The following is a 57,671-nucleotide window of genomic DNA, read 5'->3' on the forward strand; positions in this document are numbered from 1 at the left end:
ATACAGAGAAAAATTCAGGAGTCAGAAGTCAGGAGAAAGAAGACAAGGAAAGGAGTAAAATTAAGTTTGTATCAGCGGTTTTCCTAATTTTCGTACCTGATTCAAGTATATACGGCTATATTAACCCGTCTAACTTATGGTTCGGGTGTTTTGGGAAGGAGATGTAGTTTTATTTGTCATATATTTACTGATAAAGTGTTGCAAATGGCAGGTATTATGACTTGACCCCAAATCAAGGAAAGTTTAAATTATCTGACTATATCTGACTAATACGTAACTGCTGAATAATCTGGTATAAATCGTTTACAAGCATCAAAATCCGTAAAATCTTTATTCAATAGATAGTCTACCCCCACTTATTGAGAAGATAGAATAAAAATTTACCAAACAGCTACAAAAATTGTCAATTACTACCCTCTTCAGATATAATAACCATTTAATAGTTAATGGTCAAAACATGGAATTTATTTTTGTTTACATCACTTGTAAAGATCGTGTTGAAGCTCTTAATATAGGTAAAGCCGTAGTAGAAGCTCGTCTTGCTGCCTGTGCTAATATAATTGATGGTATGGACAGTATTTATTGGTGGAACGACGAATTACAAGTAGAAAAAGAAGCTATTTTAATTATGAAATCGCGGGGGGATTTACTTGAAGAACTAACGAAAAAGGTGAAATCAAAACATTCTTATGAAGTACCTTGTGTGGTGGCTTTACCAATTGAACAAGGAAATCAGGATTACCTGAATTGGCTAATAGCAGAAACCAAGGCTAAACAGATATCAACAAATAGTTGATAGTTAGATTTAGTGAATTTCAAGTTACTATCTTCATCAAGGATTAAGTAATGACAAATAAGATAATGTATAATTACTCAATACTGGAAATAGTAAAACTACTAAGAAAATATGTCTTTTAAATCAATTAATAATATTTTAGAAGGTATTAAACGGTCAGCAGTATGGCAAGAACAATTATTTCCGCGCTTGTTGAATTGTTGGGTGGAAATTGTCGGTGCTGGGGTTGCGGTACAAACTCGACCTTTGTCAATTCAACGTGATGTTGTGTGGGTAGCAACGTCTAGCGCTGCTTGGGCGCAAAATTTGACCTTTGAACGGAAAACCATATTGATGAAATTAAACCACAAGCTATCTACATCTTTGATAGATATTCGCTTTTCGACTGCGGGGTGGAAGAGTTTACCAACGACGGAAACACAAATAACTATTTCTGCTTCAGAACACCCCAGTTATGTTGCTGATGATCTAGTTCCTGAGAAGTTAGTCACACCGAGTCTTGACAATACTCTAGGTGCTTTTGAGAATTGGGCTAGGATGATGCAGGAGCGATCGCATTATCTCCCTTTATGTCCCGAATGTCAATGTCCTAGCCCACCAGGTGAACTTGAACGCTGGAATGTTTGTTCTCTGTGCTGTTCTAAGCTGTTGAAGTAAATAATCAGCCTTGATTATGATATTTAACTATTGTCAGTTGATTGTAAATAATGGAGTCAACTAGATGCTAAAAACTGAGTTTAAATCTATCCAAAGTAGACTAAAAAAATCGGAGTAAATCTAAAATCGGGCTTTTAACCTTGATCCCTAATATGTTTTAGTTTAAAGTGAGTATGTAGACACTCTAAGAATCATTTACAAATATAACAAGAATCTAAAGAGATAATAAAGTTTATTTATTGATAATAATGGCTAGAACCCGTATCCAATAATAACTTTTTGCCCTTCATCCCTATTTTGGTAAACAAGGAAAATATATAAGTATGTTGGCTAGTCCTATGGTACTGAAGATGAAGGCATATCAAGCAATTAAGCGTTTAACATCTACTTGTCGTTATTGTCGTTATTACCAGCCACAGGGTCGCCGTGGTGGTATGTGTGAAAAGTTGACCGCACCGGTCCAAGGTGTTTGGAAAGCTTGTCCCTTAGCGTTACCAGCTTTTGCACCCGCTTGGGAAACTCTAGAAGATGCTTGGAGTTTACCAGTACCAAGGCCTGTTATTTCAACTTCTCAAACTCTTGCAGCGGATTTAGATCATCTGACAATTAATTGTGTTGAAGAGACCCGTACTTATACCACGCAAGAGGTAATAAATCAGAATGTAGTAATTTAATTACGCACGATTATTGTTATCAATTTTCTGTCCACCTTAATAAGATTTGACTTGCAATTTATTAGTGTTTCCAATTTTGAGATCTTCAGAAATCGCACCTTCCTGACAGGTGCGATTTTAGTATATAAAAGTCAGGAAAGAATCAACCACGAAGGAACTAAGGAAGAGAAGGAAAGAGGGTTCGAGAGATATTTTCCGTAAGTCTCCAGGAAGTAAAACACTATTGATGTTATCACGGTCTTAGGGACTGATATAATTTTAAGCTTTAAGGTAACCAGGGAAATTCTCGAAAGTTGGGAGGTCGCTTTTCCAAAAAAGCTTGTTTTCCTTCCGCGCCTTCTTCTGTCATATAATAAAGAAGAGTGGCATTACCGGCAAGTTCTTGTAAACCGGCTTGTCCGTCGCAGTCGGCGTTAAATGCTGATTTGAGACAACGAATGGCTATAGGGCTTTTTTCGAGGATTTCTCGCGCCCATTGTATCCCTTCTGTCTCTAGTTGTTCTACGGGGACAACAGTATTAACTAAGCCCATTTCTAAAGCCTGTTGAGCGTTATACTGACGACAAAGAAACCATATTTCTCGCGCTTTTTTTTGTCCTACTATTCGCGCTAAATAACTCGCACCAAAACCACCGTCAAAACTGCCTACTTTGGGTCCTGTTTGCCCGAAAATGGCGTTATCGGCCGCAATAGTTAAATCACAAATTAAATGCAGAACATGACCCCCACCAATAGCATAACCGGCAACTAGGGCAATGACGACTTTAGGCATGGAACGAATGAGACGTTGCAAGTCTAAAACGTTTAAGCGGGGAATACCAACATCATCTACATAACCTGCTTGTCCCCGGACACTTTGATCTCCCCCTGAACAGAAGGCGTATTTACCGTCTGTATGAGGTCCTGCACCCGTAAATAAAACTACACCAATATTAGTATCTTCTTTAGCGTCCCAAAAAGCCTCGTATAGTTCAAAGACGGTTTTGGGACGGAATGCGTTACGTTTCTGGGGACGGTTAATGGTGATTTTAGCGATACCGTCGGTTTTTTGATAGATAATGTCTTCGTAGGTTTTGACGGTTTTCCAGTCGGGTTCTATCATAGATAATCTGCGATACTGTGTTTGAGAATTTTATCGCGGCGGAGATGGAAAGTATTGGCAATTTCCAGGAAATGAGTAATTAGGGGGGGAAACTTAAAAAAATATTCCCCTAATTCTCCAGCAATAGGGAATTAGGGGAACCTGATTTTGATTTGTGTCAAATCCAAACTAGTAGGAAGTAAGGATGTAAGATCTCAGTTGAGCGCGTATTAGGCAATCAAAGTAAAATCGCTACTCACAAGGGTGATAGTAGGATCACTTAAAACGGCAAACTTAGATTCCCCACCCGGAGTAGATCCGTTGGAGTTATAGAAAAGACTACCAGTGCCTTGGCTATAAACAATGCGGGCATTACTAGCACCTACTGAATTATCGTTAGGAACTACTCCAAAATCAGTCAGAGCCTGTCCCACTGCATTAGTAATGGCACTGAAAGTAGCTTTACTCAATGCAATCTTGTCTCTATTTTCTCCTTGACTAATTTGTCCCGCTTGAAAATTGATGGTATCAACACCTAAATTGTTGAAGACTCCATTGAACTGATACTGATCATTACCGAGTCCTCCTATGAGAGTATCATTACCACTTCCTCCTATGAGAGTATCATTACCACTTCCTCCGTCCAGAATGTTATGGCCACTATTACCAGTGATGACGTTATTACCTATGTTACCTGTACCATTGATATTGCCAGTGCCGGTGAGATTAAAATTCTCGTACAGGTCACTTAAAACGTAGTCCACTGAACTTGACTGGGTACCAATGACAGTAAAATCATTCCTGTCAAGAGTGATACCAGGATCAACTTTGGCAAACCGAGATTCTCCACCCGCAGCACTTCCGTTGGAGTTATAGAAGACATAACCAGTGCTTTGGCTATAAACAATGCGGGCATTACTAAAAGTTGCTGAAGGATCATCAGTAACCACGGCAAAATCAGTCGCCGATAGATCCCCACTGTCAACACTAATAGCATTGAAACTAGCTTTACTTAATGCTATTTTATCTTCTCCTTCGACAAAATTCTCGATTGAAGAAAGACCTAATGAGGGAGAAGAAGAGAAAGAGTAATCTCTCTTGAACCAAAATCTATCCTGACCCTGTCCTCCATTGAGATTATCAATTAGGGAAGGATCAACAATTGATCCAGAATTACCCCCTCCCCACAAAGTATCATTACCATTTCCTCCATTGAGATTATCAGTGCCAGGTCCTCCCATGAGGATATCATTTCCGTTCTGTCCGCTCAGTCGGTCATTACCACTACCGCCCTGTAACAAATTATTTAGGGCATTACCAGTGATCAGGTCATTTCCCGCCCCACCAATCGCATTTTCAATGACATTTCCGGCAGAAAGAGTGAGTTTGAGGTTACTGACCGTTACCGATTGCTGTGTGGTGATGCCCAAGTTAATATTTACCGGACCTGCAATATTAGTCTTAGGATCACTAAAGTCAATAGTATCAATACCCTCGTTTGCTGCTTCCACAATGGTATCTGCTCCCAAAGCATTGGCAACACTAAAGACATAAGTATCGTTTCCTGCTCGACCAGTAAGGGTGTTGTCGCCACTATTACCAGTGATGACGTTATTACCTGCGTTACCTGTACCATTGATATTACCAGTGCCGATGAGTGTGAGGTTCTCTACGAGGTTAGGTAAGGTGCGGGTCTGTGCACTTGGTAAAGTATCAGTAATAAAGATTGGTATGCCATCATCGGTTACACTTGGATCGATAGTAGCATTAGTTGCATTGGAAAGTTTTACTAAGAAGGATTCATCGGGTTCATTGATGTTGTCTGTGAGAATGGGGATACGGATAATGCCGGAGGAAGTGCCGGCGAGGATAGTCACCGTTCCTGAACTATTACTATTATTATAATCAACGCCCGGTATTGCGGAAACTGCACCTGTCGGACTGGTGGTGTAATTGAAGGTGATGTCGTCTTTACTAGTGACGAGTTGTCCATTAGCACCGATAAGGTCTACAACTATTACAGCACTATTATTGAAGTCTTCAACAAAAATGTTATTGTTAAACCCACTGAATGATAAAGTTGGACGGTCATTGTCATCATTAATAGTCCCTGTGACGGGTTCTGGTGTATGAACGGTGTAACCTGTTCCACTAGCTAAGGTGACAACAACTGTCTCATTACCTTCGTAGTTGTTATCTGATGTGGGGTTTATGGTTAAAGTAGCTGTATCTGAATTCGCAGCAAAGGTGATGGTTTTACCTGTTCCCGGTGTTGCTCCTGTGTAGTCATCACCATTGGCTGTACCACCAATGCTATAGTTAACGGCTAATGGATTACCTAAGGACTGGCTGGTACCACCAGGATAACTGCGAGTGAAGGTATAGACTAGGTTGGTTGTACCGTCTTCATTTACGCTGCTTGGAGTTACGGTTACGGTAATACTAGCAGTATCGTCATCATTAATAGTTCCTACGACGGGTGCTGTTGTACCAAGGGTATAACCTGGTCCATTAGCTAAGGTGACAACTACTGTCTCATTACTTTCAACGATGGTATCTGCTTTGGGGTTTATGATTAAAGTAGCTGTGTTTTCACCCTCTTCAAAGGTGATGGTTTTACCTGTTCCTGGTGTTGCTCCTGTGTAGTCATCACCATTGGCTGTACCACCAATGCTATAGTTAACGGTTAAGGGATTACCTAAGGACTGGCTGGTACCACCAGGATAACTGCGAGTGAAGGTATAGACTAGGTTGGTTGTCCCATCTTCAAATACGCTGCTTGGAGTTACGGTTACGGTAATACTAGCAGTATCGTCGTCGTTAATAGTTCCTACGACGGGTGCTGTTGTACCAAGGGTATAACCTGGTCCACTAGCTAAGGTGACAGCTACTGTCTCATTACTTTCAACGATGGTATCTGCTTTGGGGTCTATGATTAAAGTAGCTGTATCTGAATTCGCAGCAAAGGTGATGGTTTTACCTGTTCCCGGTGTTGCTCCTGTGTAGTCATCACCATTGGCTGTACCACCAATGCTATAGTTAACGGTTAAGGGATTACCTAAGGACTGGCTGGTACCACCAGGATAACTGCGAGTGAAAGTATAGACTAGCTTGGTTGTCCCGTCTTCAAATACGCTGCTTGGAGTTACGGTTACGGTAATACTAGCAGTATCGTCATCATTAATAGTTCCCGTTGCTGATCCTGATGTACCAACGGTGTAACCTGTGCCACTAGCTATGGTGAAAATAACTGTTTCATCATTTTCAAATGTGCTGTCTGCTGTGGGGTTAATGGTTACGGTTTTCGTAGTTTGACCCGCAGCAAAGGTAATGGTTTTACCTGTTCCCGGTGTTGCTCCTGTGTAGTCAGCACCATCGGCTGTACCGCCAATGCTATAGTTAACGGTTAAGGCATTGTCTATCTTTCCATACCGACTGAAGGTATAAACCAGGTTAGCTGTACCATCTTCATTTACGCTATCAGGGGATACGGCTACGTTAACATTGGTATCCTCATCAATAATAGTTCCAATGACGGCGGTGGCTGTATTGATAACGTAACCTGATCCAGGAGCTAGGGTTAACTCAACGTTTTCATTACCTTCAAAGGTGGTATCTGCTTTGGGGTTAATGGTTAAATTGGCTGTACTTGCACCCGCAGCAAAGGTAATCGATCCTCTTGTTAGTCCAAAACTGGCTGCTCCTGTTTGAGTATAGTCAGTGTAATTAGAGTCACTGCTGAAAGTAGCTGAACCGCCAACATTGAAGTTAACAGTTAAGGCATTAGTCAGATCTCCAGCACGAGTGAAAGTGTAAACTAGATTTGTCGTCCCGTCTTCAAGAACACTAGCAGGATTAACCGATAGGCTAACATCAGCACGTCCCGGATCAACATCATTGTCAGTGATGATTACTGTTGCACTATTGTCTGTGCCTAAACTGTAATTAGTGCCACTAATTAATGACAGGATTACGGTTTCTCTGCCTTCGACAAGATTATCATTAACGGGAGTAATGGTGACGGTCTTTGAAGTCTCTCCCGCCAGAAAGGTTACGGTAGAAGGAATGGGGCTGTAGTCACCAGTAGATGCAGTTCCCGAAATTGTGTAACTAACTGTGAGAGCATTGTTAGTGCTACCTGTGCGAGTAATCGTAAACACACCTGGGTTAGCTGGTGTTCCTTCTCCAGCGTCGCTATCTGTAGCTATGACTTTAACAATGGTACTTGGGTCACTAAAACCTTGAATAAAAACTGCCGCGTCACGAGCGGAGTCACGGGTATCAGCGATCGCTAATTTTATGTGATTAATTTGACCTGGAATAAGATCCGTTGCTACTGCACTTAATACAGTTGTGAAACCATCGAACTTCGTACCTAAAATATTTCCATAATAATCAGGTTTGAAAAATGCCCGGTTCGTTTCAGCGTTAACAGTATTGATAGAAACAGGAGTTGTCGCACCGGGGACGAAAGCAATGTTTTTACCATTCAGGTAAAAGGCAAAAACATCATTGAACCTTGAATTTCCCAACTCAGGATAATCTTCAGAGGCAAATACATAGGAGAAGCTGATAGTATTCGAGGTCGGAATAAAGTCAAACTCTAATACTGCTGCATCATAGGTACTGTTATTAGAGACTATAGTTTTGACTATGGCATCTAGATCTCTGTCACCTGATTTACCGTTAGAAGTTGAGTAGGTTGAAGGATCATCATCAACATCAATATTTCCGGTACTCAGAACAATACCGTTAATGCCTATTGTTCCTTGTCCACCAGTAAAAGTACCCCCGGCAACATTTGCACCGGTAAACCTGATGTTGCTGATTTTGTCTGGTGTAATACCGGAGTTGCCGATTAAAGTGTTAACAAGTTGCGCAGCAGTAACGCTATTTAAGTCTCTTGTGGTTAAAGCACTCTGTTCAATTGCGATCGCTTCTCCATTTATTATAATCGTAGCGTGGTCATTCTCTGCTTGCAAACTCTGTAAAGTTGTCCCATTCAGACTTTCACCTCGTACCAAAGCGGCAAAAATCGCCCCTTCGTCTCCAGCGCTATCCGTTTGATTAATCCGAGCATCTACAAAATGCCCAATTTCTTCTAATATTACGTCACTAACTGCTGCTGAATTCGCATTTGCGACAAAATTATCTGATAAGTAAATCTTATTAGTGCTAGTAGAATAGGCCCCATTAGCATTGCCAAGAATGGTGTTACTAACAACTTCTATTTGGGGAAGTTGACTGAAATTACCCCCTTGCCAATCTAATCGCAGAATTTCCGCCGCGCTGCGGTTGTATTGCGTCCCAAAAGCGCTATCGAAAACCTGCCAGAAATTATTATTAACATCAGAAAAGCCACTTAGTTTGTCGTATGTCAGCTTTAGGGCTGATTCAAGTAAAAGTGAGAAGTTCATAAGTATATATAAGGTAGAATGCTTTATTAAAGATATAACACGATTTACTTTTAATTTCTAGGGTATTTATATTAAGATTTCTTATGTCACTAAAATTAAAATAACAATTAGTATGTCCAGAATATTGTCCCTACAATCTTTCTTATAAGTATCTATTGTATTATTTAATTTTAAGTATTAATATTTATTTGTCTAACCGCTCAGTCAAGGGAATAATTCAGGACTTACGCAAAATATCTCTCCCTAAACCCCCATTTCTCTGTTACCTCTGTGCCTGGAGTGGTTTCTTATTCCGCGACTTGTGCGTAAGTGCTGTAATTCTTGAAAAGATGAATAATAAATTATGTGCGGAATCTGGGTGCTAACTTCTAAATAGCAAAATTCAGGAGTTAAAAGTAAAAGTATCCGTGGTTTTTACATATTTATTAGTATTAATTTAAACTCTTTGTATAAAAAAAGGTGAGCGTTTTAGCCCACCTAAAAAATCAGAGAATATTGATGCTATGATACAGCGGATTGGAAATCAATGAGGTACAAAATCTAATCAAAGCCAGACAATAAGCCAATTTTACTCCTGACTCTTGCTGTAATTAACCTAACAATGCTTTGGCTTTAGCTAAAACATTATCAACTGTGAAGCCAAACTTCTCTAAACAAATACCACCAGGAGCGGAAGCACCAAAAGTATCAATACTGACGGTATCGCCTTCACTACCGATATACTTATGCCAACCGAAGCTACTAGCCGCTTCTACAGATAGGCGTTTAGTAACAGATCGAGGAAGAACAGACTCTTTATAAGCTGCATCTTGTGTATCAAATAAGGTAGAAGAAGGCATAGAAACAACACGAACTTTCTTACCTTCTGCTGTCAGTTTCTCTGCGGCGCTCACACAAAGACTTAATTCTGAACCAGTACCAATTAAGATGATATCTGGTGTACCTTGACAATCAACAATTGTATATGCACCTTTAGCGACACCTGCGATAGATGTACCTGCTAAGTTAGGAACATTTTGACGAGTGAAAGCTAATAAAGTAGAAGCTTGTGCTTTAGATTTTTCAATGGCAACTTTGTAACCACCAGAGGTTTCATTTCCATCTGCGGGACGAATTACGGTTAAATCAGGAATAGCCCGCAAAGAAGCTAAAGTTTCAATGGGTTGGTGAGTAGGACCATCTTCACCCTGGCCAATGGAGTCGTGAGTCATGACCCAAATTGCGCCAGCTTCAGAAAGAGCAGCCAAACGAATAGCAGCCCGCATATAATCGGTGAAGATGAGGAAGGTTGCACCGTAGGGTATTAAACCGGAACGGTGTAAAGCCATACCGTTACAAATTGCACCCATGGCGTGTTCCCGGACACCGAAGTGAATGTTACGATTGCCGAAATGTCCTTTTTGGAAGTCCCCAGTACCTTTAAGTTCAGTGAGGTTGGAGTGGGTTAAGTCAGCAGAACCACCGATTAATTCCGGTAAAACAGCACCTAATTTGTTGAGGCAGGTTTCCGAGTGTTTGCGGGTAGGTAATGCTTTATCTGCATCTGTGTAGGTAGGTAATACTTGATCCCAACCCTCTGGTAATTTGCCACTAATCAAACGTTCAAATTCAGCGGCTTCTTGGGGGTATTTAGCTTGATATTCGGCATAAGCTTTGTTCCACTCGGATTCGTAAGCAGCACCGCGTTCAACAGCCTTGCGGGTGTGGTTGAGGGCATCTTCGGGAACGACAAAAGCATCGTATTCCCAGCCTAAATTGTTGCGGGTAGCTATTGTTTCGTCAGGTCCCAAGGCAGCACCGTGAATACCAGCAGTATTAGCTTTATTAGGAGAACCATAACCGATGGTGGTTGTCACCTTAATCATGGTGGGTTTGTCTGTAACTGCTTTTGCCTGGGCGATCGCTTTGGCAATGCCTTCTAAATCTGTGTTACCGTCTTTAACGTGCAGAACGTGCCAACCGTAAGATTCAAAGCGTTTAGAAACGTCTTCGGTGAATGCTACATCTGTAGAACCATCAATTGAGATGTGGTTATCGTCATAGAGAGCAATAAGTTTACCTAATCCCCAGTGTCCAGCGATAGAAGCTGCTTCACCAGAAATCCCTTCCATGTTGCAACCATCACCAAGAATCACATAAGTGTAGTGATCAACAATTGTCGCATCAGGCTTATTGAACTTAGCGGCCAGGTGTGCTTCTGCTACTGCTAAACCGACAGCATTGGCAATTCCTTGACCTAAAGGACCTGTGGTAACTTCTACACCAGCTGTCACAAAATTTTCGGGGTGGCCTGGGGTCTTAGCACCCCATTGACGAAATTGTTTGATGTCGTCTATGGTAACGCTATCGTAGCCTGTGAGGTACAGTAGGGCATACTGTAACATTGAACCATGACCAGCGGATAAAACAAAGCGATCGCGGTTGAACCACTGAGGATTTTTGGGATTATACCGCATGAAGGAGTCCCAAAGGACAAAAGCCATGGGAGCCGCACCCATCGGTAGTCCAGGGTGTCCCGATTTGGATTTTTCTATGGCATCAACAGCCAAAAAGCGGATAGAATTGATACAAAGTTCTTGGAGGGATTGGGTTGCAACTGCCATAATCTCTAATTGTTAAGGACGGGTTAGGACTCTTTTTAGCGTTTTTGTGGGTTCATGAGCAAATGATCCCACTTTGTTCATCATCTCATTCCCAATTATCAATGGACAAGCGGGATTGTGAGGATTGTTAGTGATGAATCAGGCCAATAAATTTAATCATGCGTTCCCAAAGCTTGGCATTAGCTAGGCCGTTAGTTCAGCTATGAATTTCTCTATCATACTTGCCTTGTGTTCATTTCTCAAAGGCAAACTAGGAGCAAAATTATGCGGGGATCAATAATACAAGTCTTGGTAATGGATAATTGGGTTATTAACTTTACCTATTACCTATTACCTGACTAGTAAGTATCTTTAAGGAGTAAATTTCTTGAAGGCTAGGCTGACATTATGACCACCAAAGCCAAAGGAGTTAGATAAGGCTACCTCGACTATTTGACTGCGGCTGGTGTGGGGGACATAATCTAAATCACATTCTGGATCAAGATTTTCGATGTTGATGGTAGGGGGAATTTTGTCATGAGCTACGGCTAAAATTGTCGCTACGGCTTCAATTCCTCCCGAACCACCTAAAAGGTGTCCTGTCATGGATTTAGTGGAACTGACGGCTATTTTATAGGCGTGATCTCCTAAAGCTTTCTTAATGGCGGCGGTTTCGTTGACATCATTGGCTGGTGTACTTGTCCCATGGGCATTGATGTAACTTACCATTTCTGGGGCGATCGCCCCATCTTTTAAAGCTAATTCTATCGCCCTAGCCGCACCTAAACCACCGGGAACTGGCGCAGTGATATGATACGCATCACAGGTCATCCCATAACCGACAATTTCCCCATAAATCCGTGCGCCACGCTTCATGGCGTGTTCTAACTCTTCGAGAATTAAAATTCCCGCGCCTTCACCCATCACAAACCCATCCCTATCCCTATCAAAGGGACGACAAGCATGGGCTGGATCATCATTGCGACTAGATAAAGCCCGTGCAGAGGCAAATCCTGCCACTGATAGGGGGGTAACTGCTGCTTCACAGCCACCGCAAATCATAGCTTTAGCGTATCCCCATTGAATTTGACGAAAAGCATCACCAATGGAATTAGAACCAGCCGCACAGGCTGTTACAGAACAGGAATTAGGACCTTTTGCACCGGTATGAATTGCTGTTAATCCCGCTGCCATATTGGCGATCATCATGGGAATCATGAAAGGACTACAACGACTAGGACCACGTTTAGGATCTAAGTAAATGGTTTGTTGGTCTTCTAATACTTTAATGCCACCAATACCAGAACCGATGATCACGCCAATTTGTTCAGCGTTGAGATCGTCAATTACTAACCCGGAATCCGCAACAGCTTGAATAGCCGCCGATACACCCAATTGAGAAAAACGATCCATGCGCTTGGCTTCTTTGCGTTCTAAGTAAGTCTCTGGATCAAAGTTTTTGACTTCACCAGCAATGCGACAACTATGTTTAGAAGCATCAAAAGCGGTAATATAGTCAATACCATTCTGTCCGCTCAATAATCCTTGCCAATATTCGGCGGGTGTGTTTCCAATGGGTGTAATCGCGCCCACACCTGTTACAACAACGCGATTACGTTTATAGTCTGTCATGATTACATTAAATATGGCGAAAAAAAATATGGCGAAAAAGCAGCAGATTGAACAATTAAGAGTGCTGAGTTTCCAGTCAAATATCCATAAATTTTGAGTATACTGTCTTCTCAATATTAGGACTTTTGGATGAGGACTTTTGGGGTTTTCCTGGAATTTTTACAGTTTAAACACTCAACACTCATGTACCGGCGGGTTTATCCAGTTAATCTGTATACCTGCAAAATATCTCTTTAAACCCGCCTATACTGAATTAACACTTATCTAAGCAGATGCAGCAACGTGACTATCGATATAATCTACCACGGCCTGAACAGTTGTAATTTTTTCAGCCGCTTCATCAGGAATTTCGATCTCAAACTCTTCTTCCAAGGCCATGACTAGCTCAACTGTATCTAGGGAATCAGCCCCTAAATCGTCAATAAAACTGGCTTCTGGTATAACCTTCTCGGGTTTGTCTACACTCAGTTGCTCAATGATAATTTTTTTTACTTTTTCAAAAGTATCTGCTTGGCTCATAAATAAAAGTCCTTAACAAGTTGCTATGATTTGCTCTCAATGAACAAAGTTTTTTTGGCCATATACATCTTATCGGAAAGAGTGAATCTGAGTATAGGTTCTATCATGAAAACTGAGAATTGAAGATTAGCGGATTTAAGTCCTTACTACTAATCACTACCAATACATAACAAATCCCAATTACCTCTAAAATCTAAATCAAGTATACTTTTATGCCATCCAAAACTCTCAAGTACGCTTATTATCCCGGTTGTGTAGCCCAAGGAGCTTGTCGAGAACTGTATTTATCCACCCAATCTCTAACTAAAGCGTTAGGTATTGAACTGATTGAATTGAAAAAAGCTGCTTGTTGTGGTTCTGGTACATTTAAAGAAGATTCGCAATTATTAGAAGACACTGTTAACGCTAGAAATATCGCTTTAGCGGAATCTTTGCATCTCCCTTTACTAACCCATTGTAGCACTTGTCAGGGTGTTCTTGGTCATGTTGATGAACGATTAAAAGAATGTCAATCTACAAATCCCGATTATCTCAACAAAGTTAATGGTTTACTGGAAAAAGAAGGCTGTTCTCCTTATCGGGGGAGTACAGAAGTTAAACATCTTTTGTATGCTTTGGTGACAGATTATGGCTTAGAGGAAATTTCTCAGCTTGTTAACAAGAAATTAAGTGGATTAAAATGTGCAGCTTTTTATGGCTGTTATCTGCTTCGCGCTCAAAAATCCATGCCTTATGATGATCCTTTTCAACCCGAAGCAATGGAAAATGTATTTCGGGCTGTAGGAGCGACACCTGTATATTATCGTGGCAGGACTCAATGTTGTGGTTGGCCTTTGTCTAGCTATGCGACTACAGAATCTTTCCAAATGGCAGGAAATCATATTCAAGAGGCTGTAGCTAATGGGGCTGATTGTATTGTCACACCATGTCCTCTGTGTCATTTGAATTTAGATTCTCGTCAACCGGAAGTAGAAAAGGTCATTGGTCAAAAATTAGGTTTACCAATTTTACACTTACCCCAATTAATTGCTTTAGCTTTAGGTGTTAGTCCTAAAGAATTGGGTTTAGAAAGACATATTGTGTCTACAAAACCTGTTTTAGAAAAGTTAGGATTCTGATCAAATACAGCAAGTAGCTTTGAGTGAGGTACACTTTGTGCGGGCAAGACTTGTACTGAGATTGGTCGAAGTATGCCCGCACCACAAGAGTTTTATTATTAATATCTGTACTTCATAAGATCGGAAACTGCTGTAAATAAATTTTGGGAAGGAAATAATATTTTTCTTCCCATTACCCATTACCCATTACCCATTACCAATTACAGATTTCTGATATTCTTCTTCACTAATTAAATCGTGGTTATTTTCCACACGATCTAAAAATACTAATCCTTCCAAATGATCATACTCATGTTGAAAAATTCGGGCAATAAAATCCGTTAATTCTTGTTTTTGGAAATTGCCATAACGGTCTGTATACTCAACTTCAATTGTTTGATATCTAGGAACTAAACCCCTAATTCCCGGAACACTTAAACAACCTTCCCAACCCTTGACTATTTCCGAAGAATGGGCAACAATTCGGGGGTTGATCATTGCGGTGGGCTGCATTTCTGGTGCGTGGGGATATCTAGCATTAGGACGGGAAGCGACGATAAATAAACGGTATGATGCTGCTATTTGTGGTGCAGCAATTCCCACCCCATTAGCTTGAGCAACTGAGGTAATTAATTCATCAATCAGGTTTTGAATTTTCTCATCTTGAACATTCTCAACCGCAGCCGCTTTTTGTCGTAATATCGGATTACCTAATTTAATGATTGGCGCTAATTTTAACATATAATCTCTAGATTTTTCTCATATCAAATTTCATTATCGCCGTTTTGACGATTATACCATTGATGATGTGCGATCGCCCTCCGATAGCGTCCCCTTGTACCTCGCACGAGTTATGGAATTAAACGAAGCACTCCAGGCACCCCAGAACATTGCCTATGTGTAATTGGGAAATTGTGGATTCAGATATCAGTAAGGTAGCTGAAAAGTTTGTTAGGGCTAACAGTCACTTATAAGTAACTGCATTTTCCTTGGTTTAGCAACGTAATACCAGAACCACTTAACCGCTGTCAGCTAAACAAATAAGCCATTAATAACTGAAGTTGCATAAGTATATGGTATCTGTGGCTGAATTTACCCCTATCTAATACGAATACTGTTCGCTTCGCTTTGTCGCTTTGTGGAACTCAGTTACACAAATCTAGCTAATAATTCCTCACTGGATAATTGTAAAAGCAAAGGAGTAAATTCTTCTCTCTTCATAGCAATCAGAGAGTTGATAATTGTTGTTAATTGTGAATCAACTTCCCCAAAACGCACTGGCAAGATACTTTCAATCATAGCGCGTCGTTCTCTATAATCCCTCTATCAAGTCCTTCTTGTCGTTCTTGTTTTTTAATCTCTTCTAACTGTTGTTGATACATTTTGTTGTTGATACATTTCATTTACAGCAAGTAGCTTTGAGTGAGGTACACTTTGTGCGGGCAAGATGCCCGCACCACAAGAGTTTTATTATTAATATTATTATTATTAATTAATATCACAAGAAGATGCCCGCACCACAAGAGTTTTATTATTAATATCTGTACTTCATAATATCGGGAACTGCTGTAACTCCTGATCATCTTGATCAATATCGTGTTCTTGACGCTGACGAGTGGATAACACAGCAATTAAGTTATGTACTATTACTATAATATCCCCAAGGAACGGACTAAGTAGGTGAACGAAAAAAAACCGACATAAGTAACCAAAAGTAAAGTTGCCCAAAACCTCTTTCCTGTTAAGAGTTAAGAGTTCCCTGTCAACTGTCATGTCAACTGTCAACTGTCAACTGTCAACTGTCAACTGTCAACTGTCAACTGTCAACTGTCAACTGTTAAGAGTTCCCTAAAACTAAAAAACTTTGTACCTCAAGAGCATGGGAACTGCTATATTAACTGTTTTTATTAACTGGTAAAGGTGCGGGTTTAACTAAAACTTGAAAAATTCTGCCATTACGCTCTACTTGCACTTGTAAAGGAATACCAATTTTACTATTTTCTACTAGTTTTTGCACTTCATCAACTTTCAAAACTGGTTGATTATTAATACTTTTAATCACGTCTCCTGGCCTTAGTCCAGCAATAGCTGCGGGTGAGTTGGGAACAACTCTAACTAATAAAATTCCTTGACTTGCGGCTAAATTGATTCTATCACCAAATCTAGTAGTTATTTTTTCCTTGACTTCCGGTGTGAGTGTTACCATTTGTATTCCCAAATAAGGATGATCAACTCTACCTTTAGCAATTAATTCTTCGGCAATTTTTTGGACTGTATTTATAGGAATGGCAAATCCTAAACCCTGAGCGCCTTGAATAATTGCTGTATTCATGCCAATAACTTCACCACGGGCATTTAATAATGGTCCACCGGAGTTTCCGGGGTTAATTGCTGCGTCTGTTTGCAGATAATCAACGCGCTTATCACTCGCACCAATATCACTACTAGAACGATCTGTAGCACTGATAATTCCAGATGTGACAGTATTATTTAAACCCAGAGGATTACCAATAGCAATCACAGCTTCTCCTGGTTGTAAGGTGTCAGATTTACCTAAAGCTAGGGTAGGTAATTTATTCGCATCAATTTGAATAACCGCCACATCCGTGACTGCATCTTCCCCCAATACTTTACCTTTAAAAGTTCGGCCATCTTTAAGAGTAACTGTAACTAAATCAGCACCGTCTACAACATGAGAATTGGTGAGAATTTGTCCAGATGAATTAATTATAAACCCAGAACCGCTACCCCTTTCTACTCTTGCTCTGGGTTGTGATGGAATTACATTACCAAAAAAGCCGCGAAAAAAGGGATCAGAAAATCCGTCAGGAACTTGAGTAGTGACGGTTCTAGTTGAATCAATGCGAACCACAGCATTGCCAGTTTTTTGGACTACTTTAACGACAAAGTTAGGATCTCCAGAGGAGGAAAAGATCGGAGGAGGAGCAATTTCTGTTCTGGGTACGGTGGTTTTTTCTCCTTGTCCGTTACTGGTTTCAAGTGAGGTGGTTTTCTTCAAACTGTTGCAACCTCCCAGCATGAAAACGATTACACCACAGGCTGCAATCCATTTTTTACCTTTATTTCCCAATTTTTGCCCTAAAAACCTGGTATTAATATTTTTAGCTGATTTATGATTATTGATTCTCATCATCTTTCTTTTCAAAAAATATTGAAGGTAAATTGTAGCTAAGTTTATCAGATTATCATAATTCGTCCCTGACTTTGTGGACGCTACTAAGCAAGGGGGTCGCACCCCAACAAATTCCTTCGGGGAAAGGCACTTTTGGTACAATCCCAAAAATAATTGTGTCTAAAACACTTGCCATTATTCCATAGATATGTTGTAATATGTTAAGAATCAAAATAAAATAAACGAACGAAATATAATATGCAGCCATCGAGCCGCAAAGATAACCATGGTTAACTATCTTTCACACAAAACATTTATTCCACAACTAAATTTGAAAAATTCCCATCCATCCCCAAAAAAAATTTAAATTTGAAAAATCCCTGTCAATCTTCTCTAACTGCGTTATGATAACTATCACAGGACTAAAAACCTTGTAGACCGCAAATCGTCACTACTATTTGCCTAATTGGCCTTTAGTGGTAGTAATTACCGTACAAAACCGAAACCGAAACCGAATTCTCTAGCAATTTACTATCATTAGTTATGGTACACTGGAAAAGTTAGAACTAGCTAGCTATATGCCACCAACCATAATTGCTCCACGCACAGGTAATAATTGCTAACGGAAAGCTGTTTTAATCAAGCATTTACACACAAAAATCTGAAATACACCGAGGTTATGATTCAGCAAGTAATTCACCCCATGGTGAAATTGCAACGTAACGTGCAATCACTGGTAGAATCCAATATTATCAAACCCCATGATAGAATTTGGAAGATTGCCTTACTCTATGGCGATGAGTGGCAACATTGGAAACAAGAGTTGTTAGACTTTGGATTTAGCACCCAAGATCCAATTAGCGATTTATTGGCGGTAGAAACATGGGACGACGAATAAACATTTATTGTATACCAGCTATTTCTCTGTAATAGATTCAGGCGCAAATACTCCTACCTGTAGCATAGCAATGGGCTTGCGTCCCATTGTCCTTGCTTTAATGGTGGGTGAAATTAGCCACAATTCTATTATAGATTTAGCACAATAAAAATAGACATTTCAGTATCCTAACATACTCAGCCATCTTGATGAAGGCAGATAAATTATGGTTCAAGCCTTACCGAAAGCCAAATTAGTAACCTTTGAGGAGTTTATTAAATGGAAACCAGAAGGCGGATTTTATGAACTGCATGATGGGGAAATTATCGAGATGAACCCACCATTAGGAAAACACGAAAGCAGAACAGGGTTTTTGTCCAGAAAACTGACAGTTGAGTTTGACCGATTAAATCTTCCCTATTTTATTCCTAAACAGGCACTAGTTAAACCACCAACAACGAAATCAGTCTATTGTCCAGATGTTTTGTTGATAGATTCCACTAACTTAGTTAATGAACCGTTATGGGAGAAAGAGTCAACTGTTATCCAGAGTGATTCCGTACCATTACTTATTGAAGTTGTCAGCACAAATTGGCGAGTTGATTACTATAGAAAATATAGTGATTATGAAGAAATGGGAATTAAAGAATACTGGATTGTTGATTATCAACCTTTTGGCGCTTCTAAATTCGTTGGTGAACCAAAAGAGCCGACTGTATCAGTTTGTTCTTTAATCGGTGATGAATATCAAATAAAGCAGTTTAGAGACAATGATCAAATAATTTCACAAGTTTTCCCTAAATTAAACCTCACCGCTAACCAAATTCTTCTATCTGCTGACTGATTTTAATGCCTGAGCTAACTCTTGTGCGGTATGATAACGACGCGCAGGTAAAGGTTCGGTAACGCATTCAATGACCTGTCTTAACTGATTAGTAATGGCGGGTATACCCTTAACATCAAAGCGAAAATTTCGCCCCTGTTGACGATAGAATTTTAAAGGATTTTTCCCAGTTAATAAGAAAATTAGCGTTGGACCAATAGCATATAAATCAGATTGGGTAAGTGGTTGTCCGCGTTCCTGTTCAGGAGCGCAATAACCCTCAGCGCCGATTCTTGTCCCTGGTTTTGTACCAATTTCCTTGACAGCCCCAAAATCTAAAACCACAATACTATTATTACTACCCCGCACCATCAAATTAGCTGGTTTAATGTCCCGGTGAATTAGTGGCGGTTCTTGGCTATGAAGATAATTTAGAATATCACAAGTTTGTACCATCCAGGCGATCGCTTGTGGAGGTGTGACAGGTCCTGTTAACAAAATCCGTTTTTCTAGATCTTGTCCGTGAATTAATTCCATGGCCAGGTATTTTTTACCATCTTCCACAAAGAAATCATAATACTTAGGAATTCCCTCATGATTAAGGTATTTGAGAATACTTGCCTCTCTCTCAAATAACTCTCGGGCTTTGGGAATTTTTGCCATATCAGCATTCATTTGTTTTAATACCAGCAATTGTGGTACATTAGTAGTATGACCTGTAGCATCCCAAGCTAAATAGGTAGTACCCATGCCACCTTTACCCAAGGTGCGTATTACTTGATAATAGCGAATAGTCTTTTGTACGAAAATGGGTTGGCCACAATGAACACAAAATATATTTCCCGGATCATTTCCTTCATGGGTACAACGAGAAGCAGAAGATACAGGTTTTATCACCTGATTAATTTCCCCAGCCAGGGAGGATAAAGGGGGAGTAATTACAGGAGATAATTTCTGAATTTGCACCTGGATTAAAGGTCCACCTATCGCCAATTGCAGGAGAGAATTATCTGTGAGTATAGACTTGGTAATTAAACTACCATTAAGGAAAGTGCCATTAGTACCTTGACTAATGATTTCCCAATTGTATCCCTGGGGATTAGTAGTATGTCTTAGTTCTAAATGATATCTAGAAACAGAATTATCACTCAAGACAATGTGATTATCTACCGCTCGACCAATGCGAATGACGGTAGAATCTTGAAAGTGCCACTGCTGGAGCGGTGTTTTTGTGATTTTTTCTAATAGAGTCAAAGTAATCACAATACAACCTAAAACCTCAGAACAAAAAACTAACAAAAAACTAAATTGATGACAAAGCGGGTTGAGATGGGGAGACTTTTACTCGTACAAGTATAGCCGTAATGTTATCATGACCATTATATTCATTGCCCAACTCAATTAAATTTTGAATACCCATTTCTAAGTCACTATCATAACTCAATAAAGGTTGAAGATGAGTTTGCCAGTGAGTTTCTAAGCATTCATTATCTGATAAACCATCTGATACCAACAGCAGAAGCATATCCTCATGAATATCAAAAACAGATACATCGGGATCGAGGTAATTTTGATCACGCGGACCAAGAGCCTGGGTGAGTTGGTAAGCATCGGCGCGGCCATAAGCTATAGTTGGTTCTACACCCCTGGAAATTTCCCGTTGACCGACTTCATGATCTATAGTTAGTTGTACTAGTCCTTCCCTGGGAGTTAGGCAATAAAGACGACTATCTCCTACATGAGCGATCGCTGCTTGCTGATCCTGAAGTAACAACATTACCAAAGTAGTACCCATGCGTCCCATTCCCGAACGGGCTTGTTGTTGATTCAGGTCGTAAATGGCTTGGTTGGCTAAATAAACCGCCTCTTTAATACTTTCCTGATTAGGTAATTCCCCGCTAGTCCAGGTTTGTTGAAAGTATTTACGGATAGTATTCACAGCCAATTTACTGGCCACTTCACCTCCGGCATGACCACCCATACCATCACAGAGAATATACAAACCCCTCTTTGTGAGACTAGCACCCTCTGGTAATTCTTGTTTGTGAACTTTGCTATCAATAGCAAAATAGTCTTCATTATGATTTCGTTGACGACCAGTATCAGTATATGCCGCATATTCCCAACTAACTAACGGAGGGGATAGCGGTATATTTGTCATCTGATCACTGACAATTCTGTCCTCCGTTTCATGGTCTAAGTCTAATTGCAAGATAGTCAGGGAAGAATCCGGGTTTTCTCCAGACGATACTTCCACCGTATCCGTGGATATTTCTGACATAGACAACAGAGAACAAGTATTTTCCAATTGTGTCAGAGTTTGCATCTGCTCAGACTCAATATCCCTTAACCGTATATCCGCGTCACCAAAATAATTTATATCTAATACCACATTATCATGGGTATCAAGGCGGATTTTATCAGTTAGGGAAGTGCCACAATTTTGACAGAATTTATTATGATCAGAGTTGGGAAATGTACACTGGGGGCAAATCAGCATCATAGAAGTTCCTTGATTTTCCTGTTTCAGGAATCAATTGGCATTGATTATATATAAGATAATACTGGTATTTTACCTAAGGGCAAAATTCACAAAAGCTTGATTCCTAGATTGAGTTAAGGTAGGTTCACTACGTGAACTATAGGCAAAACCCAACCTATCAAAAAATAGCGAAAGTATTGAGTACTACAGTAGATTAACTTACTTTTCCGGTGCATAATTGAGCCTAGTTAATTCTGTGGGAGTAAGTTCTCGCCATTGTCCTGGTGCTAAATCATGTAATTGAATATTAGCAATACTCACCCGAATCAATCGCAAAGTTGGAAAACCCACAGCGGCCGTCATACGACGAACTTGGCGGTTTTTGCCTTCAGTGAGGGTCATTTCCAGCCAAGCCGTGGGAACACTTTTACGAAATCTAATGGGGGGAATGCGTTGTGTCACCGATGGTTCTTCTAACAATAACCTAACTTGGGCGGGGGCAGTGCGATAATCTTGAATTTTCACTCCAGTTTGTAACTGATTAATGGCATCTAGGGTAGGAACGCGTTCCACCTGCGCCCAATAGGTACGTTGATGACCAAAGCGGGGATGAGCGAGACGATGCTGTAACTGTCCATCATTTGTTAACAACAGTAGTCCTTCACTATCCCAGTCCAAACGCCCCACAGGATAAACGTCGGGAACATCTATATACTGTTTGAGAGTGATATGTTGAGGACTTTCTTGAGTAAATTGGCTCAGGACTCCATAGGGCTTGTGAAAAATGATATAGCAATTATTCATAAAATATAGGAGTCAGGAGTCAGAAACAAGAAGAAAGAAGAAATCAGAGTTAATAAAAATCAATTATGCCAATTACTAAAATCAGCCGTAGATCCTTTTTATTTCTTAGTGGAGCAACCCTAGCACAGGGATTAACAATCACATTACCCAGTTACGGCCAAGCTGTACAGGTCAACAAAAGTCAAATTAATGGTATCCCTTTTTATCAGACCATAGTTGACCTCACAGACCCAAAAAACTTAATCACAATGGGTTTAGCCAAAAATGCCACCTTTGCTAACACAATTCAAAAAACCAGTGGTGATGAAGAATTTAATAAATTAGTGCTGCGTTATGGGGCTACAGTAGTAGCCAACGGCACATTTTCCGCCAAAAATCCCCAAAAAACAGTTATGGGTAACATGATAGCAGGGGGGAAATTTCTCAAATACCGTCCTTGGGAAAACTTTGGTACTACTCTGGGGTTAGGAATTGGCAACAAACCGGAAATAGTCACAGCCAGAGCAGACGGTAGACCAGAATGGAATAAACATTGGTTTTCCCTAACTGGTGGACCGAGACTATTGCGACAGGGGGAAATTTGGCTCAACCCCAGAATTGAAGGTTTTAAAGATCTCTCTGTGTTGGGTAATAGCACTCGAACAGCCATTGGTTTTACCAAAGACGGTACAAAGCTTATTTTAGCGAACTTTGAAATCGCCCTCTCTTTGCAGGAAGAAGCGGAGGCAATGAAAGCCATAGGTTGTTATGAGGCCATGAATTTAGATGGTGGGGCTTCTAGAGCCTTAGCCACTAAAAATAGTATTTTAGTTCCTTCCGGCAGACCTTTAACTAATGTAATTGTCATTTATGATGCCACTAATCCTGCTCCTGCTGATTTACAACAGGCATGGTTGAGGTTTCAGAAAGGAGAACGCCCTCCCATACCTGCTTCATAAAATCAGGCAATTACCAATTACCACCCCTGAATACAGATTGAGGGGTATAATTTTCTCTCTTTAATTCTTAATTTTTAGCTCCCCACAGGGCTTGACGGCAAATACGACTATAAAGTTACGGTTCACCCCAATTCCTGAAAGTATTAATTCTCATACATTAGTCAATGTGAACGCACATTAATTCATGAGATCACTAGACATAATTTATAAAATTCACTGTTCCCTTAACGGTTCGGTAAACCACCCTTAGGCATATGGCTACCACTAAGTTTATATGATAAAAGCCTAGTTTGGGGTTTAATTCCCAGCAGAGCCTAACCCAATTGATTGCCATTGACAATTAGTTAATGCAATTTTATCAAAAAAGAATTCAGTAGTGTTCTGATGCTCTTTTTTTATATTCTCTCTGAGTTCATTTAGTAATTTTATACGGAGTAAAAAACCAAAATGGCAAAAGTAGTTGGAATTGATTTAGGTACGACTAATTCCTGTGTGGCAGTAATGGAAGGTGGTAAACCCACAGTTATCGCTAATGCGGAAGGTTTTAGAACAACACCCTCTGTATTTGCCTTTGCTAAAAATGGTGATAATTTAGTTGGTCAAATCGCTAAACGTCAAGCGGTAATGAACACCGAAAATACCTTTTATTCTGTAAAACGCTTTATTGGTCGTCGTTATGACGAAATCACTAATGAAGCTACACAAGTTTCCTATAAGGTTCTCAGTAGCGGTGGTAACGTTAAAATAGATTCTCCCGGTGCTGGTAAACAATTTGCACCTGAAGAAATTTCTGCGAAGGTTCTTCGCAAATTAGTGGAAGATGCTAGTAAGTACCTGGGGGAAACTGTTACCCAAGCAGTAATTACCGTTCCCGCTTATTTCAACGACTCCCAACGTCAAGCCACTAAGGACGCTGGTAAAATCGCTGGTATTGAAGTATTACGGATTATCAACGAACCTACTGCTGCTTCTCTAGCTTATGGTTTTGATAAGAAGAGCAATGAAACTATCCTCGTATTTGACTTGGGTGGTGGTACTTTTGACGTATCTATTCTGGAAGTTGGTGATGGTGTATTTGAGGTACTATCAACCTCTGGTGATCCTCACTTAGGTGGTGACGACTTCGATAAAAAAATCGTTGATTTCTTGGCAGAAAAGTTCAAAAAAGATGAAGGTATTGACCTCCGTAAGGACAAACAAGCTTTACAACGTTTAACAGAAGCGGCAGAAAAAGCTAAAATCGAACTTTCTAGCGTTACCCAAGCGGAAATTAACCTACCATTTATCACCGCTACCCAGGACGGACCAAAGCATTTAGATACAACTCTGACTCGCGCCACTTTTGAAGAACTCTGTTCTGATTTAATTGACCGTTGCCGCATTCCCGTGGAAAATGCTCTCAGAGACGCGAAATTAAATAAAACCAATATTGACGAAGTTGTTCTTGTTGGTGGTTCTACTCGGATTCCTGCTGTTCAGGATGTGGTTAAGCGGGTTTTAGGTAAAGAACCTAACCAAAGCGTTAACCCTGATGAGGTGGTAGCTGTTGGTGCTGCTATTCAAGCGGGAGTTTTAGCAGGTGATGTTACAGGTATCTTATTGTTAGATGTAACACCATTGTCTTTGGGTGTGGAAACCTTGGGCGGTGTCATGACTAAGATTATCCCTCGTAACACTACAATTCCCACCAAAAAATCAGAAGTGTTCTCTACTGCTGTAGACGGACAAACTAATGTGGAAATTCACGTTCTCCAAGGTGAGAGAGAATTTGCTAATGATAACAAGAGTTTAGGTACTTTCCGCTTGGATGGTATTCCTCCTGCTCCTCGTGGTGTTCCCCAAATTGAAGTTACTTTTGATATTGACGCTAACGGTATTCTCAATGTTGCGGCTAAGGATAAGGGTACTGGTAAGGAACAATCTATTAGTATAACAGGTGCTTCTACTCTTGACAAGAATGATGTAGAACGCATGGTGAGAGAAGCTGAGAAAAATGCTTCTTCTGATAAGGAGCGCCGTGAAAAAATTGAACGCAAAAACCAAGCTGATACTTTAGCTTATCAAGCAGAAAAGCAGTTACAAGAATTGGGTGATAAAGTCCCCGCTGCTGATAAGACTAAGGTTGAGGGTTTAGTTAAAGAAGTTCGGGACGCTATAGCCAAGGAAGATGATGCTCAAATCCAGAAATTAACACCAGAACTGCAACAAGCTCTGTTTGCTATTGGTAGTAATATTTACCAACAAGCTGGTGGTGATGCTGGTGCTGCTGGTGCTGAATCCCCCGGTGGTGGTTCTGCTCCCTCTGGTGATGATGTCATTGATGCTGATTTTACCGAAAGTAAGTAGTTCTACTAGGGTCAGGGGATACGGCTCTGACTTAATTAATACCCACCAGTAGTAAAACTGAGTGGGTATTTTTTTATGCCAACTAATTTATACTATTAATTTATACTAAGATAGTTCTTCCTTATCAACTTCATGATAACAAATTTAAAAGCAAATGTCAACCCCTACATCTTCTTTATTGGGGTTTTTTTTGCAAGCAAAAGCCTCGATGATTTTTAATAGTCGTTTTTTAAGTTAAAATAGACAATACACTTTAATCAAGTGATTAATCATGACAAAATCTACACCGCAAAGGGTTGTCCGTCGTGGTCGAGTATTTCGGGAAATTCAGTGGACCCAAGAACAAAAAGCTCACAGAAAAGCCAGAAGACAGGCTTTTTCTACCTGAGAAGTAATCAATTGTCAAAATAAACTTTTTCTCCCAACTAATTATTAAAAGTAACAAGGTAGATAAAGATGGCTTACAGTGATTTTAAATTAAGTGAAATTATCCAAAAATTTGAATTGACATTAAATGAAGTATCAGGATTATTTGCAGATGTACCAGAGGAAGAACCTAGTAATTTACTAACAACAATCCTCAAGGAAAATGTTGATTTAGCCGTTTCAATTAATACTGAGAAAGCCCGTTCTGAGATGATAATTAGTCCAATTTTACTTGAAGTAAGAAGAAACTTAAATAATGAAATCAGTTTATTTTCGGGAGTAGATTTTAATGTTGATAATCAACAAGGTTTAAATGGTTTTTGTGATTTCCTAATTAGTCTTTCTAAAGAACAGCTTTTTATTCGCGCACCTATAATTACATTGGTAGAAAGTAAAAATGAAAACTTGAAATTAGGTTTAGCTCAATGTATAGCTGAAATGCTGGCTGCTCAATTGTTTAATCAACAAAAACAAAATGCGATTAAGATTGTTTATGGTGCTGTAACTATCGGTACTATTTGGCAGTTTTTGAAGTTAGAAGATAAAACTATTTCTATTGATTTAACCGAATATTATATCAAGGATGTGAAAAAGATTTTAGGAATTTTAATCAGTGCAATAATATTATCAACTCACAAACAATTCATAAATAACAATCCTGTAAATCCTTAAATCCTGGACATCCTGATTCTGACAAAAAAATCCTTACATCTCACAGACAAAATTTTTTGGCAGATCAAGTTAAACTCAAGCAGAAAAATTAGGTAAATAAAATTTTTCTGGCTGGAATTTGTCAAAAATATCAATAATCCGAGTCACATCTGCGAAATGTGAGGTGCAAGCAAAAGCCTCGATGATTTTTAATAGTCGTTTTTTAGGTTAAAATGGACAATACACTTTAATCAGGTGATTAATCATGACAAAATCTACACCGCAAAGGGTTGTCCGTCGTGGTCGAGAATTTCGGGAAATTCAGTGGACCCAAGAACAAAAAGCTCACAGAAAAGCCAGAAGACAGGCTTTTTCTGATCGTTGTTGGGTAATTTTTGAGCGGTTAAAACCGGAAATACTTGATAAATACTATGGTTGGTATATTGCTATTGAACCTGATAGCGGGGATTATTTTATTGATCAGGATCAAGAGGTAGCTAGTAAAATGGCCAGAGAAAAGTATCCTCATGTCATTCATCATATTTATGGCATTAATGAAACGGGAGTTAGTGGCCGCATAAGATAGAGGGTAGATTTGGAGATAAAGGTCAAATTTATTTGGAAATTGATTTAATTGATGGAGATAATTTCAGTTTTTCTGTAGAAACAATGTTAGACACAGGATTTACTGAATATTTAGCCATGAATAAACAAGATTTACAAAGTCTTGATTGGCCTTTTTTAAGACAAAATAAATTAAGAACTGCTCAAGGAGAAACTGATTTTGATGTTTATCATGGTAGGGTGATTATAGATGGTCAAGAGTGGGAAATTCCTGTATTTGCTGGAGATGAAATACAGTAAATTTTACTGGGTTCTCGATGGTTGAAGTTGTTTGTTTTAGTTGCTAATTATGGTGAAGATAGGGTCAGTTTAGAGTTAAATAAATAAATTTTAAAACTATATTTAGTTTACACTTCCAGAAATATTAGATATAGATATCATTCTCAAAAATTAATTTTAGAATTAGTACAAAGAATGCTGGTTTACAAATTCTCAACCTATAGCTGTTAGGAGTTAGAAGTAATGTTTGGATTAACAGAATGGCAAAAAACCCATTAAAAACCATTCCTAAACTGTTAAATAAGGGACTAATTAATAGACATCTCCGACTTCTGGAAGAAGCCGGAGATCTAAGTACAACAAAACTAACCTGTAATCGTTCCCGTTACAGGAGAACTAGCACTAGCATACTCTTTAATAGGCATTCTACCCGACAAATAAGCTATACGACAGCATCATCAGTTAATTTCCTGCTGTATAATATTTATATATATTTTTCCTGATCAATCTAACAGCTTACTATCACGGCAGACACGGCAGATTTTGTCATAATATAAAGATAGGATTCCCATAACTAATTACGCTTTATCAACATTATAAGGAGTAGAAAAAGCCATTAAAACCAATGAAGCAACAGCTACAGATTGGATAAATCAACAATTGGCAATATTAGGAATTGATCTCAAAAATGGAGAAGAAAATAAAAATTAATGCTAATGTCATTTATAATAGAATAATAGCCTAGTAGTAGAGGTGAAACTATGACCATTGAACAAGCAGTTTTAGAAAACCTGCGAGAGTTACCAACCGATAAACAACAGGAAGTTTTAGATTTTATTCAATTTCTCAAACATAAACTGTCACAAATAAAAGAACAAGTACAGGAAAAACCATTACAGAATAAAGGAGATAGCTTTTGGGAAGGGGTTTTAAGGTTTCGAGAAACAATTGAAAGAGAAGGAATTGAATTTACAGATGAAGATTTTGCTAATTTAAGAGATCGTAGTCCAGGACGCGAGATTGATTTATGACAGTTCGCTTTTTACTAGACTCTAATATTATCTCAGAACCGAGTCGGCCAATTCCCAATACTCAGGTTTGAGATCAATTAAATCGCTATCGTTCAGAAGTAGCAGTAGCAAGTCTTATTGCGAGTATTGCGTTCTGTAATGACTTGATTTTAGTAACAAACAATATGGCAGATTTTCAGGATTTTGAGGATCTGATAATTGAGAATTGGTTTATTACAGTTGATTAAATTGAGGTAAATTACAGCAGTTATCCGTTTATGAAGTACAGATATTAATAATAAAACTCTTGTGGTGCGGGCATACTTCGACCAATCTCAGTACAAGTCTTGCCCGCACAAGGTGTACCTCACTCAAAGCTCTTGCTGTATGATAGAAAGGGACAATACTTGCCATTGAAATTAGACAGCGATTCCGACTTCTGGAAGAAGCCGGGGATCTAAGTACAAAAAAAACTAACCAGTAATCGTTCCCGTTATAGGAGAACTAGCACTAGCATACTCTTTAATAGGCATTCTACCGGACAAATAAGCTATGCGACCCGCCACAGTTGCTAAATTCATCGCATAAGCCATGGCTGGAGCATTTTCAGCCAAAGCGATCGCACTATTAATTAATAACGCATCTGCCCCCAATTCCATCGCCTCAGCGGCTTGTGAAGGCGCACCAATACCCGCATCTACCACCACTGGTATTTTAGCATTTTCAATAATAATCCGAATATTGGCGGTAGTTTTCAGCCCTTGTCCAGAACCAATGGGTGCGGCTAAAGGCATCACAGTGGCACAACCAACCTCTTCTAACCGCTTTGCTAACATAGGGTCAGCATTAATATAAGGTAATACAGCGAAACCTTCTTTTACCAATTTTTCTGCCGCTTGTAAAGTACCTATAGGATCTGGAAGTAAATATTTAGGATCAGGTATAACTTCTAACTTGACAAAATTATTATCCTCTTGTCCCAATAATTTCGCCATTTCTCGTCCCAAGCGTGCCACCCGAATGGCCTCCTCCGCAGTTTGACAGCCAGCAGTATTAGGTAACATCCAAATTTTACTCCAATCTAGCGCCTCTCCTAAACCTTCATGTCCTGGTGCATTAGTTTGTACCCGTCGCACGGCCACCGTCACAATTTGACAACCACTGTTCTCGACACTTTGCTGCATTTCCCGGATACTGCGATATTTACCAGTTCCCGTCATTAACCGAGAACTAAAGCTTTTACCGGCAATAATTAATGGTGAATCTTGAATATTTAGATCTGATAGTCTGGGCGGCGTAGCAATGTCACAAAATGATTTATTTTGGAGCTTGTTTACACTATTAATATTAGTGACAGTAGAATTAACGAGCATTGATGTAGTAGTAGATGACACAGCAGAAAAACGGGAATAGTGGAAATTAGGTAAAAGAGGATCTGTTTTTTGTTCGCAAATCAAATCAGCAATTAATATCGCTGTCACAGGTGCGAGTAAAATTCCATTGCGGTAATGACCAGTAGCCAAAGTCAAATTAGGACAATGACTAGCACCCAAAATAGGTAATTCATCGGAGGTAGCTGGACGAAATCCCCACCAAAGTTCTTGAAGAGGATAATTTTCTAATTGGGGATATAAGCGAATAGCTGATTGTAGTAAACTTTGAATCCCGACCGGGGTATTATCAGCAGTAAATCCCACATCTTCATTAGTTGCACCAATAATGATAGAACGATTGCGCCGCGGGACAATATAAATACCTTCTCCAAATAATACCCTAGTTAGGGGTAATTCATTGAGACAATCCGGGACTCGTAAACTCAACATTTGTCCTTTGCGGGGGCGCACTGATAAAGGTAATAATTGATTTACCCAAGCACCAGCGGTTAAAAGATAATGGTCAGCCCGAAATAAACCTATATTAGTTTGGACACCAATCACTTTTCCCTGTTGTTGAGAAATAGCTTCTACGGTAACTCCGTCTTGAAATATAATACCCTTATACTCCGCCGCAGTCCGTAGAACCTTAATTAAAGCCCGGTTATCAACTTGCCCATCTTCAGGATACCACCAACCACCGACCACATCCTGACCCAAACCTGGTTGATATTGGTTAATAGTATCTTTATTCAACCAGTGGGCGTTTCTATATCCCGTATTTTGTGGTTGTTGATAAACCGGTGCGAGGATACCGCAAGGCCAATAACCTGTATTGTTTACATCCTTTTGTCCAGTTAATTCTGCTAATTTTTCTGTCCAATTTAAGTATAAATCGCGCGATCGCCGACACAAAGACAACATCGGCTCATTAGTAATATTTTCCGCTTCAGGGGCTAACATTCCGGCGGCGGCGTGGCTGGCAGCAGCAGTAAAATCACGCGAAATTACAGTTACATTAGCACCCCGTAATTTCATTTCAAGACCGCAAGCCAACCCGATAATACCACCACCAATAATTAAAACATCATTAGTCATTAGTCATTAGTCATTAGTCTAGTAAATAACTAATAACTCATAAAGGCTAACAAAGGGAGTAGAATTTAGGTCTGGTCATTAGTTATTTGATTTTGACCGTTGACCATTGACCATTGATTTTTAACTTAATTTATCTCTAGTTACCACAAAGCTCGAATTGGTTGTTTGTCCTGATTAACATTACTACTAGAATTTGATAGCCCGCGTGGTGTAGCCATGTCACTATCTGTACTTGCCGTTTCTTTGGTAGAATCAGAACCTTGGTCACTAGTGCTTGTTTCTTGTGTAGTGTTAGAAGAATTACCTGAATTTTCAGTAGAAACATTACCTTGAGCTACATTAGTGCGGCGGCTTTCACTGTTAGAATCATTGCTTTTAATCGTTTCCGACTCATTGCTAGGATTATTTTCCGCATCATTACCTCCACCTGCACTATTAACATTAATATTAGCTGGGAGAACACTGGATGCTCTGCGTCCTTGTGGAACATTAGCACTTTGTTGTCCGCCCATAGGAAAGTTAATTCCCAGCAGCGTACCTAGCAAAATTGCTACGCCGCCAGCCATCAAAATTAAGGGTGTCCATCTACCCATCTTGTTTGTCTCCTTTTTAACCTTTTGGTGTCCAAACTATTGAAGAACCTTGACCCCAAAAACCGTGAAATTTAGTCACTTTAACAGTAGCTAAAACCTGAGTTTGATCAATCAAACCCAAATTACTTGTAGGAGAATGGGGAAGAAGGGAACGCAGAAGAATGCTCAGACCAATTTACTGCGGACACTTCGCCTTCTACCTTAACCGCACAAGTACCATAAGTGCCAATTCCTTTCCTCATATTTAACAGGATTTTGGGGATCATTTCCTTTGCTTGTCTTCAGGATGAAAACAGCTTAGAATTGAATTATTAACAACCGTCGGTACAGCGGACGAGCCGAGTCATGGTTTTTGCTAAAGGTTTTCCAGGGGAAGAATAAGTACTGAATGGTTTTAGGGTTTCCTGCATGGGTAACATGAGTTAAATCCCCAAGGGGATAGTGGCGAAGCTTTGAGACTGGAAGTAGGAAGAAAATATGAAGCTTCGCTACACTTCCTCAGAGCAATTGTTAGCATTTTTGTATGGCCTGATGAAACTACCAAAATAGCTTTTTGTTGTTTATTGGCGTGCAGCCAAGTTATCTCTCAGGTGTCAGTGTTGAATCAAAGGTTCAACAATTTTTATGACCAAAACTCCCTCAAATCAACTTTGGCTCTATGACACTACTCTCCGGGACGGGACCCAACGGGAAGGACTTTCAGTGTCCATAGAAGATAAGTTACGCATTGCTCACCGACTCGATCAATTAGGGATTCCTTTTATTGAAGGTGGTTGGCCAGGCGCAAATCCTAAAGATGTCGAGTTTTTCTGGCAACTTCAGGAAAATCCCCTCAAACAAGCGGAAGTTGTTCCCTTTTGCTCTACCCGTCGTCCTCATACCAAACCCCCAGATGAACCCATGCTGCAAGCGATTTTGGCGGCAGGTACTCGCTGGGTGACTATTTTCGGTAAATCCTGGGATTTGCACGTTACAGCCGGACTCAAGACCAGTCTAGAAGAAAATTTAGCCATGATTGGTGACACAATTGAGTATCTGTGTTCTCAAGGACGACGGGTAATTTACGATGCTGAACATTGGTTTGATGGTTATAAGCAAAATCCTGATTATGCTTTACAAACCTTGACAACGGCCATGACCGCCGGTGCGGAATGGTTGGTTTTATGCGATACCAATGGTGGGACTTTACCTCATGAAGTTACACAAATTGTTCAGGATGTTAATTGTCATTTATCAATGGCCAATGGTCAATGGTCAACAACTCCGCAAATAGGAATACATACTCATAATGATTCAGAAATGGCGGTAGCTAATGCTCTAGCAGCAGTTATGGCGGGTGCAACAATGGTACAAGGGACAATCAACGGTTATGGAGAACGCTGCGGTAATGCTAATCTGTGTTCTCTGATTCCTAATTTACAGCTAAAGCTGGGTTATAGTTGTATCGCCCAACACCAGCTACATCAACTGACAGCGGCCAGTCGTTTTGTCAGTGAAGTTGTCAATCTCGCTCCTGATGAACACGCACCTTTTGTAGGGCGTTCCGCTTTTGCCCATAAAGGCGGTATTCATGTATCAGCGGTAGAACGCAACCCTTTAACCTATGAACATATTCAACCAGAACAAGTCGGAAATACGCGCCGCATTGTCATTTCCGAACAGTCTGGACTAAGTAATGTTTTGGCTAAAGCCCGGACTTTTGGTATTGAGTTAGACAAGGATCATCCCCAAGCTAGACAAATTCTCCAGAGAATGAAAGAATTGGAAAATGTCGGCTATCAATTTGAGGCGGCAGAGGCGAGTTTTGCCCTGTTGATGTATGATGCTTTAGGTCTGCGTCAACAGTTTTTTGAAATCAATGGTTTTCAAGTCCATTGTGATTTAATTCAGGGGAAAGAAACAACCCATTCTTTAGCAACTATTAAAGTAACTGTCAATGGTGAAAATATTCTGGAAGCTGCGGAAGGTACTGGACCTGTAGCGGCTTTAGATGCCGCTTTGCGTAAGGCTTTGGTTAACTTTTATCCGCAAATTGCTACCTTTGAGTTAACAGATTATAAAGTTAGAATTTTGAATGGAAATACCGGAACTGCGGCGAAAACTCGTGTCTTAGTTGAATCTCGGAATATTCAACAACGCTGGACAACTGTTGCCGTTTCTAAGAATATCTTAGCTGCTTCCTATCAAGCAGTGGTTGAAGGTTTGGAATATGGTTTATTATTACATTTCCAAGCAGAAAACTATGCTTGAAAGTTGAGCCATAAATGGGTAAATATAGCAGTATAGCAGTGGGTTGTGAACGGATTTTTTTGAACTAACCTACACTGGACAGAGGACGCAGAAGTAGAGAAAAGGATCGCTATATGTCCCGGACTTCTTGAAAAAGTCCGGGATATGTATAATTATGTATGTAGAATTAATGTAATAGCCGCTTTCACTCGGTGACGGGGAGAGGGGAAGAGGGGGAGAGGGGGAGACAAGAAGAGGAATTATGCTCTATCTATTCCCTTTAGGACTCTTTAGAACTATATTAATTAGGTAGCTAGTAATCTGTTACAGAATCGGTCTGTAATTTAAGGCTACATACATAAAATAGCTGTTTTTAATTATATAACCTATGCCAGCAAATTCCTGGCCTGAAAACAATACTGATCACGGAAACTCTGATCCCCTTGACCTGATCTTACCTGACCTCTCAGAAAATAAAGAATCAGAATACCTACAACCAAGACGATTTAAAGCCCGTAGAGGCAAAGCTGCTTTAGTTTTAACTATAGTCTGGAGTGGGACTATTACCCTACATCTAGTTTCTTGGGGTTCGATATTTATCCTGGGACTGACAACAATACTGGGAATTCATGCCTTGGGGATTATTTTTACCAAACCCCGCGACCATTCCCCAAAGATAGAGGCAGATTTGCCTTTTGTGTCTGTGTTAGTGGCTGCTAAAAATGAAGAAGCAGTAATTGGCAGATTAGTTAGGAATCTGTGTAATTTGGAATACGGCAATGGTCAATATGAAGTCTGGATTATTGATGATAATAGTACAGATAATACACCCCAATTATTAGCAGAACTCAAGCAGGAATATCAACAACTGAATGTATTTAGGCGTTCCCCCCAAGCTAGTGGCGGAAAATCGGGAGCATTGAATCAAGTATTGCAACTGATAAAGGGAGACATTATTGCTGTATTTGATGCTGATGCCCAAGTGACACCAGATATGCTATCACAAGTAGTTCCTTTGTTTCAAAAAGAACAGGTAGGGGCTGTACAAATGCGAAAAGCGATCGCCAATGCTCCAGAAAATTTTTGGACTAAGGGACAAATGGCGGAAATGTTCTTGGATATCTGGTTTCAACAACAGCGGACTGCTATTGGTGGTATTGGTGAACTCCGAGGTAATGGTCAATTTGTCCGTCGTCAAGCCCTAGTAAGTTGCGGTGGTTGGAATGAGGAAACTATCACCGATGATCTTGATTTAACTATCCGCTTACATTTAGATAAGTGGGATATTGAATGTGTTTTTCATCCCCCAGTGGAGGAAGAAGGTGTTACCAATGCTACAGCCCTTTGGCATCAACGTAACCGCTGGGCGGAAGGTGGTTATCAACGTTATTTAGACTACTGGGATCTGATCCTCAAAAACCGTATGGGGACAAAGAAAACCTGGGATTTGTTGATCTTTATGGTGACAATGTATATCTTGCCAACGGCGGCAATACCAGATATATTAATGGCGATCGCTCGTCATCGTCCACCTATGTTAAGTTCTGTAACTGGGTTATCTCTAGGGATGTCAGTTATAGGTATGTTTGCGGGTTTAAAGCACATCCATAAGGCTACCCCAAGGCTATCAGAACAGCTTAAACCATCTACCCATTTAGTGTTACTTTTACAAACCCTTCGCGGCAGTTTATATATGTTGCATTGGTTAGTAGTCATGAGTAGCACCACAGCGCGAATGTCGTTCCGACCAAAACGTTTAAAATGGGTAAAAACTGTCCATAAAGGTGTGGAAAAATCAATTTTGTAATTAGGTAATATAGCAATTCCCATTCAAGTTAGGTACAAGAATCAGAATTAAACGCAGATAAACGCGGATAAACGCAGATAATTTTGTACTTCATTAGACTAGGATTCGCTATCAGGTTAATACTCCCCGGTCTCAGGACACGGGGATTCTTGGTTAAAATAGTTAAACAAGCTGATTATCTTCAAGCGGGAACTACAAAATTTTCACTCCCAGCTAAATCAAAAGCCGCGTGAATAACTTGTAAAGCTTTCACACCTTCATCAATACCTACAACACAACTAATTTTAATTTCTGAGGTAGCAATCATTTGAATGTTGATTTGATTTTGCGCTAAAGCTGTAAACATTTTCGCGGCAATTCCTGGTTGTCCTACCATACCAGAACCAACAATACTAACCTTAGCGATCGCACTATCTAATATTACCTCACCCCAATCAAATTCCGCTGCGACTTGTGTAAGTTTTTCTTGAGCGATTTCTGCATCTATTTTAGCCACAGTAAACGCGATATCCCGACGGGGAACACCGTCTACCACCCGACAACGTTGGGATTGAATAATCATATCCACACTGATGTTATATTCTGCCAAAAATCCGAACAATTTAGCGGCCATACCTGGACGGTCTGGTAATTGACGAATAGCAATCCGGGCTTGATTCCTATCTAAAGCGACACCACGCACAGCGGGGGCTTTAGAGCTAGGATAGACCAGGGAAGTAGAGGAAGAATTGATTTCAAATGTATCACACAGAGCAACTATAGCGCGATCGCAATCTACAGCATCAACTACACAACTCACCTTGACCTCACTGGTAGAAATCATCTGAATATTCACACCAGCGGCCGCCAAAGTTTTAAACATTTGCGCTGCTACCCCTGGTCTACCAATCATCCCCGCGCCGACAATACTAATTTTTGCAGTATCTTTTTCTACTAAAACCTCCGCCTCATCGGAACTAGGATTGTTTCTCAATGCCGGAGCTATAGCTGATGATACCGCTTCCGCTCGTTTTAATATTGATGTATTTACTGTAAAAGCAATGTCGTTACTATTACCTTCATGAATAGATTGAATAATCAAATCCACATCCACATTTTGCTGGGAAATTTCGCCAAATAACCGGGCTGCTACCCCAGGTTGGTCAGGAACGCGCAATAAAGCCACCTTAGCCTGTTGCATATCAAATTCTATAGCGTCTACAGGGCGAGCTAATTCTAAGTTAATTAACGCCCGATTTCGTCTTAGGGGCGTTGTCACCCAAGTTCCCGGTTGATCTGTCCAACTTGAACGTACCACCAAGGGAACGCCATAATTACGGGCAATTTCCACAGCCCTGGGATGTAATACTTTCGCCCCTAAACTTGCCAATTCCAGCATTTCATCACTGCTGATTTCTGTCAATAATTGGGCTTGGGGGACAATGCGGGGATCTGTAGTTAAAATCCCTGGTACATCTGTATAAATTTCACAAAAATCTGCGCCAATGGCTGCGGCTAAAGCGACTGCGGAAGTATCAGAACCACCACGCCCTAAAGTAGTAATTTCTAATTCTTCTGTGTTGCTAATCCCTTGAAATCCAGCAACCACAACAACTTTACCGTCATTAATCTGCCGCATTAAGCGTTCTGTTTCAATATGTAAAATGCGAGCGCGGGAATGTTCAGCTTCAGTAACAATGCCTACCTGAGCGCCAGTCATAGAAATCGCTGGTTGTCCAATTTCCTGTAATGCCATACTCAATAAGGCAATAGTAACTTGCTCTCCTGTAGAAAGTAGCATATCCATTTCCCGACGGTTAGGGGTTTTAGAGATATCATTAGCTAGTTTAACTAATCCATCGGTAGTTTTCCCCATGGCTGAAACCACTACTACTACAGAATTTCCAGCTTTGACAGTTTTTTCAACTCTACTCGCAACCGCTTGAATACGTTCGACTGAACCAACAGATGTACCACCGTATTTTTGAACTATTAGTGCCATAATCAGTATTTGATGTATTTATTTTAGTTTTATTGGTGAATAAGGCAGAGAAACATTAAAAAAAATATTTTAATTTAACGCTGGCGCTGGATTGAAAAAACTAGCTAAAATGGAAATTTCATGATCAAAGCGGTTTGATTGTTAGTGCTTATTACATGAATTAACCCGTTTAAACGTTGCACCATGGTTTTTATTAATGTCAATTCTAAACCAGTATTTTGTGCTTGCCAAGGGGAATGTTTCGGAATACGGTAAAATGGCTCAAAGACTTGTGATAGTTGAGATTCGGGAATCTCAACACCAGACATATTCACTTTTAATTCTATCCTGTCTGCATTTAAATGAGCCGTAACCGTAATTGATTTATTCTGGGGAGTGCATTGACAAGCTTGATTGAGTATTAAAGTAATAATTTTCTCTAAATCGTGGATATCTGTAGATAAAGCCGGAATTTCTGCTGATATATCAAGGTATAAATATTGTTGTTGACAATTCGTAACATCTCGGAAAGGTTGAATAATGGGAGGTAACCAATTCAGAAGATTAATAGTCATGAACGTGGGGGGTTGAGGATTGATTTTAAAATATGCAAGGGTGAGAATATCCTCAAGTAATTTATTTTCTCGTTCACATTCATTATAGAGAATTTGTAATAGGTGACTTACTATTTCTGTATTTAAATTATTTGCGGGTGTGATCAGACTTTCCAAGGTTTGAACCGCCAGATTAATATTAGTAATTGGTGTGCGTAATTCTTGAGAAATCTGTTTGATAAATTGGTATTTTTGACATTCTTGATTTTCTATTTCCTTGATATAGGATTTGGTTTTTGCGAGTAGTTGAGATTGACGAATTACGATGGCACATTTATTAGCTATTTGTTGTAAAAATGATATTTCTAATGGTGTAAATAGTGTTTCTGATGCTTTAATTATCCAAATATTGCCGAAAATTTCTTGATGATTAAAAATCGGACAAGCTAATTGACTGACAATCTCTAAAATAGAGTTATATGTGGGGACGATTTCCAGAGATTGCCAGATTTGTTTTTTTAATAAAGACTGATATATTTGGGTAAAATCGGCAATTTCTCGGGTTAATCCTTGATAAATAGGCAAAATGGAACTATATTCATAAGTAATGATAGTGGCAGTGAGACAAGGATTATAAAATTCAATTTGACAACAATTAAGTTGTAATAAATCAACTAATTTTTGAGTAATTATTGTGAATAACTTATCATCATCTAAACCATCCCGAATTGCTTCAGTTAGATACTGTAGTAATTCTTGAAATCTTTGAATTTGCTGTAACTGTTGAGTAGATTCCTGTTTTTCTAAATCTGGTGTATCTATATCCAGTTGCATAGATACTTCCGATAGCCTGGGTGGGGTAGCCATGGCATATATCGGTGGAGATGGTAATTGTGTCCATTCAGGAATGGATTCAACTCTATTTATATTCATGCAACAGTCTAGAAAGTAGATAATGGATAATGGATAATTGGGGAAGAAGCAAGGACCAAAACTGACTTGAATATAAGTGAGTATACCAAATATTGTGTATTGCTGATAACAACCATTGTGACAGTTTGTGAACAGGTACTTTACCCGTGGGTTGCAGATAAACTAAAAATTTTATTTTTAGCATTGCTGATAGCCTGGGTGACGAAGCCATATTAAAATATGGAATGGTAAAGGTAAATAAAACTTTTGCAAAATTGATGCTTTGCGTCTTGACGTGAAATATATCCATATATATTTATTTGATCATCAGCAAAGACAAATTGCGATCTTGTTTCCTGTTCTCTATTACCTGCTGTAAGAGTGCTATATGACTAACAATTCAGATTTTCGCGTTGAAAGAGACTCAATGGGCGATCGCCAAATTGCCAATAACGTTTATTATGGTATTCAAACCCAAAGAGCGATCGAAAATTTCCCCATTAGCGGTATTAAACCTTTACCAACTTATATAGATGCTTGCATATATATTAAAAAAGCTACAGCTATTGTCAACTCAGAATTAAATTGTATCCCGGCAAATATCAGCAAAGCGATCATACAAGCCAGTGATGAAATTTTAGCAGGGAAATTACGAGATCAGTTTGTGGTTGATGTTTATCAAGCTGGTGCGGGAACTTCACACCACATGAATATTAATGAAGTGATCGCAAATCGGTCTTTAGAAATTCTGGGTGATCAAAAGGGTAATTATAAACTAGTTAGCCCCAACGATCATGTCAACTATGGACAGTCCACTAATGATGTTATTCCTACTGCGATTCGTATTGGTGGCTTATTGGCGCTTTCTCGCAGATTACAGCCAGCTTTAGAACAGGCAGTTTTGGCATTAGAAGCAAAAGCGGCAGAATTTGAAAATATCATCAAATCTGGGAGAACCCACCTGCAAGACGCTGTACCAGTGCGGTTAGGTGATAATTTCCGGGCTTGGGCTTATATCCTCTCAGAACACCAAAACCGGCTTTATATTGCTTCTTCTGACTTAATGGTATTGGGTTTAGGAGGAAGTGCTGCGGGAACAGGAATGAATACCCACCCGGAATATCGTCAAAAAGTTGTAGATGTCTTGAGTCAATTATTGGAATTTCCCCTAGAACCAGCACCACATTTAATGGCTGCAATGCAAAGTATGGGGGCTTTTGTCAATGTTTCCGGGGCTTTACGGAATTTAGCCCAGGATTTAGTGAAAATATCTCACGATTTGCGGTTAATGGATTCAGGACCCAAAACCGGATTTAAAGAAATCCAACTTCCTCCAGTACAACCCGGTTCTTCAATTATGCCGGGAAAATATAATCCAGTTATGGCAGAAATGACATCAATGGTATGTTTTCAGGTCATGGGATATGATAATGCGATCGCTTTTGCCGCCCAAGCGGGACAATTAGAATTAAATGTGATGATGCCTCTGATTGCCTATAATTTAATTCACAGTATTGAGATATTAGGTAATACGATTTCTGCTTTAACTACCAACTGTATTCAAGGAATTACTGCTAACAAAGAAAGATGTTTAGTTTATGCTGAAGGTAGTTTAGCATTAGTCACGTCCTTAAATCCCCATATTGGTTATTTGAATGCTGCGGCTGTAGCCAAAGAATCTTTAGAAACTGGTAAATCTCTACGACAAATAGTTTTAGAAAAAGGGTTAATGACCGAGGAACAATTAGCCACTGTATTAGATTTAGAAAAAATGAGTGCCATCGTTCCATTATAATCATAGCGGGCATCTTGCCCAGTTTAATTATACTTAAATGAATGAAGTACAGCTTATTGCTAAACCCTGGTACTAATTTTATTTATTCCTTTTGATCTGCATTTATTTTCTATGCAAATAAATCGTCTAATTTTCAGGTTTATATATCATTTACAATCATCCTTTGTGGTGTCTTTTGACCAGTTATGAATTACGAATTATCGCGGATGAATGGGATTCAATCACCAATTATTCCCGTTATTGGAGAATTAATTACAAACTCTCCCGGAACAATTTCCCTGGGTCAAGGTGTGGTTCACTATCAGCCTCCAGAAACCGCGATGTCACTATTACCAAAGTTTCTTTCTGAACCGAAAAATCATCTTTATCAAGCTGTGGTTGGTATTCCTGAATTATTAACAGCGTTAGCAGCAAAATTATCAATATTTAATGGTATTGATATTAATGAAAAAAATGCTATTGTGGTGACTGCTGGTAGCAATATGGGGTTTATAAATGCTATTCTAGCAATTACTTCTCCTGGTGATGAAATTATTTTAAATACTCCTTACTATTTTAATCATGAAATGGCGATTAAAATGGCAGGTTGTCATCCAATATTAGTCCCAACTGATACAGATTATCGCCTAATTCCCCCAGCTATAGCCGCTGCAATTACAGAGAAAACCCGTGCTGTGGTGACGGTTTCTCCTAATAATCCAACGGGTGTAGTTTATTCAGAAACGGCTTTACTTCAAGTTAATCAAATTTGTCGAGAAAAAGGAATTTATCATATTAGTGATGAGGCTTATGAATATTTTACATACAATGGTGTAAAACATTTTTCTCCTGGGGCATTTTTAAACAGTAATCGCCATACAATTTCTCTTTTTAGTTTATCAAAAGCCTATGGTTTTGCTAGTTGGAGAATTGGTTATATGGTTATTCCCCAACATTTATTAACCGCTGTAAAAAAGGTTCAAGATACTATTTTAATTTGTCCACCGGTGGTTTCTCAATATGCAGCTTTAGGCGCGTTACAAGCTAAAGATAATTATTTAAAAGATAATATTAACGCCATTGCCCAAGTGAGAGAAATAGTAATTAATGAACTCCATAATTTAGCTGGTTTATGTACGATTACACCAGCCAATGGCGCATTTTACTTTTTCTTAAAAGTGCATACCAAAATGAATGATTTGGAATTGGTGAAAAAACTGATTCAAGAATATAAAATAGCGGTGATTCCCGGAACTACTTTTGGTATAGAACAGGGTTGTTATTTGCGGGTTGCTTATGGTGCATTACCAGCAGATACAGCAAAATCAGGTATAGAAAGATTAGTCAAAGGACTGCAAACTGTTGTATCATCATAACCGCAGCTAGAAAATTCATACTCCCTAATATTATTTTCTCCCATGAGTCAAATAGTTTGGATAGCAAGACACGCTAACCGTCTTGATTTCGTAAATCCAGATTGGTTTTTAACCGCCGAAAGACGGTATGATCCGCCCTTATCCGATGATGGTATGATACAAGCACAGCAATTAGCAAAACGACTGAAAGGGAAAAAAATCGCTCACATTTTCGCTTCTCCGTTTTTGCGAACCATACAAACTGCTCATGCGATCGCTGAAGTTTTGGATTTGGCGATTAAACTAGAAATAGGTTTGAGTGAATGGCTAAATCCAGCATGGATGACCGAAGAACCGGAAAAACTCTCAACTCCAACCTTAGTCAAATTATTTCCCAGAATTGACCCCAGTTATACATCACGCATAGCTGCACAATACCCCGAAACCCATGAAAAGGTGCGAGAACGTTCAGCCCAAACTGCCAGATGTCTATCTACAGAATTTTTTCCCCATGATATCCTATTAGTAGCCCATGGTGCTTCTGTATTGGGGGCAGCAATGGGGTTAGTGGGAGACATAGCTAAAACTGAAGTTAAGGCTTCTCTCTGTTCCTTGGTAAAAGTTGTGCGTCAAGATTCCCAATGGTTGCTAGAACTAAAGGGGGATACTTCCCATTTAACTAAAACTGAGGAATTGGTGCGATTTGTGTGAATATTTTGATCATAAGGGGATTTTTCTCAAATCCCAAGGGACAATTAAGCACAGGTAATTTATTAGCTGATAATTTTTATGAGTTTGCTACTGGCAGGAGACATCGGTGGAACAAAAACTATTTTGCGTCTGGTACAATCCTCAGATGCGGTAGGGCTAAAAACTCTGTATGAGGAGAGTTTTCCCAGTGGGGATTTTCCTGATTTAGTCCCCATAGTCCAAAAGTTTTTGACTACAGCTAACTCTAGCACACCAGACAAAGCCTGTTTTGCCATCGCTGGACCTGTGGTAGAAAATACTGCTCAGTTGACTAATTTATCATGGTTTCTGGATACAGAACGTTTAAGCAAAGAACTGGGTATTGAAAGAATTTCTCTAATTAATGACTTTGCGGCTGTTGGTTATGGTATTTTTGGTCTAACTAAACAGGATTTACTAACTTTACAAGTTGGTAAATATCAATCAGCAGCACCAATGGCTATAATCGGTGCAGGAACGGGGTTAGGACAGGGATTTTTGATTAAGCAGGGCCAGGGTTATCAAGTCTTTCCTTCTGAAGGTGGACACGCAGATTTCGCCCCCCGCAATCAGTTAGAATTTGAATTGTTGAAATATATTTTAACTAAATATGATATTCAACGCGTATCCGTAGAAAGGGTTGTTTCTGGTTTGGGAATTATTTCTATTTATCAATTTTTACGAGATCGGAAAATAGCCACCGAGTCTCCAGTCATTGCTAACGCAGTCAGAACTTGGGAACAAGAAGCCGGAAAGTCAGAAAAAACCGTTGACCCTGGTGCGTTAATTGGGAATGCTGCTTTAGAAAAAAGCGATCGCCTTTCGGAACAAACTATGCAATTATTTATAGAGGCCTACGGTGCTGAAGCGGGGAATCTAGCCCTGAAACTACTACCCTATGGAGGATTATACATTGCTGGTGGTATTGCTCCTAAAATCCTACCTTTAATACAGGATGGCGGTTTTCTTACTAATTTCACCCAGAAAGGAAGAATGGGTTCTCTTCTGGAAGAAATACCGGTACTTATGATTCTCAATCAACAAGTCGGGTTAATTGGTGCTGCTTTGTCGGCATCTAGGTTATAAATAGCAATAACAGTAAAATCTGCATCTACTATTACCAGGATTAGAGATTTCTTTACTTAATGAAGCATTAAGAAAAACTCGACTGGATCATAGTCAAGTTTGTGCTTGGTTATTAAGCCAATTTCAGCAATAATCTTATGATTTCATCCTATTTTTAAATAGCGTACTCATAATTTTGGGAATTATGGCAGGACATAGTAAATGGGCTAATATTAAACGTCAAAAAGCAGTAGTAGACGCAAAAAGGGGACATATCTTTACCCAGCTATCCCGCGCGATAATTGTCGCAGCTAGAAATGGTATACCAGACCCAGCGGGGAATTTTCAACTACGGACTGCTATTGATAAAGCCAAAGCGGCAGGTATTCCTAATGATAACATTGATAGGGCGATCGCTAAAGGAGCAGGTACTTTTACTGGTGATTCCTACGGAGATTCTCGCTATCACGACCGTTTAGAAGAAATTCGTTATGAAGGTTATGGTCCGGGTGGTGTCGCAATTTTGATTGCAGCCCTCACAGATAACCGCAACCGTACTGCTGCTGATTTACGGGTGTCCTTTAGTAAAAATGGCGGAAATTTGGGAGAAACCGGTTGTGTCAGTTGGATGTTTTCCCAAAAGGGTGTTTGTGTGGTTGAGGATGTAATTAATGAAGAACAGCTTTTAGAAGCTTCCTTAGAGGGAAATGCTGAGTCTTATGAAATGATTGCAGACCATACATCTGAGGTATTTACTCAAGTAACAAATTTAGAGAAACTCAGCCAAGTCTTGAAAGCAAAAGGGTTTAAAGTAGTTGATGTAGAAATACGCCAGATTCCTGGTAATAAAGTTGAGGTAACAAATATTGAACAAGCGCGATCGCTTTTTAAATTAATTGATACCTTAGAAGGGTTAGATGATGTACAAAGTGTTACCAGTAATTTGGAAATTGCTGATAATTTGATGGTTTTAAGTATGACCTAGTATTTTGTACTGTATTTTGTGCCGTTGCCTTGATTATCAATCGTAATCGCGTCACAATAATAATTAAAACTATTGTAATTTATCTTCACAATGTCTTCCACCCTTCTGACTCCTACCCTTTCCTCTCCCCACTCCCCCACAGAAAACCATTGGGGATATGATTATGATTTAGTCATAGTCGGTGGTGGAATTGTTGGTTTAACCCTGGCCTGCGCTTTAAAAGATTCTGGTTTAAATATCCTGCTGATTGAAGCTAGAATGACATCAGCCGCTGTAGCGAAAGGACAGGCCTATGCTGTACATATGTTGTCAGCAAAAATTTTCCAAGGCATTGGTTTATGGGATAAAATTCTCCCCAATATCGCTAAATATAATCAAGTTCGTCTTTCTGATGCTGATTATCCTCATGTAGTTAACTTCCAAACTACGGACTTAGGTACGCCAGAGTTAGGTTATGTAGCAGAACATTACGCACTATTAGCACCATTACAGGAATTTGTGGGAAATTGTGCAAATGTAACTTATCTTTGTCCAGCAGAAGTGGTAAGTACGGAAAATCACTTAGATACAATTAAGATTAACATCAAAATTAACGAGACCACCAAAACGATTCGTAGTAAATTATTAGTGGCTGCTGATGGTGCAAAATCTCCCATTCGTGAAGCTGCGGGAATTAAAACTAAAGGCTGGAAATATTGGCAATCATGTATTGTAGCTTTTGTCAAGCCCGAAAAACCCCACAATAACACCGCTTACGAGAAATTTTGGTCTAGTGGACCCTTTGCAATTTTACCCTTACCAGAAAACCGTTGTCGCATTGTTTGGACAGCGCCCCATGCAGAAGCAAAAGCGTTATGCGCTTTAAATGATCAGGAATTTTTAGCAGAACTGACTAAACGCTATGGTGAGCAAATGGGTAAATTAGAATTATTAGGGGACAGATTTATTTTTCAAGTACAATTAATGCAGAGCGATCGCTATGTTCTCCCTAGATTAGCATTAATTGGCGATGCCGCCCATAATTGTCATCCTGTGGGAGGACAAGGTTTAAATTTAGGTATTCGTGACGCAGCAGCATTAGCCGAAATCATCCAAACAGCACAGCAAAATCGTCAAGATATTGGTAATATTTCCATTCTCAAGCAATATGAACGCTGGAGAAAAAAAGAAAACCTCGCAATATTGGGTTTCACCGATTTATTAGATCGAGTTTTTTCTAATAACTTTTTACCAGTGGTAATAGTTCGTCGTCTCGGTTTATGGATGATGCAAAAAGTCCCGATGATCAGAATATTTGCTCTGAAATTAATGATAGGATTAAAAGGAAAAACACCAGAATTAGCTAAACGGTGAAATTACCAACACCAAAAGTAGGGTGCGTCAGATTCGATAACTCAGCCAGCCATAAATCGCTTTTTGATCTCTGACGCACCTGAAAAATTTACCTCTTTTGATAATTTGTTAATAACATCAACTTAATAACTAAGGAAAGTGAGAGATATCATGACTCAAACTTTAGAAAATTCTCTCAATTTAGTAGAAGAAGAACAATATTTCTACCGTCCTGGAATAACTTGGGAAAGTTTTCAAGCAATTCAAAAAGCCTTTGAAAATGTACCAGGAGTGCGTTTATTTTATTGTGAAGGAGTTTTAGAAATCGTGACTATCAGTAAACCCCATGAAGCAATTGCATCTTTAATGGGATTGCTGTTAGGACAATATTTTTTAGAACAAGGTATTGAATTTTTTCCCAGTGGTAGCTATTCGCAAATTATTCCCGGTATAGTTGAGTATCAAGCTGATTTATCCTATTGTTTTCAAACTGATAAATCTAGACCAGATTTATGTATTGAAATTGTGATTACTAGTGGTAGTCCTATTAAATTACAAAAATATAAATTAATGCAAGTTCCCGAAGTTTGGTTTTGGGAAGATGGAACTTTAGAAATTTACTGTTTGCGAGAACAAGAATATGAGAAAGTTAATAATAGTGAATTATTACCAAAATTAGATTTATCCCTATTAAATCGTTGTCTTTTATTATCTTCTCCCCTAGAAGCAATTAAACAATTTCGTCAGGGATTAACCTTGTAGGGTGCGTTAGCGACAGCGTAACGCACCACAAATCCTCGTTTATCCTCATTTAAAAAATTGGTATTTTAATAAAAAACAGAGATTAAATTAACTCTAAACTTACCCTATTTTCTGCATAATTAGCAATTAAAACGAATAACTTCAACCATCGAGAACCCAGTAAAATCTCCTGTATTTCATCTCCAGCAAATACAGGAATTTCAAACTCTTGACCATCTATAATTACCCTACCATGATAAACATCAAATTTGGTTTCTCCTTGAGCAGTTCTTAATTTATCTTGACCTGAAAAAGTCCAATCAAGACTTTGTATATCTTGTTTATTCATGGCTAAAAATTCAGTAAATCCTGTATCTAACATTGTTTCTACAGGAAAACTGAAATCATCCCCACCAATTAAATCAATTTCCAAATAAATTTGTCCATTTTCTCCAAATCTTCCCTCAATCATATTCTGCCACTAACTCCCGTTTCATTAATGCCAAAAATATGATGAATTACATGAGGATACTTGTCTCTAGCCATTTTACTAGCTACTTCCTTATTCTGATCAATAAAATAATCACCACTATCAGGTTCAATCGCAATGTACCAACCATAATATTTATCTAATATTTCTGGTTTTAAACGTTCAAAAATTGCCCAACAACGCTCATAAAATGCCTCTCTTCTAGCCCTATCTTGGGCTTTTTGTTCATCAGTCCATTGAATTTCGGGAAATACCCTCCCACGTCTAACAACTCTTTGGGGTGTAGATTGTGTCATGATTAATCACCTGATTAAAGTGTATTATTCATTTTAGCATATTATTGATTTAGTATTAATTTGTAGGGTGCGTTAGCGACAGCGTAACGCACCACAAATCCTCGTTTATCCTCGTTCCCAGGTTCTACCTGGGAATGCAATCAAAAGGCTCTGCCTTCTGAAAAACCCTGAAACTCTATTAATCTAGTAAAGATTGTATTGGGTTTCCGCTCTATATTTGGAAAATTGACAAAGGTATTGACTTATTTAACCCATTTTTATTAAGTCTTGCTTGACTTACATTTAAAATAAGATATAATGTAATATATGTTATGGTGATAATTATGTCTAACCTATCCTTAGAACGCAATCAACTTAAACAAACCCTGAAAGAATTAATAATAGAACTGTTTTCAGAAAACAAAGAAGAATTTTCAGCTTTATTTACGGAAATAATTGAAGATATTGCCTTATCAAAAGCTATTGAAGAAGGAGAAAAAACAGAATTAACAGATAGAGAAACAATTTTGGCAATTTTAAACCAAGAACAATGAAAACCGAATTTAGGAAAAGTTTTGATTATTGATTTAGAACAAAAGTAACATCTGTTAAAACAGGATATATTGAATATTGGACTCCCAAACTGACGTACCCAAGCAAATTGAAAGAGTATTAAAAGCCATGAATAATTAAAAAATACTTTTCAAACAATTAGTAGTATAATAATCCAAGATACTAAGGAGTTAATTATATGCAAATAAAACTTAAATCAAAAGTTGATGCACAAGGTAAATTATTGTTACAACTTCCCCAACAATTAGCTAATCAAGAATTAATAATTATTATTACTGATGCTTTTGAAGAGAAAATACCAACACCACAAGAATTAGGATATCCTGCGGATTTTTTTGATAAAACTGCTGGAAAGTGGGAAGGTGAGGTTTTAGTTAGAGAAAATTTAGTTGATTGCGATTTGTATTAATTTGTAGTATTAATTTGTAGTATTAATTTGTAGGGTGCGTTAGCGACAGCGTAACGCACCATATTAGTAATAACTTAAACTTCTATCTTCTCCTTACCTACATTCAAATTAACCACATCCTGCAACCGAGAAATTACAAAAGACTTCTCCAAATAAGACAACAAACCACCAGCCTTTGGACCCTTTTCTTTATTCAAGAAAGATAGATACAAAGCCTTAAAAGCCATTGGTTGTTGAACCCCTAACTCCTTAGTAGTCGAGAAAATTATAGTTTGTAATTCCTCAGCTTCCCAATGAGGAATATCCTGCAAATTTTCCATCAATTTTTGCAAATAAGCAACTTGTTCCGAATTTAAATCATGAGCTTTTTCGGGAACTTGTTCCAAATAGAGAACTAACTTGTCTTCCTCGTCAGCATAATCTTGTAACCACTTTTGAGCCGCAGCAATTCTTTGATTAATAATTTGTTGATCATACTCATTTAAAGGCTGTAAACTGCGTTGTACAACTTCTTCCTGAATATTTAAACGGGGAACTTGCAACAGAGAAATTAATGTACTAAAATCAAAAGGCTGGAAAGTTTTAATTTCATCCCCTAATTGGGCGTAAAATAAAGACATTAATTCCTCCGTTAATTCAGGAGCATCAGAATACTTATTAATTAAAGTATCGTAATCTCTAAATAACCGGGTAGTAGTTTCATAATTTGGTGCAAAATTAATTACTGTTTTCGGTTGAGTTCTTAACATCAAAAATCGCAATAATTCAGCAGGTAATAAATCAGCAATTTCCCTAGCACTCGAACCCACACCCTTAGAAGAACTCATTTTTGTCCCATTCACAAGAATAAATTCATAGGGAGAATGGAAAGGAGGTTGTTTTTGTAAAACCTTGCGACTAATAGCATTAGCAACATCACGAGAACCACCTTTTTGAGAATGATCCTTCCCGGCCATTTCAATAGTTACACCCAATATATCCCATTTAGCTACCCATTCAACTTTCCAAGGTAATTTACCATGACCATTAAAAGGAGAAACCCACCCGGAATGTCCACAACCTTTTACATAATCAACACCATCGGGTTTACAGGTGTAAAATACTTCTGAACCGTTATAATCTGTAGTGACAGTAGTAGCGATTTTACCGCAATTTTCACAAACAACTTGAAAAGGATACCAATTATTTGCACGTTCAGCTTTACTTACTTCCTTATAAGCTTCCCGCACTAAATGAGCATTTTTCAGGAAAATATCAATATGGGAATTAAGTTTTCCTGAACGATATAAATCACGTAAAAAATACGTTTCTGGTTTAATTCCTAAATATGCAAAAATTTCAAAAAACTCACCAATAAAATACTTAGCATAATCTTCCGCACCATCACCAGGAGAAGGAACATTACACAGAGGAAAACCCAAATAAGGCTGAAATTTTTCTTGATCTAAGTATTTAGGAACAGTATCCAGCGCATCATAATCATCTACACCATACAGAAATTTTACGGGCTTCCCTGCGTGTTTCAAAGCACGGTAAATAACGTCGTGAATAACCACACCACGCAAAGACCCAACGTGTACCCTTCCTGATGGAGTCTTAGAATCATTAACTACTTGTTGACCTACTGCGTCAGCAGCAATTTTATCAGCCCAAAACATTTATCTTTTATTATTTCACAATTGCTCTATTTTAACTGCTGTTATAGCGAATAAAATCATTGTTCAATAAATTTGGTAATTGGTAATGGGTAATTGGTAATTGGTGATAAAATACCTGTTTTCATCTCGATAACCACCTGATTCTGACACTGTGCCTAACTAGCAACTTACATTACTAAGTGCAACTAGACAATTAAATATACTTTAGAATAATCTCTGCTGCTTTCATTCGTAATAGATGAATGTAAAAACATTATAGAGAGATAAATTAAGAATTTATCTGAATTTAATTTTAGATTTTGTCTGAGTTATTCAATTTAAAATCTAAAATGGTCAGGTAATGATTTATAATCAGGGTTTTATGGACTGTATTCATTTGACGGGGATTCGCGGTTATGGCTATGTTGGGTATTTACCGGAAGAAAAGGTATTAGGACAATGGTTTGAGGTGGATTTGAAGTTATGGGTAGATCTGGCTCAAGCTGCACAGACTGATGCTATTAAAGATACAGTAGATTATCGTAGTGTTATTAGTTTAGTCCAAAACTTGCTGAAAACATCTAAATTTGATTTATTGGAAAGGTTGGCAGGTGCGATCGCTGATGCTATTCTTGAAGAAAGTAGTCTGACTACCCAAGTACAAGTTACTCTCATTAAACCTGCTGCACCAATTCCTGATTTTGATGGTAATATTCGCATTGAATTGACTAGAAGCAAATCAAATTTGTGAAGCAAAGGTCTATTTTTTGGACTTGCTGAAGGAAAGTATGAATTTTTGTCACGCAGAGGCTCAGAGGACACAAAGAGTAAGAGCTTAGAAGATATCCTAATATCCTTGGCTTATTTTTGCAAACCCTACCTACAAGGAAATGATAGAGAAACTTGTAGGAGAGGGGTTTTGCAATTTCTTAGGGATGTTTTTGTTTTATATCTTTTGACAAAAATAAACTCCCTCTTCTTGATTTGCACCTTCCCAATAATTTAGGATGATAATATCATATTGTTTGAGAATGTTTTGCAGTTTAGCAGTTGTATAACGATAGGAGAAAAATAATTGAATTTGATCACCATTTTTCCAGTGCATGATTTGATCATCTAATTTCAAATCTATATTAGTTTCTACTTCAAACTGAGCATTAACTCTTGTTAATTCTTGATGGTTTGGATCATCTTTTAAGGAAAATTTAATAGTCCCATGGTCTGGATTTATCCCCGCGTCAACTAACACTGTCATTAACCAATCTTTGGTTAATTCATTATCATACTGTGGCAAAATCTTGTTAATTCCTGTTAGATAATCGTCTCCCGGTGCTAAGTTCGCACTCATGAGTAAAATATCTCCTGGTTGCAGAAAATTACTTAAAATAGGCAAAATTTCATCAGGAGTAAAATTAGGAATCATGCCAAAAAATGTGATGATCTTTCTGTGTCCTTTTCCTTGATCATGAAGATGGAGTATTAAATCATCAGCACAAGGTAAATCACAAACAATTGGCTGTATAGAGACTTGAGGATAAGATTCTCTAATTTTTTGACCGGAAATTAAAGCCAGAGATAAACTAACATCAATAGGATAATAAATGATTTCCCTTTCTGTATTGAAGAGATAAGATACTAAAAGATGATCTTTTGCACCACCGCCACAACCTAATCCAATTACTTGGATATTGGTATTAATGTCCAGAAATTCCGCAGTTTTTTGAAAACATACTGCATACGCATTAATACAATCATCATTGGTTCTAGCTGGAGAATAATATTCATGAATTTTTAACCATTTCTGACTTTGTTTAACAGTGTCATAATGAAATTTATGATTGATTTTACCTACAGAAAAGCAATCTAAATAATCTTGATAAATCTTGTTGGGAAATTGACTAGGATGGACATATACTTTTTCAAAGCCGTTGGACATTGTAGACATAATAGTAAATTCCTTGGTGCTGATGAACCTGGTTAGTTAAATTAGTAGTTATCAGTTATATGATACTCTAAATTCAGTTTTTTAGATCAAGCAATTTTGTGAAAATATCTGATATTATCTGATATTATATTAATAATTTCCTGACACCTACAAATTTATGATTGATAAATCTGACCTGAGAACAACGATAAAATCTTCATTAAGTGCGATCGCTCTTGGTAGTAATATAGGAGAATCTTTAGCTATTTTAGAAGGTGCAATTAACAGCCTGGAAAAAACTCCGGGTATTACCATAAAAGCCAAATCTAGTTGGTACAGAACCGCTCCCGTAGGCGGACCATCACAACCAGATTATTTAAACGGTGCGGCTATTTTAGAAGTGCAACTCAGTCCCCAGAAATTGCTAGAAACTCTGCTCAATATTGAACAAGAATTTGGTCGAGTTCGTCAAGAACATTGGGGACCTAGAACTCTAGATTTAGATGTACTACTATTTGATGACTTGATTTTAGAAACACCAGATTTACAAATTCCCCATCCTCGAATGACCCAGAGAGCCTTTGTTTTAGTTCCATTAGCGGAAATTGCACCAGATTGGATAGAACCAGTTTCTAAAGAACCTATTTCACAACTCCTGCAAAAATTAGACCGTTCTGATGTGAGTTTATCTATCAAGTTATAAGCTGTTTATGTTAATTTAAAAGCCCAAAAAATTAACTTTTCCCTTGGAGTAAATACATTGACTGGTACAAGTTTCATCAATTCTCACTGCGACAAGTCCGGGAATTTGGGGTTCAAGCTGTTCATAAATCCATTTAGCGATCGCTTCACTGGTAGGATTAGCTAAACCCGTGGATTCATTTAAATGGTAATGATCCAGATAATTTTCCAAGAGGGGTTTTATGTATTTTGATATATCACCATAATCCATAATCATCCCCTGTTTAACACCTGAATTTATCAGTTTATCCCCTGTAACATAGACAACACCGCGCCAAGAATGACCATGTAATCTAGCACATTTACCATCATGATTTGGTAATTGGTGAGCAGCTTCAAACCTGAATTCCTTACCAATTATCCAAGTTTCTAAACAAGATTCAGATTCCGGTTTTGAAGTCATTATTATATCCCAATTATATCCCAAATTCCCCAATACTTAGATACTTAAAATGAATGTAGTGTATCTAAAACTGCTTTAACTTTAGGAACTTCATGAGTTCTGAATAAATCTGTTTTTCCTAATGCTGCTAAAACCGCAAAAAATGATTCTGCACTTCTTACTTCTTCCCCAAAATATTCAAAAGCGTGAGGGAGAGCATGACAGACAGGAAAACCTAATTTTCTCAGTCTAAAAGTAGTCAAAAAAGTTTTCATTTGATAACGAATTCGCAAAGAACTATCCTGGAGATTTTTATAATAAAACCCCAAACCAGCATCAACAAATATTTTTCTCACCCCATATTTAGCTGCGATTTCTATTTCATTAGCAAAATATTCATACATTAATTTTGTTGGATCATCACCAAAATCAAAATCACCAACTTCTCTGACATTTTTACCTTGAACATAACAGATAATCACCCCAGCGTCAAATTCAGATACAGCTTGATAAATTTTCTCACTATCAAAAGCACCCGTTAGATTAATCACATTAGCGCCAGCTTGTAAACATTCTCTAGCAACTTGAGGATAATAAGTTTCAATGGAAGTTAAAACCCCCTGTTGACTCAGAGATTTTAGCACTGGTAAAATTTGGGAATTTTGTCGAATATCCTCAACTCTTTCTGCTTTTTCTAAAGTAGATTCAGCGCCAATATCTATAATATCAGCACCTTGAGCCTTTAATACTAATCCCTTGCGAATAGCCTGTTCTGAACTTAAACATACGCTTTCTCTGTACCAAGAATCATTAGAAAGATTAATCACTCCTAAAATTGCTGATTCGGAATTAAAATTAAATTTTTTCTCACCAATTGTAAATTCTTCTACTTTTACTTGCAGAGCATCATGATATTTTTCATATATTTCGTAAATGTCTTCAATCTTCAACATATTTCCAATCCTTTTTTTGATAGACAATAGTTTTTTATTAGCTGTTCACAAGCATTGAGCAAAAATAACCAAATCATCACCACACTTGATTACAACCTCCATCCCCCCGAAACTTCTAATACCTGCCCTGTGATATAATCAGATTCTGGGCTAATAAAAAACCAGGCTGCATGAGCCAGTTCTTGTAAAGTTGCAGGTCGCTTAGTAGGTAGTTCAGGTAGAGATTCCTGCAAATCAAAGGAATTTTCTGCTATTCCTGGGGAGACAACATTAACAGTAATTTTATCTGTAATTAGTTCCTTTGCTAAAGATTTTGAGTAGATGATAATGCCAGTTTTAGCAATTAAGTAAGGTGTATTAGTACAACGCGCGAGGAGATTTTGCGCACTAGCACAACCAAAATTGACGATACGTCCCCCATTAGCAGCTTTCAGGTAAGGTAGTGCAGCTTTAGTGACATAAAATGTAGCATGAAGATTAGAGTTAATAATTTCATGCCATTCTGCTACTGATAATTGGCTCGTTGGTCTGTCTAAGTAGTTACCCACATTATTGACAACAACAGATAGACCTCCCAATTCCTCAGCAGCACTTTTGACCAAAAACTCCGCTTGTTCAGGATTTCTTAAATCCGCTTGTAAAGTAACAGTTTTAACGCCGTACTTAGCAGCCTCCTGACGGGCTTGATTACAGGCTTCCACACTCTTATGATAATGAAATGCTACATCAAATCCTTTAGCAGCTAAATCGAGAGCGATAGCCTTACCAATTCCCGATGATGATCCAGTCACCAGTGCTTTTTTCAGCATTATTGTTAAACCTAATTCCTATATAAATTACCAATGTTATTTTCTACAAAATCCTCAATTAACACTTGAGTATAACTATTGAGAGGATATTCCTTTGCTTGTGCGGGAGTCACCCAAGCCCATTCCTCAATTTCTTGATTAGGTGTAATCGTATCTCTCAGTGAAAATGCGTAATAGTTGATCATAATAAAATGGGCAGGTCGCACAAATTGTGAGTCCAGCACTGCTTCTTGTAGCAACGCAAAACGCACATTAGTTAAGTCTAACCCGACTTCTTCCTGAAACTCCCTCAGAAGTGCAGATTCTAGAGTTTCACCCCAATCTACTTTTCCCCCTGGTACACCCCAAGCACCTCTCCACTTCGTAGATTTAACAATTAACACCAGTCCGAGAGAATTGACAACCAGCGCTCCTACAGTAGTCAGAGGGAACTGCTTTTGTACAGATGTTGGTTCAATAGTGGTCTGATACTGCATATTTACTTCCGCACCCCACGACGACTGACTTTTGGCGATACTTAATCTTAGTACCGTTCAAATTTTATCAGCAAATGCCTGACTAAGTTCAATTATATTTTGATCTGGATCTTGAATAAAAATCGCTGGTCGGCCAGAAGCACTAGCTTGAAACGGATAATTTTTAGCTGTTAATTCGCTTTTAATTATTTCTAAATCCATGACAGCAAAAGCGATATGAGGATTTTGTCCCCATTTTTCTTGTTGCTTATCAGTGGGTACAGTAGGCGCAACAATCAGATGCAGTTGATAGTTACCAATTTGGTACCAGATACCCGGATATTTTAAAGGACGTTCTACTTTTTCAAGTCCTAATATATGAGTATAAAAATAATCAGAACGGTCTAAATCAGTTATGAGAATAGCAGTATGAAGACTCTGGATAATTTGCATAATTGTAGATTCAAATGAGATAGGAAAATTCAGAGTGAGACGCAGATAACCGCACATACAGCGAATTTCATCCAAGTGAGGTACACCTTGTGCGGGCAAGATGCCCGCACCACAAGATTTTTACAAGATTTTTATTATTAATAAAGCAAGTTCGGCTTGAGTGAGGTACACCTTGTGCGGGCAAGATGCCCGCACCACAAGATTTTTACAAGATTTTTATTATTAATAAAGCAAGTTCGGCTTGAGTGAGGTACACTTTTGGCGGGCAAGATGCCCGCACCACAAGATTTTTACAAGATTTTTATTATTAATAAAGCAAGTTCGGCTTGAGTGAGGTACACCTTGTGCGGGCAAGACTTGTACTGAGATTGGTCGAAGTATGCCCGCACCACAAGATTTTTATTATTAATATCTGTACCGGACTTGGATTAGGAAACGCTATAATCAATAGACATCTGAGCAAAAAAATTAGACATAATCAGGATTGTCGGGAATCAGTAATACATAAATTACCACAAATTATCAAATAGTTTTCTCTGAAATCACCAACCCAAGAGAAAATGAACAATAAAAAAGGTCTGGTTGAGAACCAAACCTTGACTTAAATCCAGTGCATAACAACATCCCGAATTAATTTAACCCGTTTAATCCATTTTTAGCATCTTCCTATGGTATGTGTACAAATATCCTAAAATCTGATAATCAACCATTTCCATAGCCAAAAATAAAGGACGGAATTAGTCCCGTCCGTAAATGCCAAAATGCCAAATGATGATTGTTAATTTTTAACTTTTATCTGTGACAAATCTAAAAAATTCGCTAATTTATAGACTATTCGCGCACCAACATTACCATCCCATTCCGCATTACCAACTTCGCAAACATCAAAACCAATAATTTCCCTACCAGTATTCACTACCTCTCGGAATAAACAATAAACTTGTTCTAATTCCAGTCCTCCGGGAACGGGAGTACCCGTATGGGGGCAAAGTTTGGGATCTAAACCATCAACATCAAAACTAATATAAACTTTTTCTGGTAAATGACTGATAATTTCTCGACATAAATCTAGCCAATTTTTACCAGAGTATAATTGTTGTTTAATTACTGGATCATAGTAGGCAATAATGCGCTGATTTGATTGATTAATCATCTCTATTTCATCATCACAAATATCCCGTAAACCCACTTGGACTAACTTGGAAATTTGCGGTATTTTCATGGCATTAAACATAATGGAAGCATGGGAAAATTCAAAACCTTCATAGGCATTTC

48 protein-coding genes and 5 pseudogenes (1 of these 53 running past the window's edge) are annotated in these 57,671 nt (G+C 38.6%); 25 read left to right on the forward strand and 28 right to left on the reverse strand.

Annotation, left to right across the window (positions count from 1 at the left end; translation table 11 throughout):
• The first annotated feature begins 457 nt into the window (after nt 1-457).
• The 3 genes from cutA (at nt 458) to FFO06_RS02715 (ending at nt 2,127) form a co-directional block, all read left to right on the forward strand.
• Complete coding sequence (gene cutA / locus FFO06_RS02705; RefSeq protein WP_137906649.1) at nt 458-796, forward strand: divalent-cation tolerance protein CutA; 339 nt, start codon at nt 458-460, stop codon at nt 794-796.
• Nucleotides 797-907: 111 nt separating this feature from the next.
• Complete coding sequence (locus FFO06_RS02710; RefSeq protein WP_137906650.1) at nt 908-1,453, forward strand: DciA family protein; 546 nt, start codon at nt 908-910, stop codon at nt 1,451-1,453.
• Between the two features lie 323 nt (nt 1,454-1,776).
• Complete coding sequence (locus FFO06_RS02715; protein ID WP_228036692.1) at nt 1,777-2,127, forward strand: hypothetical protein; 351 nt, start codon at nt 1,777-1,779, stop codon at nt 2,125-2,127.
• Nucleotides 2,128-2,392: 265 nt separating this feature from the next.
• On the opposite strand, the gene menB is transcribed toward FFO06_RS02715, so the two are convergent.
• From menB to acpP, 5 genes are all read right to left on the reverse strand, one after another.
• The gene (gene menB, locus FFO06_RS02720; RefSeq protein ID WP_228036691.1) at nt 2,393-3,229 is read right to left on the reverse strand and encodes a 1,4-dihydroxy-2-naphthoyl-CoA synthase; all 837 of its coding nucleotides are present in this window, start codon (nt 3,227-3,229) and stop codon (nt 2,393-2,395) included.
• A 209-nt stretch (nt 3,230-3,438) separates the two neighbouring features.
• Nucleotides 3,439-8,625, reverse strand: a complete 5,187-nt coding sequence (locus FFO06_RS02725; RefSeq protein WP_137906651.1) for a choice-of-anchor L domain-containing protein — start codon at nt 8,623-8,625, stop codon at nt 3,439-3,441.
• Between the two features lie 590 nt (nt 8,626-9,215).
• Nucleotides 9,216-11,228 (reverse strand): transketolase, encoded by a 2,013-nt coding sequence (gene tkt / locus FFO06_RS02730; RefSeq protein WP_137906652.1) that lies wholly within the window; start codon nt 11,226-11,228, stop codon nt 9,216-9,218.
• A 351-nt stretch (nt 11,229-11,579) separates the two neighbouring features.
• The gene (gene fabF, locus FFO06_RS02735) at nt 11,580-12,839 is read right to left on the reverse strand and encodes a beta-ketoacyl-ACP synthase II (protein ID WP_137906653.1); all 1,260 of its coding nucleotides are present in this window, start codon (nt 12,837-12,839) and stop codon (nt 11,580-11,582) included.
• A gap of 264 nt (nt 12,840-13,103) precedes the next feature.
• A complete protein-coding gene (acpP, locus tag FFO06_RS02740) occupies nt 13,104-13,358 on the reverse strand; it encodes an acyl carrier protein (protein WP_137906654.1) in 255 nt (84 codons plus the stop codon).
• A gap of 212 nt (nt 13,359-13,570) precedes the next feature.
• Here acpP and FFO06_RS02745 point away from each other — a divergent pair, with 212 nt between their 5' ends.
• On the forward strand, nt 13,571-14,476 hold the full coding sequence (locus FFO06_RS02745) for a CoB--CoM heterodisulfide reductase iron-sulfur subunit B family protein (protein WP_137906655.1): 906 nt from the start codon (nt 13,571-13,573) through the stop codon (nt 14,474-14,476).
• Nucleotides 14,477-14,662: 186 nt separating this feature from the next.
• Here FFO06_RS02745 and def read toward each other — a convergent pair whose 3' ends face one another.
• The 4 genes from def to FFO06_RS02765 all read right to left on the reverse strand — a co-directional run bounded on the left by def (nt 14,663) and on the right by FFO06_RS02765 (nt 17,609).
• Nucleotides 14,663-15,196 carry a peptide deformylase gene (gene def / locus FFO06_RS02750; RefSeq protein ID WP_137906656.1) on the reverse strand — a complete coding sequence of 178 codons (534 nt, stop codon included), beginning with the start codon at nt 15,194-15,196 and terminating at the stop codon, nt 14,663-14,665.
• Nucleotides 15,197-15,604: 408 nt separating this feature from the next.
• The gene (locus FFO06_RS21800) at nt 15,605-15,754 is read right to left on the reverse strand and encodes a hypothetical protein (protein WP_236097054.1); all 150 of its coding nucleotides are present in this window, start codon (nt 15,752-15,754) and stop codon (nt 15,605-15,607) included.
• A gap of 249 nt (nt 15,755-16,003) precedes the next feature.
• On the reverse strand, nt 16,004-16,228 hold the full coding sequence (locus FFO06_RS02760) for a hypothetical protein (protein WP_162501167.1): 225 nt from the start codon (nt 16,226-16,228) through the stop codon (nt 16,004-16,006).
• Between the two features lie 121 nt (nt 16,229-16,349).
• On the reverse strand, nt 16,350-17,609 hold the full coding sequence (locus FFO06_RS02765; RefSeq protein WP_137906658.1) for an HhoA/HhoB/HtrA family serine endopeptidase: 1,260 nt from the start codon (nt 17,607-17,609) through the stop codon (nt 16,350-16,352).
• Between the two features lie 658 nt (nt 17,610-18,267).
• Between FFO06_RS02765 and FFO06_RS02770 the strand changes: the two genes are divergently transcribed.
• Complete coding sequence (locus FFO06_RS02770) at nt 18,268-18,486, forward strand: DUF4327 family protein (RefSeq protein WP_137906659.1); 219 nt, start codon at nt 18,268-18,270, stop codon at nt 18,484-18,486.
• A gap of 205 nt (nt 18,487-18,691) precedes the next feature.
• Nucleotides 18,692-19,309 (forward strand): Uma2 family endonuclease, encoded by a 618-nt coding sequence (locus tag FFO06_RS02775; RefSeq protein WP_137906660.1) that lies wholly within the window; start codon nt 18,692-18,694, stop codon nt 19,307-19,309.
• Here FFO06_RS02775 and FFO06_RS02780 read toward each other — a convergent pair.
• From FFO06_RS02780 to FFO06_RS02790, 3 genes and pseudogenes are all read right to left on the reverse strand, one after another.
• Nucleotides 19,295-20,551, reverse strand: a complete 1,257-nt coding sequence (locus FFO06_RS02780; protein ID WP_137906661.1) for an FHA domain-containing serine/threonine-protein kinase — start codon at nt 20,549-20,551, stop codon at nt 19,295-19,297. The genes FFO06_RS02775 and FFO06_RS02780 overlap by 15 nt on opposite strands.
• A gap of 40 nt (nt 20,552-20,591) precedes the next feature.
• Nucleotides 20,592-21,632, reverse strand: a pseudogene (locus tag FFO06_RS02785) (serine/threonine phosphatase); the annotation flags it as partial.
• A 357-nt stretch (nt 21,633-21,989) separates the two neighbouring features.
• Nucleotides 21,990-22,574 (reverse strand): rRNA large subunit pseudouridine synthase E, encoded by a 585-nt coding sequence (locus FFO06_RS02790; protein ID WP_137906663.1) that lies wholly within the window; start codon nt 22,572-22,574, stop codon nt 21,990-21,992.
• Between the two features lie 65 nt (nt 22,575-22,639).
• Here FFO06_RS02790 and FFO06_RS02795 point away from each other — a divergent pair, with 65 nt between their 5' ends.
• The 6 genes and pseudogenes from FFO06_RS02795 to FFO06_RS02820 all read left to right on the forward strand — a co-directional run bounded on the left by FFO06_RS02795 (nt 22,640) and on the right by FFO06_RS02820 (nt 28,809).
• Nucleotides 22,640-23,512, forward strand: coding sequence for a phosphodiester glycosidase family protein (locus FFO06_RS02795; RefSeq protein ID WP_137906664.1), 873 nt, complete (start codon nt 22,640-22,642; stop codon nt 23,510-23,512).
• A gap of 447 nt (nt 23,513-23,959) precedes the next feature.
• Entirely contained in the window at nt 23,960-25,858 is a 1,899-nt protein-coding gene (gene dnaK, locus FFO06_RS02800; protein ID WP_137906665.1) for a molecular chaperone DnaK, read from the forward strand.
• Between the two features lie 456 nt (nt 25,859-26,314).
• Nucleotides 26,315-26,956, forward strand: coding sequence for a hypothetical protein (locus FFO06_RS02805; protein ID WP_137906666.1), 642 nt, complete (start codon nt 26,315-26,317; stop codon nt 26,954-26,956).
• Between the two features lie 244 nt (nt 26,957-27,200).
• Nucleotides 27,201-27,521, forward strand: coding sequence for a hypothetical protein (locus tag FFO06_RS02810; protein WP_137906667.1), 321 nt, complete (start codon nt 27,201-27,203; stop codon nt 27,519-27,521).
• Nucleotides 27,518-27,886 (forward strand): annotated as a pseudogene (locus tag FFO06_RS02815) (aspartyl protease). Before FFO06_RS02810 ends, FFO06_RS02815 begins: the two are co-directional and overlap by 4 nt.
• Nucleotides 27,887-28,539: 653 nt before the next feature.
• A complete protein-coding gene (locus FFO06_RS02820; RefSeq protein ID WP_028084968.1) occupies nt 28,540-28,809 on the forward strand; it encodes a DUF2281 domain-containing protein in 270 nt (89 codons plus the stop codon).
• 452 nt (nt 28,810-29,261) lie between these two features.
• Here the strand turns inward: FFO06_RS02820 and FFO06_RS22515 are convergent.
• The 4 genes and pseudogenes from FFO06_RS22515 to FFO06_RS21810 form a co-directional block, all read right to left on the reverse strand.
• Nucleotides 29,262-30,059: pseudogene (locus FFO06_RS22515) on the reverse strand (thiazole synthase); the annotation flags it as partial.
• A gap of 128 nt (nt 30,060-30,187) precedes the next feature.
• Nucleotides 30,188-31,259, reverse strand: a pseudogene (gene thiO / locus FFO06_RS22520) (glycine oxidase ThiO); the annotation flags it as partial.
• Nucleotides 31,260-31,399: 140 nt separating this feature from the next.
• On the reverse strand, nt 31,400-31,852 hold the full coding sequence (locus FFO06_RS02835) for a hypothetical protein (RefSeq protein ID WP_137906669.1): 453 nt from the start codon (nt 31,850-31,852) through the stop codon (nt 31,400-31,402).
• A gap of 16 nt (nt 31,853-31,868) precedes the next feature.
• Nucleotides 31,869-32,088, reverse strand: a pseudogene (locus FFO06_RS21810) (2Fe-2S iron-sulfur cluster-binding protein); the annotation flags it as partial.
• A 388-nt stretch (nt 32,089-32,476) separates the two neighbouring features.
• Between FFO06_RS21810 and cimA the strand changes: the two are divergent.
• Together cimA and FFO06_RS02850 are read left to right on the forward strand one after the other, a co-directional pair.
• A complete protein-coding gene (gene cimA / locus FFO06_RS02845; RefSeq protein ID WP_137906670.1) occupies nt 32,477-34,102 on the forward strand; it encodes a citramalate synthase in 1,626 nt (541 codons plus the stop codon).
• 367 nt (nt 34,103-34,469) lie between these two features.
• The gene (locus FFO06_RS02850; protein WP_137906671.1) at nt 34,470-35,888 is read left to right on the forward strand and encodes a glycosyltransferase family 2 protein; all 1,419 of its coding nucleotides are present in this window, start codon (nt 34,470-34,472) and stop codon (nt 35,886-35,888) included.
• A 181-nt stretch (nt 35,889-36,069) separates the two neighbouring features.
• Here the strand turns inward: FFO06_RS02850 and FFO06_RS02855 are convergent, their stop codons facing one another.
• Both FFO06_RS02855 and FFO06_RS02860 read right to left on the reverse strand, forming a co-directional pair.
• Nucleotides 36,070-37,869: an aspartate kinase gene (locus FFO06_RS02855; RefSeq protein ID WP_137906672.1), complete on the reverse strand. Its 1,800-nt coding sequence runs from the start codon at nt 37,867-37,869 to the stop codon at nt 36,070-36,072.
• 104 nt (nt 37,870-37,973) lie between these two features.
• Nucleotides 37,974-39,335 carry a GAF domain-containing sensor histidine kinase gene (locus tag FFO06_RS02860; RefSeq protein ID WP_137906673.1) on the reverse strand — a complete coding sequence of 454 codons (1,362 nt, stop codon included), beginning with the start codon at nt 39,333-39,335 and terminating at the stop codon, nt 37,974-37,976.
• A gap of 367 nt (nt 39,336-39,702) precedes the next feature.
• Here FFO06_RS02860 and FFO06_RS02865 point away from each other — a divergent pair, with 367 nt between their 5' ends.
• From FFO06_RS02865 to FFO06_RS02900, 7 genes are all read left to right on the forward strand, one after another.
• On the forward strand, nt 39,703-41,109 hold the full coding sequence (locus FFO06_RS02865; RefSeq protein ID WP_137906674.1) for an aspartate ammonia-lyase: 1,407 nt from the start codon (nt 39,703-39,705) through the stop codon (nt 41,107-41,109).
• A 185-nt stretch (nt 41,110-41,294) separates the two neighbouring features.
• Nucleotides 41,295-42,464 (forward strand): pyridoxal phosphate-dependent aminotransferase, encoded by a 1,170-nt coding sequence (locus tag FFO06_RS02870; protein ID WP_137906675.1) that lies wholly within the window; start codon nt 41,295-41,297, stop codon nt 42,462-42,464.
• 42 nt (nt 42,465-42,506) lie between these two features.
• Nucleotides 42,507-43,154, forward strand: a complete 648-nt coding sequence (locus tag FFO06_RS02875) for a histidine phosphatase family protein (protein WP_028084957.1) — start codon at nt 42,507-42,509, stop codon at nt 43,152-43,154.
• Nucleotides 43,155-43,232: 78 nt separating this feature from the next.
• Nucleotides 43,233-44,258, forward strand: a complete 1,026-nt coding sequence (locus tag FFO06_RS02880) for a glucokinase (RefSeq protein ID WP_137906676.1) — start codon at nt 43,233-43,235, stop codon at nt 44,256-44,258.
• Nucleotides 44,259-44,442: 184 nt separating this feature from the next.
• Nucleotides 44,443-45,222: a YebC/PmpR family DNA-binding transcriptional regulator gene (locus FFO06_RS02890; protein WP_137906677.1), complete on the forward strand. Its 780-nt coding sequence runs from the start codon at nt 44,443-44,445 to the stop codon at nt 45,220-45,222.
• 90 nt (nt 45,223-45,312) lie between these two features.
• The gene (locus FFO06_RS02895; RefSeq protein ID WP_137906678.1) at nt 45,313-46,575 is read left to right on the forward strand and encodes an FAD-dependent hydroxylase; all 1,263 of its coding nucleotides are present in this window, start codon (nt 45,313-45,315) and stop codon (nt 46,573-46,575) included.
• A 150-nt stretch (nt 46,576-46,725) separates the two neighbouring features.
• Nucleotides 46,726-47,316 (forward strand): Uma2 family endonuclease, encoded by a 591-nt coding sequence (locus FFO06_RS02900; protein ID WP_137906679.1) that lies wholly within the window; start codon nt 46,726-46,728, stop codon nt 47,314-47,316.
• A gap of 82 nt (nt 47,317-47,398) precedes the next feature.
• On the opposite strand, the gene FFO06_RS02905 is transcribed toward FFO06_RS02900, so the two are convergent.
• Nucleotides 47,399-47,767, reverse strand: a complete 369-nt coding sequence (locus FFO06_RS02905) for a hypothetical protein (protein ID WP_028088879.1) — start codon at nt 47,765-47,767, stop codon at nt 47,399-47,401.
• Nucleotides 47,764-48,081 (reverse strand): hypothetical protein, encoded by a 318-nt coding sequence (locus tag FFO06_RS02910; RefSeq protein WP_137906680.1) that lies wholly within the window; start codon nt 48,079-48,081, stop codon nt 47,764-47,766. Before FFO06_RS02910 ends, FFO06_RS02905 begins: the two co-directional genes overlap by 4 nt.
• Before the next feature lie 323 nt (nt 48,082-48,404).
• Between FFO06_RS02910 and FFO06_RS02915 the strand changes: the two genes are divergently transcribed.
• Nucleotides 48,405-48,614 (forward strand): hypothetical protein, encoded by a 210-nt coding sequence (locus FFO06_RS02915; RefSeq protein WP_137906681.1) that lies wholly within the window; start codon nt 48,405-48,407, stop codon nt 48,612-48,614.
• 197 nt (nt 48,615-48,811) lie between these two features.
• Nucleotides 48,812-49,042, forward strand: a complete 231-nt coding sequence (locus FFO06_RS02920) for a hypothetical protein (RefSeq protein WP_137906682.1) — start codon at nt 48,812-48,814, stop codon at nt 49,040-49,042.
• A gap of 74 nt (nt 49,043-49,116) precedes the next feature.
• On the opposite strand, the gene lysS is transcribed toward FFO06_RS02920, so the two are convergent.
• On the reverse strand, nt 49,117-50,700 hold the full coding sequence (lysS, locus tag FFO06_RS02925) for a lysine--tRNA ligase (RefSeq protein WP_137906683.1): 1,584 nt from the start codon (nt 50,698-50,700) through the stop codon (nt 49,117-49,119).
• Nucleotides 50,701-51,061: 361 nt separating this feature from the next.
• Between lysS and folB the strand changes: the two genes are divergently transcribed.
• Nucleotides 51,062-51,430, forward strand: a complete 369-nt coding sequence (gene folB, locus FFO06_RS02930) for a dihydroneopterin aldolase (protein WP_137906778.1) — start codon at nt 51,062-51,064, stop codon at nt 51,428-51,430.
• A 195-nt stretch (nt 51,431-51,625) separates the two neighbouring features.
• On the opposite strand, the gene FFO06_RS02935 is transcribed toward folB, so the two are convergent.
• The gene (locus FFO06_RS02935) at nt 51,626-52,624 is read right to left on the reverse strand and encodes an L-histidine N(alpha)-methyltransferase (protein ID WP_137906684.1); all 999 of its coding nucleotides are present in this window, start codon (nt 52,622-52,624) and stop codon (nt 51,626-51,628) included.
• Between the two features lie 157 nt (nt 52,625-52,781).
• Between FFO06_RS02935 and folK the strand changes: the two genes are divergently transcribed.
• On the forward strand, nt 52,782-53,306 hold the full coding sequence (gene folK, locus FFO06_RS02940; RefSeq protein ID WP_137906685.1) for a 2-amino-4-hydroxy-6-hydroxymethyldihydropteridine diphosphokinase: 525 nt from the start codon (nt 52,782-52,784) through the stop codon (nt 53,304-53,306).
• Between the two features lie 15 nt (nt 53,307-53,321).
• Here folK and queD read toward each other — a convergent pair whose 3' ends face one another.
• From queD to FFO06_RS02970, 6 genes are all read right to left on the reverse strand, one after another.
• Nucleotides 53,322-53,747: a 6-carboxytetrahydropterin synthase QueD gene (gene queD / locus FFO06_RS02945; RefSeq protein ID WP_137906686.1), complete on the reverse strand. Its 426-nt coding sequence runs from the start codon at nt 53,745-53,747 to the stop codon at nt 53,322-53,324.
• A 44-nt stretch (nt 53,748-53,791) separates the two neighbouring features.
• Complete coding sequence (locus tag FFO06_RS02950) at nt 53,792-54,679, reverse strand: dihydropteroate synthase (protein WP_137906687.1); 888 nt, start codon at nt 54,677-54,679, stop codon at nt 53,792-53,794.
• Between the two features lie 89 nt (nt 54,680-54,768).
• The gene (gene tmpR, locus FFO06_RS02955) at nt 54,769-55,488 is read right to left on the reverse strand and encodes a bifunctional dihydropteridine reductase/dihydrofolate reductase TmpR (RefSeq protein WP_137906688.1); all 720 of its coding nucleotides are present in this window, start codon (nt 55,486-55,488) and stop codon (nt 54,769-54,771) included.
• An 11-nt stretch (nt 55,489-55,499) separates the two neighbouring features.
• Nucleotides 55,500-55,964 (reverse strand): NUDIX domain-containing protein, encoded by a 465-nt coding sequence (locus FFO06_RS02960; RefSeq protein ID WP_137906689.1) that lies wholly within the window; start codon nt 55,962-55,964, stop codon nt 55,500-55,502.
• A 57-nt stretch (nt 55,965-56,021) separates the two neighbouring features.
• Nucleotides 56,022-56,396, reverse strand: coding sequence for a VOC family protein (locus FFO06_RS02965; protein ID WP_137906690.1), 375 nt, complete (start codon nt 56,394-56,396; stop codon nt 56,022-56,024).
• A 778-nt stretch (nt 56,397-57,174) separates the two neighbouring features.
• Nucleotides 57,175-57,671, reverse strand: partial view of an agmatinase family protein gene (locus FFO06_RS02970; RefSeq protein ID WP_137906691.1) — the final stretch only. Its footprint extends 553 nt past the window's final position; 497 of the gene's 1,050 nt are visible here — the last part of the coding sequence; the start codon falls outside the window, past its right edge — the gene reads right to left on this strand; it ends in the stop codon at nt 57,175-57,177.

Source organism: Dolichospermum planctonicum (genome assembly GCF_005402965.1).
In the GTDB taxonomy this organism is placed as follows: Bacteria; Cyanobacteriota; Cyanobacteriia; order Cyanobacteriales; family Nostocaceae; genus Dolichospermum; species Dolichospermum planctonicum.

Excerpts from the sequence above, each read along its gene's own strand:
- cutA (WP_137906649.1), top strand. The coding sequence starts at position 458 with ATGGAATTTATTTTTGTTTACATCACTTGTAAAGATCGTGTTGAAGCT.
- FFO06_RS02710 (WP_137906650.1), top strand. The coding sequence starts at position 908 with ATGTCTTTTAAATCAATTAATAATATTTTAGAAGGTATTAAACGGTCA.
- FFO06_RS02715 (WP_228036692.1), top strand. The coding sequence starts at position 1,777 with ATGTTGGCTAGTCCTATGGTACTGAAGATGAAGGCATATCAAGCAATT.
- menB (WP_228036691.1), bottom strand. The coding sequence starts at position 3,229 with ATGATAGAACCCGACTGGAAAACCGTCAAAACCTACGAAGACATTATC.
- FFO06_RS02725 (WP_137906651.1), bottom strand. The coding sequence starts at position 8,625 with ATGAACTTCTCACTTTTACTTGAATCAGCCCTAAAGCTGACATACGAC.
- tkt (WP_137906652.1), bottom strand. The coding sequence starts at position 11,228 with ATGGCAGTTGCAACCCAATCCCTCCAAGAACTTTGTATCAATTCTATC.
- fabF (WP_137906653.1), bottom strand. The coding sequence starts at position 12,839 with ATGACAGACTATAAACGTAATCGCGTTGTTGTAACAGGTGTGGGCGCG.
- acpP (WP_137906654.1), bottom strand. The coding sequence starts at position 13,358 with ATGAGCCAAGCAGATACTTTTGAAAAAGTAAAAAAAATTATCATTGAG.
- FFO06_RS02745 (WP_137906655.1), top strand. The coding sequence starts at position 13,571 with ATGCCATCCAAAACTCTCAAGTACGCTTATTATCCCGGTTGTGTAGCC.
- def (WP_137906656.1), bottom strand. The coding sequence starts at position 15,196 with ATGTTAAAATTAGCGCCAATCATTAAATTAGGTAATCCGATATTACGA.
- FFO06_RS21800 (WP_236097054.1), bottom strand. The coding sequence starts at position 15,754 with ATGATTGAAAGTATCTTGCCAGTGCGTTTTGGGGAAGTTGATTCACAA.
- FFO06_RS02760 (WP_162501167.1), bottom strand. The coding sequence starts at position 16,228 with ATGACAGTTGACAGGGAACTCTTAACTCTTAACAGGAAAGAGGTTTTG.
- FFO06_RS02765 (WP_137906658.1), bottom strand. The coding sequence starts at position 17,609 with ATGATGAGAATCAATAATCATAAATCAGCTAAAAATATTAATACCAGG.
- FFO06_RS02770 (WP_137906659.1), top strand. The coding sequence starts at position 18,268 with ATGATTCAGCAAGTAATTCACCCCATGGTGAAATTGCAACGTAACGTG.
- FFO06_RS02775 (WP_137906660.1), top strand. The coding sequence starts at position 18,692 with ATGGTTCAAGCCTTACCGAAAGCCAAATTAGTAACCTTTGAGGAGTTT.
- FFO06_RS02790 (WP_137906663.1), bottom strand. The coding sequence starts at position 22,574 with ATGAATAATTGCTATATCATTTTTCACAAGCCCTATGGAGTCCTGAGC.
- FFO06_RS02795 (WP_137906664.1), top strand. The coding sequence starts at position 22,640 with ATGCCAATTACTAAAATCAGCCGTAGATCCTTTTTATTTCTTAGTGGA.
- dnaK (WP_137906665.1), top strand. The coding sequence starts at position 23,960 with ATGGCAAAAGTAGTTGGAATTGATTTAGGTACGACTAATTCCTGTGTG.
- FFO06_RS02805 (WP_137906666.1), top strand. The coding sequence starts at position 26,315 with ATGGCTTACAGTGATTTTAAATTAAGTGAAATTATCCAAAAATTTGAA.
- FFO06_RS02810 (WP_137906667.1), top strand. The coding sequence starts at position 27,201 with ATGACAAAATCTACACCGCAAAGGGTTGTCCGTCGTGGTCGAGAATTT.
- FFO06_RS02820 (WP_028084968.1), top strand. The coding sequence starts at position 28,540 with ATGACCATTGAACAAGCAGTTTTAGAAAACCTGCGAGAGTTACCAACC.
- FFO06_RS02835 (WP_137906669.1), bottom strand. The coding sequence starts at position 31,852 with ATGGGTAGATGGACACCCTTAATTTTGATGGCTGGCGGCGTAGCAATT.
- cimA (WP_137906670.1), top strand. The coding sequence starts at position 32,477 with ATGACCAAAACTCCCTCAAATCAACTTTGGCTCTATGACACTACTCTC.
- FFO06_RS02850 (WP_137906671.1), top strand. The coding sequence starts at position 34,470 with ATGCCAGCAAATTCCTGGCCTGAAAACAATACTGATCACGGAAACTCT.
- FFO06_RS02855 (WP_137906672.1), bottom strand. The coding sequence starts at position 37,869 with ATGGCACTAATAGTTCAAAAATACGGTGGTACATCTGTTGGTTCAGTC.
- FFO06_RS02860 (WP_137906673.1), bottom strand. The coding sequence starts at position 39,335 with ATGAATATAAATAGAGTTGAATCCATTCCTGAATGGACACAATTACCA.
- FFO06_RS02865 (WP_137906674.1), top strand. The coding sequence starts at position 39,703 with ATGACTAACAATTCAGATTTTCGCGTTGAAAGAGACTCAATGGGCGAT.
- FFO06_RS02870 (WP_137906675.1), top strand. The coding sequence starts at position 41,295 with ATGAATTACGAATTATCGCGGATGAATGGGATTCAATCACCAATTATT.
- FFO06_RS02875 (WP_028084957.1), top strand. The coding sequence starts at position 42,507 with ATGAGTCAAATAGTTTGGATAGCAAGACACGCTAACCGTCTTGATTTC.
- FFO06_RS02880 (WP_137906676.1), top strand. The coding sequence starts at position 43,233 with ATGAGTTTGCTACTGGCAGGAGACATCGGTGGAACAAAAACTATTTTG.
- FFO06_RS02890 (WP_137906677.1), top strand. The coding sequence starts at position 44,443 with ATGGCAGGACATAGTAAATGGGCTAATATTAAACGTCAAAAAGCAGTA.
- FFO06_RS02895 (WP_137906678.1), top strand. The coding sequence starts at position 45,313 with ATGTCTTCCACCCTTCTGACTCCTACCCTTTCCTCTCCCCACTCCCCC.
- FFO06_RS02900 (WP_137906679.1), top strand. The coding sequence starts at position 46,726 with ATGACTCAAACTTTAGAAAATTCTCTCAATTTAGTAGAAGAAGAACAA.
- FFO06_RS02905 (WP_028088879.1), bottom strand. The coding sequence starts at position 47,767 with ATGATTGAGGGAAGATTTGGAGAAAATGGACAAATTTATTTGGAAATT.
- FFO06_RS02910 (WP_137906680.1), bottom strand. The coding sequence starts at position 48,081 with ATGACACAATCTACACCCCAAAGAGTTGTTAGACGTGGGAGGGTATTT.
- FFO06_RS02915 (WP_137906681.1), top strand. The coding sequence starts at position 48,405 with ATGTCTAACCTATCCTTAGAACGCAATCAACTTAAACAAACCCTGAAA.
- FFO06_RS02920 (WP_137906682.1), top strand. The coding sequence starts at position 48,812 with ATGCAAATAAAACTTAAATCAAAAGTTGATGCACAAGGTAAATTATTG.
- lysS (WP_137906683.1), bottom strand. The coding sequence starts at position 50,700 with ATGTTTTGGGCTGATAAAATTGCTGCTGACGCAGTAGGTCAACAAGTA.
- folB (WP_137906778.1), top strand. The coding sequence starts at position 51,062 with ATGGACTGTATTCATTTGACGGGGATTCGCGGTTATGGCTATGTTGGG.
- FFO06_RS02935 (WP_137906684.1), bottom strand. The coding sequence starts at position 52,624 with ATGTCTACAATGTCCAACGGCTTTGAAAAAGTATATGTCCATCCTAGT.
- folK (WP_137906685.1), top strand. The coding sequence starts at position 52,782 with ATGATTGATAAATCTGACCTGAGAACAACGATAAAATCTTCATTAAGT.
- queD (WP_137906686.1), bottom strand. The coding sequence starts at position 53,747 with ATGACTTCAAAACCGGAATCTGAATCTTGTTTAGAAACTTGGATAATT.
- FFO06_RS02950 (WP_137906687.1), bottom strand. The coding sequence starts at position 54,679 with ATGTTGAAGATTGAAGACATTTACGAAATATATGAAAAATATCATGAT.
- tmpR (WP_137906688.1), bottom strand. The coding sequence starts at position 55,488 with ATGCTGAAAAAAGCACTGGTGACTGGATCATCATCGGGAATTGGTAAG.
- FFO06_RS02960 (WP_137906689.1), bottom strand. The coding sequence starts at position 55,964 with ATGCAGTATCAGACCACTATTGAACCAACATCTGTACAAAAGCAGTTC.
- FFO06_RS02965 (WP_137906690.1), bottom strand. The coding sequence starts at position 56,396 with ATGCAAATTATCCAGAGTCTTCATACTGCTATTCTCATAACTGATTTA.